General features: G+C 54.0%; 57 protein-coding genes, 1 tRNA gene, 1 other RNA gene and 1 other annotated feature (1 of these 60 running past the window's edge). Of the genes, 26 read left to right on the top strand and 33 right to left on the bottom strand.

Annotated features, from left to right (window positions below):
• The first annotated feature begins 21 nt into the window (after positions 1-21).
• The 3 genes from QLG08_RS21785 to QLG08_RS21775 are packed head-to-tail and all read left to right on the top strand — an operon-like array spanning position 22 to position 3,124.
• Positions 22-264 (top strand): DUF1656 domain-containing protein, encoded by a 243-nt coding sequence (locus QLG08_RS21785; protein WP_013025621.1) that lies wholly within the window; start codon positions 22-24, stop codon positions 262-264.
• Between the two features lie 5 nt (positions 265-269).
• The gene (locus tag QLG08_RS21780) at positions 270-1,127 is read left to right on the top strand and encodes an HlyD family secretion protein (RefSeq protein WP_196492565.1); all 858 of its coding nucleotides are present in this window, start codon (positions 270-272) and stop codon (positions 1,125-1,127) included.
• On the top strand, positions 1,124-3,124 hold the full coding sequence (locus QLG08_RS21775; RefSeq protein WP_089517376.1) for an FUSC family protein: 2,001 nt from the start codon (positions 1,124-1,126) through the stop codon (positions 3,122-3,124). Before QLG08_RS21780 ends, QLG08_RS21775 begins: the two co-directional genes overlap by 4 nt.
• On the opposite strand, the gene QLG08_RS21770 is transcribed toward QLG08_RS21775, so the two are convergent.
• The 4 genes from QLG08_RS21770 to QLG08_RS21755 all read right to left on the bottom strand — a co-directional run bounded on the left by QLG08_RS21770 (position 3,125) and on the right by QLG08_RS21755 (position 5,533).
• Complete coding sequence (locus tag QLG08_RS21770) at positions 3,125-3,592, bottom strand: hypothetical protein (protein WP_014593614.1); 468 nt, start codon at positions 3,590-3,592, stop codon at positions 3,125-3,127.
• A 136-nt stretch (positions 3,593-3,728) separates the two neighbouring features.
• Positions 3,729-4,247 (bottom strand): superoxide dismutase family protein, encoded by a 519-nt coding sequence (gene sodC, locus QLG08_RS21765; protein ID WP_014605947.1) that lies wholly within the window; start codon positions 4,245-4,247, stop codon positions 3,729-3,731.
• 81 nt (positions 4,248-4,328) lie between these two features.
• Positions 4,329-5,225 carry an aldo/keto reductase family oxidoreductase gene (locus QLG08_RS21760; protein WP_029569950.1) on the bottom strand — a complete coding sequence of 299 codons (897 nt, stop codon included), beginning with the start codon at positions 5,223-5,225 and terminating at the stop codon, positions 4,329-4,331.
• Positions 5,226-5,293: 68 nt separating this feature from the next.
• Complete coding sequence (locus QLG08_RS21755) at positions 5,294-5,533, bottom strand: DUF1289 domain-containing protein (RefSeq protein ID WP_071785158.1); 240 nt, start codon at positions 5,531-5,533, stop codon at positions 5,294-5,296.
• A gap of 175 nt (positions 5,534-5,708) precedes the next feature.
• Here QLG08_RS21755 and QLG08_RS21750 point away from each other — a divergent pair, with 175 nt between their 5' ends.
• The 4 genes from QLG08_RS21750 (at position 5,709) to rnt (ending at position 8,764) form a co-directional block, all read left to right on the top strand.
• Positions 5,709-6,311, top strand: a complete 603-nt coding sequence (locus QLG08_RS21750) for a TetR/AcrR family transcriptional regulator (RefSeq protein ID WP_022622467.1) — start codon at positions 5,709-5,711, stop codon at positions 6,309-6,311.
• 46 nt (positions 6,312-6,357) lie between these two features.
• Positions 6,358-7,455, top strand: a complete 1,098-nt coding sequence (locus tag QLG08_RS21745; protein ID WP_014605951.1) for an alkene reductase — start codon at positions 6,358-6,360, stop codon at positions 7,453-7,455.
• A 110-nt stretch (positions 7,456-7,565) separates the two neighbouring features.
• Complete coding sequence (gene gloA, locus QLG08_RS21740; protein ID WP_013025612.1) at positions 7,566-7,973, top strand: lactoylglutathione lyase; 408 nt, start codon at positions 7,566-7,568, stop codon at positions 7,971-7,973.
• A gap of 119 nt (positions 7,974-8,092) precedes the next feature.
• On the top strand, positions 8,093-8,764 hold the full coding sequence (rnt, locus tag QLG08_RS21735; protein WP_029569947.1) for a ribonuclease T: 672 nt from the start codon (positions 8,093-8,095) through the stop codon (positions 8,762-8,764).
• A 45-nt stretch (positions 8,765-8,809) separates the two neighbouring features.
• On the opposite strand, the gene QLG08_RS21730 is transcribed toward rnt, so the two are convergent.
• Positions 8,810-9,145, bottom strand: a complete 336-nt coding sequence (locus tag QLG08_RS21730) for a Grx4 family monothiol glutaredoxin (protein WP_170934913.1) — start codon at positions 9,143-9,145, stop codon at positions 8,810-8,812.
• A gap of 364 nt (positions 9,146-9,509) precedes the next feature.
• Between QLG08_RS21730 and QLG08_RS21725 the strand changes: the two genes are divergently transcribed.
• Positions 9,510-10,331 carry an NlpC/P60 family protein gene (locus tag QLG08_RS21725; RefSeq protein WP_014593610.1) on the top strand — a complete coding sequence of 274 codons (822 nt, stop codon included), beginning with the start codon at positions 9,510-9,512 and terminating at the stop codon, positions 10,329-10,331.
• A gap of 64 nt (positions 10,332-10,395) precedes the next feature.
• Here QLG08_RS21725 and QLG08_RS21720 read toward each other — a convergent pair whose 3' ends face one another.
• Positions 10,396-10,485, bottom strand: coding sequence for a YnhF family membrane protein (locus tag QLG08_RS21720; protein WP_019105306.1), 90 nt, complete (start codon positions 10,483-10,485; stop codon positions 10,396-10,398).
• Between the two features lie 280 nt (positions 10,486-10,765).
• Here QLG08_RS21720 and purR point away from each other — a divergent pair, with 280 nt between their 5' ends.
• Complete coding sequence (purR, locus tag QLG08_RS21715) at positions 10,766-11,791, top strand: HTH-type transcriptional repressor PurR (RefSeq protein ID WP_014605954.1); 1,026 nt, start codon at positions 10,766-10,768, stop codon at positions 11,789-11,791.
• Here the strand turns inward: purR and punR are convergent.
• A complete protein-coding gene (punR, locus tag QLG08_RS21710) occupies positions 11,788-12,693 on the bottom strand; it encodes a DNA-binding transcriptional activator PunR (RefSeq protein ID WP_013025606.1) in 906 nt (301 codons plus the stop codon). The two genes, purR and punR, sit on opposite strands and share 4 nt — an antisense overlap.
• Before the next feature lie 108 nt (positions 12,694-12,801).
• Between punR and punC the strand changes: the two genes are divergently transcribed.
• On the top strand, positions 12,802-14,004 hold the full coding sequence (gene punC / locus QLG08_RS21705) for a purine nucleoside transporter PunC (RefSeq protein WP_014605955.1): 1,203 nt from the start codon (positions 12,802-12,804) through the stop codon (positions 14,002-14,004).
• 286 nt (positions 14,005-14,290) lie between these two features.
• Positions 14,291-15,439 carry a cyclopropane fatty acyl phospholipid synthase gene (gene cfa, locus QLG08_RS21700; RefSeq protein WP_024471835.1) on the top strand — a complete coding sequence of 383 codons (1,149 nt, stop codon included), beginning with the start codon at positions 14,291-14,293 and terminating at the stop codon, positions 15,437-15,439.
• A gap of 281 nt (positions 15,440-15,720) precedes the next feature.
• Here the strand turns inward: cfa and QLG08_RS21695 are convergent, their stop codons facing one another.
• Complete coding sequence (locus tag QLG08_RS21695; RefSeq protein WP_072403922.1) at positions 15,721-16,392, bottom strand: riboflavin synthase subunit alpha; 672 nt, start codon at positions 16,390-16,392, stop codon at positions 15,721-15,723.
• A 204-nt stretch (positions 16,393-16,596) separates the two neighbouring features.
• Between QLG08_RS21695 and QLG08_RS21690 the strand changes: the two genes are divergently transcribed.
• From QLG08_RS21690 to QLG08_RS21675, 4 genes are all read left to right on the top strand, one after another.
• Positions 16,597-17,970: an MATE family efflux transporter gene (locus QLG08_RS21690; RefSeq protein WP_014605958.1), complete on the top strand. Its 1,374-nt coding sequence runs from the start codon at positions 16,597-16,599 to the stop codon at positions 17,968-17,970.
• A 153-nt stretch (positions 17,971-18,123) separates the two neighbouring features.
• A tRNA-Val gene (locus tag QLG08_RS21685) sits at positions 18,124-18,200 on the top strand.
• A gap of 346 nt (positions 18,201-18,546) precedes the next feature.
• On the top strand, positions 18,547-19,959 hold the full coding sequence (gene pykF / locus QLG08_RS21680) for a pyruvate kinase PykF (protein ID WP_013025600.1): 1,413 nt from the start codon (positions 18,547-18,549) through the stop codon (positions 19,957-19,959).
• A gap of 306 nt (positions 19,960-20,265) precedes the next feature.
• Positions 20,266-20,502, top strand: a complete 237-nt coding sequence (locus QLG08_RS21675) for a major outer membrane lipoprotein (protein WP_006118977.1) — start codon at positions 20,266-20,268, stop codon at positions 20,500-20,502.
• 74 nt (positions 20,503-20,576) lie between these two features.
• On the opposite strand, the gene QLG08_RS21670 is transcribed toward QLG08_RS21675, so the two are convergent.
• From QLG08_RS21670 to sufA, 7 genes are read right to left on the bottom strand one after another with little or no spacing between them, the layout of a single operon-like run.
• A complete protein-coding gene (locus tag QLG08_RS21670; protein ID WP_013025599.1) occupies positions 20,577-21,557 on the bottom strand; it encodes a L,D-transpeptidase family protein in 981 nt (326 codons plus the stop codon).
• 56 nt (positions 21,558-21,613) lie between these two features.
• Positions 21,614-22,030 carry a cysteine desulfuration protein SufE gene (sufE, locus tag QLG08_RS21665; protein ID WP_013025598.1) on the bottom strand — a complete coding sequence of 139 codons (417 nt, stop codon included), beginning with the start codon at positions 22,028-22,030 and terminating at the stop codon, positions 21,614-21,616.
• Positions 22,031-22,051: 21 nt separating this feature from the next.
• The gene (sufS, locus tag QLG08_RS21660; RefSeq protein WP_041455905.1) at positions 22,052-23,275 is read right to left on the bottom strand and encodes a cysteine desulfurase SufS; all 1,224 of its coding nucleotides are present in this window, start codon (positions 23,273-23,275) and stop codon (positions 22,052-22,054) included.
• On the bottom strand, positions 23,275-24,552 hold the full coding sequence (gene sufD / locus QLG08_RS21655; protein ID WP_014593600.1) for a Fe-S cluster assembly protein SufD: 1,278 nt from the start codon (positions 24,550-24,552) through the stop codon (positions 23,275-23,277). The genes sufS and sufD overlap by 1 nt, the downstream gene beginning before the upstream one ends.
• A complete protein-coding gene (gene sufC / locus QLG08_RS21650; RefSeq protein WP_013025595.1) occupies positions 24,527-25,273 on the bottom strand; it encodes a Fe-S cluster assembly ATPase SufC in 747 nt (248 codons plus the stop codon). Before sufC ends, sufD begins: the two co-directional genes overlap by 26 nt.
• A gap of 46 nt (positions 25,274-25,319) precedes the next feature.
• Positions 25,320-26,813: a Fe-S cluster assembly protein SufB gene (gene sufB, locus QLG08_RS21645; RefSeq protein WP_013025594.1), complete on the bottom strand. Its 1,494-nt coding sequence runs from the start codon at positions 26,811-26,813 to the stop codon at positions 25,320-25,322.
• 7 nt (positions 26,814-26,820) lie between these two features.
• Positions 26,821-27,195 carry a Fe-S cluster assembly scaffold SufA gene (gene sufA / locus QLG08_RS21640; protein ID WP_024471838.1) on the bottom strand — a complete coding sequence of 125 codons (375 nt, stop codon included), beginning with the start codon at positions 27,193-27,195 and terminating at the stop codon, positions 26,821-26,823.
• A gap of 388 nt (positions 27,196-27,583) precedes the next feature.
• On the opposite strand from sufA, the gene QLG08_RS21635 reads away from it, so the two are divergent.
• On the top strand, positions 27,584-27,988 hold the full coding sequence (locus QLG08_RS21635; RefSeq protein WP_014605959.1) for a hypothetical protein: 405 nt from the start codon (positions 27,584-27,586) through the stop codon (positions 27,986-27,988).
• A gap of 31 nt (positions 27,989-28,019) precedes the next feature.
• On the opposite strand, the gene QLG08_RS21630 is transcribed toward QLG08_RS21635, so the two are convergent.
• Positions 28,020-31,073 (bottom strand): FAD-binding and (Fe-S)-binding domain-containing protein, encoded by a 3,054-nt coding sequence (locus tag QLG08_RS21630; protein WP_116584540.1) that lies wholly within the window; start codon positions 31,071-31,073, stop codon positions 28,020-28,022.
• A gap of 208 nt (positions 31,074-31,281) precedes the next feature.
• Between QLG08_RS21630 and ydiK the strand changes: the two genes are divergently transcribed.
• Positions 31,282-32,382: an AI-2E family transporter YdiK gene (ydiK, locus tag QLG08_RS21625; RefSeq protein ID WP_014605961.1), complete on the top strand. Its 1,101-nt coding sequence runs from the start codon at positions 31,282-31,284 to the stop codon at positions 32,380-32,382.
• A 254-nt stretch (positions 32,383-32,636) separates the two neighbouring features.
• Positions 32,637-32,745, top strand: an RNA gene (rprA, locus tag QLG08_RS21620) — antisense sRNA RprA.
• Positions 32,746-32,810: 65 nt separating this feature from the next.
• On the opposite strand, the gene ppsA is transcribed toward rprA, so the two are convergent.
• Complete coding sequence (ppsA, locus tag QLG08_RS21615; RefSeq protein ID WP_013025589.1) at positions 32,811-35,195, bottom strand: phosphoenolpyruvate synthase; 2,385 nt, start codon at positions 35,193-35,195, stop codon at positions 32,811-32,813.
• A gap of 419 nt (positions 35,196-35,614) precedes the next feature.
• Here ppsA and QLG08_RS21610 point away from each other — a divergent pair, with 419 nt between their 5' ends.
• A complete protein-coding gene (locus tag QLG08_RS21610) occupies positions 35,615-36,442 on the top strand; it encodes a pyruvate, water dikinase regulatory protein (protein WP_013025588.1) in 828 nt (275 codons plus the stop codon).
• Positions 36,443-36,594: 152 nt separating this feature from the next.
• Positions 36,595-37,641: a 3-deoxy-7-phosphoheptulonate synthase gene (locus tag QLG08_RS21605; protein ID WP_013025587.1), complete on the top strand. Its 1,047-nt coding sequence runs from the start codon at positions 36,595-36,597 to the stop codon at positions 37,639-37,641.
• 1 nt (position 37,642) lies between these two features.
• Here QLG08_RS21605 and QLG08_RS21600 read toward each other — a convergent pair whose 3' ends face one another.
• From QLG08_RS21600 to QLG08_RS21530, 15 genes are all read right to left on the bottom strand, one after another.
• A complete protein-coding gene (locus QLG08_RS21600; RefSeq protein ID WP_022622477.1) occupies positions 37,643-39,079 on the bottom strand; it encodes a protein adenylyltransferase SelO in 1,437 nt (478 codons plus the stop codon).
• Between the two features lie 90 nt (positions 39,080-39,169).
• Entirely contained in the window at positions 39,170-39,904 is a 735-nt protein-coding gene (locus QLG08_RS21595) for an EAL domain-containing protein (protein WP_105091431.1), read from the bottom strand.
• A gap of 292 nt (positions 39,905-40,196) precedes the next feature.
• Positions 40,197-40,655: an NlpC/P60 family protein gene (locus QLG08_RS21590; protein ID WP_013025584.1), complete on the bottom strand. Its 459-nt coding sequence runs from the start codon at positions 40,653-40,655 to the stop codon at positions 40,197-40,199.
• Positions 40,656-40,721: 66 nt separating this feature from the next.
• On the bottom strand, positions 40,722-41,471 hold the full coding sequence (gene btuD / locus QLG08_RS21585) for a vitamin B12 ABC transporter ATP-binding protein BtuD (protein WP_019105319.1): 750 nt from the start codon (positions 41,469-41,471) through the stop codon (positions 40,722-40,724).
• Positions 41,472-42,017, bottom strand: a complete 546-nt coding sequence (locus QLG08_RS21580) for a glutathione peroxidase (RefSeq protein ID WP_013025582.1) — start codon at positions 42,015-42,017, stop codon at positions 41,472-41,474.
• A gap of 33 nt (positions 42,018-42,050) precedes the next feature.
• Positions 42,051-43,040 (bottom strand): vitamin B12 ABC transporter permease BtuC, encoded by a 990-nt coding sequence (gene btuC, locus QLG08_RS21575; RefSeq protein ID WP_013025581.1) that lies wholly within the window; start codon positions 43,038-43,040, stop codon positions 42,051-42,053.
• 99 nt (positions 43,041-43,139) lie between these two features.
• Positions 43,140-43,442 (bottom strand): integration host factor subunit alpha, encoded by a 303-nt coding sequence (gene ihfA, locus QLG08_RS21570; protein ID WP_006118960.1) that lies wholly within the window; start codon positions 43,440-43,442, stop codon positions 43,140-43,142.
• Between the two features lie 4 nt (positions 43,443-43,446).
• On the bottom strand, positions 43,447-45,834 hold the full coding sequence (gene pheT / locus QLG08_RS21565; RefSeq protein ID WP_014593594.1) for a phenylalanine--tRNA ligase subunit beta: 2,388 nt from the start codon (positions 45,832-45,834) through the stop codon (positions 43,447-43,449).
• 14 nt (positions 45,835-45,848) lie between these two features.
• A complete protein-coding gene (gene pheS / locus QLG08_RS21560) occupies positions 45,849-46,832 on the bottom strand; it encodes a phenylalanine--tRNA ligase subunit alpha (protein ID WP_013025578.1) in 984 nt (327 codons plus the stop codon).
• Positions 46,833-46,904: 72 nt separating this feature from the next.
• Positions 46,905-47,030, bottom strand: a sequence feature (Phe leader region).
• Entirely contained in the window at positions 46,981-47,025 is a 45-nt protein-coding gene (gene pheM, locus QLG08_RS21555) for a pheST operon leader peptide PheM (protein WP_106120997.1), read from the bottom strand. It overlaps the preceding feature by 45 nt.
• 116 nt (positions 47,031-47,146) lie before the next feature.
• Positions 47,147-47,503, bottom strand: a complete 357-nt coding sequence (gene rplT / locus QLG08_RS21550) for a 50S ribosomal protein L20 (RefSeq protein ID WP_006118956.1) — start codon at positions 47,501-47,503, stop codon at positions 47,147-47,149.
• 44 nt (positions 47,504-47,547) lie between these two features.
• On the bottom strand, positions 47,548-47,745 hold the full coding sequence (rpmI, locus tag QLG08_RS21545; RefSeq protein WP_004157374.1) for a 50S ribosomal protein L35: 198 nt from the start codon (positions 47,743-47,745) through the stop codon (positions 47,548-47,550).
• A gap of 100 nt (positions 47,746-47,845) precedes the next feature.
• The gene (infC, locus tag QLG08_RS21540; protein WP_026020952.1) at positions 47,846-48,397 is read right to left on the bottom strand and encodes a translation initiation factor IF-3; all 552 of its coding nucleotides are present in this window, start codon (positions 48,395-48,397) and stop codon (positions 47,846-47,848) included.
• A 3-nt stretch (positions 48,398-48,400) separates the two neighbouring features.
• Positions 48,401-50,329, bottom strand: a complete 1,929-nt coding sequence (thrS, locus tag QLG08_RS21535) for a threonine--tRNA ligase (RefSeq protein ID WP_014593593.1) — start codon at positions 50,327-50,329, stop codon at positions 48,401-48,403.
• A 246-nt stretch (positions 50,330-50,575) separates the two neighbouring features.
• A complete protein-coding gene (locus QLG08_RS21530) occupies positions 50,576-51,337 on the bottom strand; it encodes a DUF481 domain-containing protein (RefSeq protein ID WP_014605966.1) in 762 nt (253 codons plus the stop codon).
• A 351-nt stretch (positions 51,338-51,688) separates the two neighbouring features.
• Here QLG08_RS21530 and ghoS point away from each other — a divergent pair, with 351 nt between their 5' ends.
• Complete coding sequence (gene ghoS, locus QLG08_RS21525; RefSeq protein ID WP_028715073.1) at positions 51,689-51,991, top strand: type V toxin-antitoxin system endoribonuclease antitoxin GhoS; 303 nt, start codon at positions 51,689-51,691, stop codon at positions 51,989-51,991.
• Between the two features lie 78 nt (positions 51,992-52,069).
• A complete protein-coding gene (locus QLG08_RS21520) occupies positions 52,070-52,963 on the top strand; it encodes a fructosamine kinase family protein (protein ID WP_282473172.1) in 894 nt (297 codons plus the stop codon).
• A gap of 4 nt (positions 52,964-52,967) precedes the next feature.
• On the opposite strand, the gene QLG08_RS21515 is transcribed toward QLG08_RS21520, so the two are convergent.
• Positions 52,968-53,504: a YniB family protein gene (locus tag QLG08_RS21515; protein WP_014593590.1), complete on the bottom strand. Its 537-nt coding sequence runs from the start codon at positions 53,502-53,504 to the stop codon at positions 52,968-52,970.
• A gap of 157 nt (positions 53,505-53,661) precedes the next feature.
• Here QLG08_RS21515 and hxpB point away from each other — a divergent pair, with 157 nt between their 5' ends.
• The 4 genes from hxpB to QLG08_RS21495 all read left to right on the top strand — a co-directional run.
• Complete coding sequence (gene hxpB / locus QLG08_RS21510; protein ID WP_282473171.1) at positions 53,662-54,330, top strand: hexitol phosphatase HxpB; 669 nt, start codon at positions 53,662-53,664, stop codon at positions 54,328-54,330.
• Positions 54,331-54,459: 129 nt separating this feature from the next.
• A complete protein-coding gene (locus QLG08_RS21505) occupies positions 54,460-55,050 on the top strand; it encodes a metal-dependent hydrolase (RefSeq protein ID WP_015700429.1) in 591 nt (196 codons plus the stop codon).
• Between the two features lie 150 nt (positions 55,051-55,200).
• Positions 55,201-56,592: an L-cystine transporter gene (locus QLG08_RS21500; RefSeq protein WP_282473170.1), complete on the top strand. Its 1,392-nt coding sequence runs from the start codon at positions 55,201-55,203 to the stop codon at positions 56,590-56,592.
• 195 nt (positions 56,593-56,787) lie between these two features.
• On the top strand, positions 56,788-56,894 hold the 5' portion of the coding sequence (locus QLG08_RS21495) for a DUF6515 family protein (RefSeq protein WP_014605970.1). 292 nt of this gene lie beyond the right edge of the window; the window shows 107 of its 399 coding nt (coding positions 1-107); it begins with the start codon at positions 56,788-56,790; the stop codon falls past the right edge of the window.

Genomic DNA, 56,894 nt, shown 5'->3' with positions numbered 1-56,894 from the left:
GTTCCAGAGTGCATCCCCATAATGGATATCATCAGCAACGGATTTCTCAGTGTTCACCCGCTTACGGAACTGATTTTCGGTGCGTCACTTTACTTTCCTCCCCTGTTTAAAGCGGTGCTAGCCGGTTTTTTTCTCTGGCTGCTGATTCACCCACTGCTGCGCGGCTGGCTCGCCTCTGGCGACGTCTGGCATCCCACACTCTTTGATCTTTCCTTATTTGTGCTGTGCGTGACGGCCTCACTCTGGCTGATGGATCACGGATGAAAACGATGAAATTTTCCGGATTAAAGTACTTTTCAACGCTGATTGTTTTTACCCTTGCGCTGCTCAGTGCCTGGTGGGCCTGGAATTACTACATGCAGTCGCCCTGGACACGAGATGGAAAAGTGCGTGCCGAGTTAGTGGATATCACGCCGCAGATTTCAGGACGCATTGTGGCATTGAAGGTGACAGATAATCAGTTTGTTCACAAAGGCGAAACGTTGTTGACGCTGGACCCCGTCCCCTGGCAAATCGATCTGAATAAAGCCGATGCGCAGCTTAGCCAGGCAAAAGCCGATCTCGCTAAAGCGCAAAACGAGTTCAGCAGGCGAAGCCGGCTGCCGCGCAATACCATTTCAGGTGAAGATCTGGATGTTGCCCGTCTGAACGCCGATGCCGCACTGGCCAGCGTGAAGGCGGCACAGGCACAGCGTGATCAGGCGCAATGGAACCTGCAGCAAACCACCCTCACCGCCCCCACGGACGGTTGGGTGAGTAATTTAACCCTGCGCCCCGGCAACTACGCCAGCGCCGGTACGCCGCTTTTTGCCCTGGTCGACAACCACTCTTACTACGTCGTCGGCTACTTTGAAGAAACCAAGCTGCGCCACATTCATCCTGGCGCCGCAGCCAACGTGGTGCTTTACAGCAGCGGCGCGCAGTTGACCGGTCAGGTAGAAAGCATCGGGCGGGCTATCTACGATCAAAGTCTGGAGGCAGATAACGGTTTACTGCCGGATATTAAACCGAACGTGCCCTGGGTTCGTCTGGCGCAACGTGTCCCTGTCCGTATCCGCCTCACATCGCTTCCCGATCGCGCGCTGTTGATCGCCGGTACAACCTGCACGATTACGATAGCACCATGAATCTCAACGGGCTGGCCTGGGGAAACCTTCCCTGGGTAAAGGCGGATCGCAATCAATGGCGCTATGCGTTACGCAATGCAGGCGCGATGTGCCTTGCGCTGAGCATTGCCTATGGTTTGAACCTGGACGAGCCTTACTGGGCCATGACCTCAGCAGCCGTGGTAAGTTTTCCTACCCTTGGCGGCGTGATCAGTAAAAGCCTGGGCCGCATCGTGGGTAGCCTGTTGGGGGCGGCCGCTGCACTGTTGATTGCAGGCCATACGTTAAACGAGCCCTGGCTGTTCACCCTTTATATTGCCGGCTGGCTGGCGCTGTGCACCTGGGTGGCAAATCACTATCAAAATAACGTGGCCTATGGTTTTTCGCTGGCGGGTTATACCGCAGCCATTATTGCCTTCAGCTGTGTCAACCTGACGGACATCACCAGCCTGTGGGAGATTGCTCAGGCGCGGGTATGTGAAGTGATTTCCGGGCTGCTGTGCGCGGGCTTTATGATGATGCTCTTACCCAGCACCTCTGACGGCGATGCACTCATCCACGCGCTAAAACAGATGCACGCCCGCCTACTGGAACATGCCACGCGCCTGCTACAGGACACCCGTAATGACGAGATACGCAGCGCCCATGAAACGGTGATTGGTCAGATCCTGACCATGAACTTATTACGCATCCAGGCCTTCTGGAGCCATTATCGCTTTCGCCGCCAGAATAACGTGCTGAATTACATCCTGCATCAGCAGTTGAGACTAACCAGCGTCCTGTCCAGTCTTCGTCGTATGCTGCTGAACTGGCCCGATGCACCTGAGGCGCTGTTTGAGGTGCTGAAGGCTATCATGCAGGAACTGGCCAAACCGGACTGCAATAAGTATCGGCTCGCGGCGTTGTTGCGCACGATTACGCCTGCCAGCGAAGGGGATTATCGACAGCGGGCGTTCTGTCAGCGGCTGCGCTACTTCTGCTGGATGTACCTCAACGTATTGCGCTGGATACGACTGCTGGAGCACGCCGAGGCGGATACCCGCTTTCAACCACCGGCCGTATCTGCGCTGGCCAGTGAGAGCGATAGCGCAGAGGCAGGCTGGAGTGCACTGCGCACTTTTACTGTCGTGGTCGCGGGTTGCGCATTCTGGATTACGACGCAGTGGTCTTCGGGCGCATCGGCGCTCACCTTCACGGCGATCGCCTGCGTGCTTTACGCCTCGGCTCCCTCACCCACAGGCAGCATTACGTTATTACTGAAAACGCTGTTGTGGCTGTTTGCATTTAGCTTTGTGTTTAAATTCGGGCTGATGGTGCAGTTTAATCAACTATGGCAACTGCTGGCGGTGTTATTTCCCTTGTTGCTGACCCTGCAACTGTTCCGGGTGCAGCAGAAACAGCGGGCCGCCATGTGGGGACAGTTTATTGTTTTTCTGGGATCGTTTCTGGCCGTGACCAATCCACCAGACTGGGACTACCAAACGTTCTTTGACGGCAATATCGCCAAAATTTGCGGCGTACTGCTTGCCTGGCTGGCGTTTCAGCTACTGCGCCCCAGTTCGGATAGCCGCCGCAGCCGACGCCATATTCAGTCTCTGCGCATGGCTTTTCTCGATCAGCTTCGCCCCCGGCCCCATTTGAGTCAAAACCGCTTCGAGTCGCTGATCTATCACAAGATCGGCCAGCTCAGCAGCAGTCGGGATGAAAAAGCGCGCGTCTGGCTACTGCGCTGGGGCGTGGTTTTGCTCAACTGCTCACACCTCGTCTGGCAGCTGCGCGAGTGGACCACCGAATCCGCCGTACTGAATCAGTATCGCGTGCGCGCGATGCAGGATCTGCAACATGTGATGAGCCTTCGCGGTGTTCAGCACCGGCAACTTGATGCGGCACTGGATGCGCTACAGACGATGACAGATGAAACGATCAGGGAAAATACCCGGGAAGCCGGAACGCTTGCCGGATTGTTGTGGCGCTTACGTTGTTCGCTGGAACAGCTGAAACAGGCCATTCCCGACTGACTACTGACAGTACTGCTGATGCTGGCGGTTAAAATCATCCTGCAGTTGCTGTACCGTTTTTTGTCCTTCGAATCGCGTCTTATCCGCCTCAGAAACCGGCTCAATAACCAGCGCTTTTTCATCCGGGGAGAAAATAAAGCGCCGGGAAATGAAGGTGCCAGTGAAGCTTTTCCCCGTGATGCCGCCGCAAATCATCACCGTATTGTGGTGATAGATCGTGGTATCTGTGAAATTGGTTTCCGTGGCGCTACGCAGAACATTTTGGCAATGCGATGCTTCAAGTTTTTGCACCACGTCCCGACTCAGCCGCTCACGGCCTTTCGCGATATGTTCACACCGAATCCGTGCAGGATTGGTATCAATGGTACGCTGGAGCTCTCGCCCGGTTTCGGTTACCAACTGCGTATCATTGGGTTTATCACAGCCTGCCAGCAGCAGGCACAGTAACCATGCGCCCTTCCATTTCATTTACCCTGCTCCTCAGGTTGTCAGGCTTTATGACGGGAATCAGTATCATAGGGGGGAATGAAGGCATGATGCTACAACAAATCTTCAACGTACGAAAAGCCATGCTGGCGGCAACCGATGCCGCCAGACTGTCTGATCAGATTACGCCGCAGGCAAAGCGTGCCCCGCCGCCGCCGAGCGGTTTCGGGTGATCCGCGTGATTATCGCCGCCCACGTGAACCATCAGTGCCTTGCCTTTTATCTCACTCAGGTTTTTGATCCGGGGTGCCAGCACGGGATAGCTGGCCTTGCCCTGGTCATCCACGTAGAGCGCTGGCAGGTCCCCTAAGTGACCTTCACCGTAGGGTCCGAGATGTTTACCGGTATTATCCGGGTCCAGATGACCACCCGCCGCGCCCGCGGCCACCGTTTTCCCCTCTGATTCACCTGGTTCACAGCTGCCTTTCGCATGGACATGGAAGCCGTGGATGCCCGGTTTTAGCCCCGCCAGCATGGGCGTAAACTGCAAACCATATTGCGTTTCTTCGATCTTCACCGTGCCAACAGATTTGCCGATACCCTGCGGCGACACCTCATGAATCGTCACCTCTTCACTGGCGGCCTGGGCTGCGCCGCAGGTTAACAGCGTCAACAACGCGATAGTTTTCACTTTCATTGTGGCTCCTTAGTGCTCTGGGTTCAGCTTAAGCCTGGCCTCAGTGCGCAAAGATTGCCGCAAATTGACGAATGTTTACGCTCAGGGTACGTCGTAGCCCAGCGCTGCCTTACGAATACGGAACCACTGTTGGCGACTGAGCGACAGATCCACGGCCCCCGCCGCCTCGGTGACGCGCTGGGTTTTGCCGGAGCCGATGATAGGTAACGGCTTGCTCGGCAGGCGCATCACCCACGCGTAGACAACCTGTTCCAGACTGGATGCGCCTGTCTCCTCTCGGACCCGCGCCAGCTCGTCACGTAACGGCTGGAAATGGGGATCGCTGAACAGACGTCCGCCCCCGAGACAGGACCATGCCATAGGGCGCAGGCGCTGCTGCTGGCAGTGATCCAGCGAACCATCCAGCAGCACGTTTTGCTGAACGGGAGAGATTTCAAGTTGATTAGTGACCAGGCTAAAAGGCAGACGCGACTGCAACAGGGCAAACTGCGCAGGTGTAAAATTGGACACGCCGAAATGAAGCACTTTACCGGCCTGATGCAGTTGAAGAAACGCATCGGCAACGTCATCGGCGTCCATAAGGGGATCGGGCCGATGAATCAACAGGAGGTCGAGATAATCGGTGTGAAAAGCCTGCAGCGAACGCTCTGCGCTGGCAAGAATGTGTGCGGTATCGGTGATGTAATGGCCAATCTGATGTTCGGGTTTGGCGCGCGTCGCAATGCCGCATTTCGTGACAATCTGAAGCCGCTGGCGCAGCGAGGGTGCCTGTTTTAATGCTTCACCAAACGCCGCCTCGCAACGGTAATCACCATAAATATCAGCATGATCGACCGTGGAAATTCCCAGTGAAAGATGGTGTTCAATAAAGGCGACCCGTTGCTGTGGCGTCATGTCCCACTCCATCAGGCGCCAGTAGCCCATAATCAGCGGGGAAAAGTGAGGGCCCTGTGGCGCAATAGCTTGCGGTTGTAACATCGTGTTCTCCCTTTGACACAAAAGCGGCTGGTTGTCTGTCAGGGAGTATAACGGAAATCGTGCGGGGGTCAGAACAAGGTCGGTTGCTGGGGTTCCTGAGGCTCATCCTTATGCTGCTGACGCAGCATACGCAGGCGGCGCTGATGGCAAAGGCGCAGCACGTCACGTTTCTGGCTGTCGGTATAGCGCATCCAGTTAAAACGCTCGTCGCGGCTGCGCAGGCAACCGAGACAATAGCCACGTGAATCTGTCTGACAAATACTCCGGCATGGACTGGGAACCGGAAAAAACTCAAGCTGCTCTGCCACAACTGCCCCCGCTAAAACGTGCATCCCTCTATTGAAGACAGACTGGTGCGATTGTGCAAGAAATAATCACAACAAGGACGATTTATTCACTTTCAATACGTGATGATTTAACACTCTGTGCCTGTCCCGCGATTAAAATTTGCATTAGACCGATTGGTCTACCAGGATAAAGCCCATGAACAAGATGCCACAACGTCATGAAACACGTGAACACCTGCTGATAACGGGCGAGAAGCTTTGCCTGCAGCGCGGATTTACCGCCATGGGGCTGAGTCAGCTGCTGACACAGGCGGCCATTCCGAAAGGGTCGTTTTATTACTATTTCCCGTCAAAAGAAGCGTTTGGCGTTGCCCTGCTTGAGCGCTACTTTGTCCGCTACCTGCATGAGGTAGAGCAACAGTTGTCTCAGCCAGCGGGCACGGTGAGAGAACGATTGTTAGACCATTTCAGACATGCGCTTGCGGTGTTTGAACAACAGGGGCACATCGTCGGTTGTCTGAGTGTGAAACTGTCGGCTGAAGTTTGCGACCTGTCTGAACCCATGCGCGGTGCCCTGCAGCACGGTGCCAGTCATGTTATCGCGGCTTATAGCCGCGCCTTAACGACGGCACAGCAGGAAGAAGGACTGATATTGCCGCATCCGCCTGAACAGCTGGCAGAGCTACTCTATGTCTTGTGGCTCGGTGCCAGTTTGCAAAGCAAGCTTTCCCGTAAGGCACAGCCCCTGCGGCTGGCGTTTATTACCATCGAACAGTGGCTGAAAGCGCCACTGGTTTAAAAAAACCACAATTTGTAGACGACCGGTCTACTTAAAAGGAGTTGTTATGGCGAGTACTCAGCTGTTTCGTCCGCTAAAAGTTGGCGCAATTACCGTGCCTAATCGTGTCTTTATGGCCCCGCTGACGCGCTTGCGTAGCATTGAGCCAGGCGATATCCCGACGCCGTTGATGGCCGAATACTATCGTCAGCGCGCGGGGGCGGGCCTGATTATTACCGAAGCTACCCAGATTTCTTTCCAGGCCAAAGGTTATGCGGGTGCGCCGGGTTTACACACCCAGCCGCAAATCGCCGCGTGGAAAAATATTAACGAAGGTATCCACCAGGCAGGCGGACACAGTGCCGTACAGCTGTGGCACACCGGCCGTATTTCACATAACAGCGTCCAGCCGGAAGGTAAAGCGCCGGTTGCGCCTTCGGCGATTCCTGCAGGCACACGCACTTCCCTGCGTGCCGAAGACGGCAGCGTGTATCGCGAAGATACCTCAGTGCCGCGCGAACTGAGCATCAGTGAAATTCAGCAAATCGTTGCCGATTTTGGTCAGGCCGCTGCCAATGCGCGGGAAGCAGACTTCGACATGCTGGAACTGCACTCCGCTCACGGCTATCTGATGCACCAGTTCCTGTCACCGTCCTCGAATCAGCGTACCGATGAGTACGGCGGCAGCGTTGAGAAACGCGGACGTTTTGCGCTTGAAGTGGTCGATGCCGCGATTGCCAACTGGTCAGCGGATCGTGTTGGTATCCGTGTCTCTCCTGTCGGCAGCTTCCAGAACCTGGATAATGGCCCGAACGAAGAAGAAGATGCACTGTGGTACATCGCTGAACTGGCGAAACGCAAGATTGCCTATCTGCATATGTCAGAACCTGACTGGGCAGGCGGTACACCTTACAGCGACGCCTTCCGTCAGAAAGTCCGTGATACCTTCCCGGGCGTAATTATTGGCGCTGGCGCTTACACCGTTGAGAAAGCGGATGATCTTATCAGCCGCGGCTTGATCGATGCCGTTGCCTTTGGTCGGGATTACATCGCTAACCCGGATCTGGCCCAGCGTTTACAACAAGATGCACCACTGAATCCACAGCGTCCCGAATCCTTCTACGGTGGCGGCGCTGAAGGCTATACTGACTATCCTGCACTGTAAAACGCAGGCAGCCGTGAGTCTTTCACGGCTGCGGTTATTCTTTGGCGATTATCGTCGCTATACTGAGTGTTTGTGTCATCCGGGGATGACGTTTTTCAAAAGAGGAAGCTATGCGTTTACTTCATACCATGCTGCGCGTTGGCGATTTGCAACGCTCCATTGATTTTTACACTCGCGTGCTGGGCATGCGCCTGCTGCGCCAAAGCGAAAACGCTGAATATAAATATACCCTGGCGTTTGTGGGCTACACCGAAGAGAGCGAAGGTGCCGTTATTGAGCTGACCTACAACTGGGGCGTTGACAGCTACGATCTCGGTAACGCTTATGGTCACATCGCGTTGGGCGTTGATGATGTTGCCGCAACCTGCGAGCGCATCCGTAACGACGGCGGTAACGTGACGCGTGAAGCCGGCCCGGTCAAAGGTGGCACCACGATCATTGCCTTTGTTGAAGATCCAGACGGTTATAAAATCGAACTGATCGAAAATAAACATGCCGGACACGGCCTCGGCAGCTAAGCCGTCAACATCAGCCCGCGCAACGCGGGCTGATTCTCGCTTCCCTTACCTGTACCTGCTGCAGACGGGGCGCTTTTTTGGCATACTACGCGCTGCCCTTTTTCTGCAATGAGATCCTGATGTCTGAATCGTCTTCCCCCAACGCACTCAATCAACGCTTTCGTGGTTTCTATCCCGTGGTTATCGATGTGGAAACGGCGGGCTTCAATGCGCAAACCGATGCGCTGCTGGAAGTCGCGGCCATTACGCTGAAAATGGATGACGAGGGTTGGCTTCATCACGACCAGACACTGCATTTTCATGTTGAACCTTTTGTCGGCGCTCTGCTGCATCCGGAAGCCCTTGCCTTTACCGGCATCGATCCCAGCAATCCGTTACGGGGCGCGGTGAGCGAATACGAAGCCTTGCATGCCATTTTTAAACTGGTGCGCAAAGGCATTAAAGATACCGGGTGCAATCGCGCGATCATGGTGGCGCATAATGCGACCTTCGATCTTAATTTTATGAATGCCGCCGCCGAACGCGCCAGCCTGAAACGGAATCCGTTTCATCCTTTTGCCACTTTCGACACGGCCGCCCTGAGCGGGTTAGTGCTGGGTCAGACGGTACTGGCCAAAGCCTGCAAAGCGGCCGGGATGGAATTTGACAGCAGTCAGGCGCACTCTGCGCTGTATGACACGCAGCAAACGGCCACGCTGTTCTGCGAACTGGTCAATCGCTGGAAACGTCTGGGAGGCTGGCCGCTGGCTCTAGCGGAAGAGGCAACAGAAGATCAGGGCGCGGCGGAGTAAAGGCCCGTTAAACGAAGAAAAGGCCGACGATGTCGGCCTTTTTTATTATTCCGCTTCTTTAAACTTCTCAGCGGTTTCTTTGACCAGCGGTTGTAATTCACCACGCTGGAACATCTCAACAATAATGTCACAGCCGCCAACCAGTTCGCCATCGACCCACAGCTGAGGGAAGGTTGGCCAGTTAGCATACTTTGGCAGCTCTGCGCGAATATCCGGGTTCTGCAGAATATCCACGTAAGCGAAGCGCTCACCACAGGCAGACAGCGCCTGAACCGCCTGGGCAGAGAAACCGCAACTTGGCAGTTTCGGCGAACCTTTCATGTACAGCAGGATCGGGTTTTCTGCGATCTGGCGCTGAATTTTTTCTACAGTACTCATTATTGCCTTCCTTAATTCGTCACTTCGTGTTTCTTTATTGTAGCGACTTCCCTTCAGGACTGAAAATGAGATTTTCTTCCCGTTAGGGCAAACCGCCATGTTTGTTAAGTCCGCTTGCGCGCTATCCACCCGCTCATCGGGATCCAAAAGGTGAATGCATTAATAATTTGCAATAATTTTGCTGAGTTAACCTGCTGAAATTGCTTATTTATGCCTGCTTTTTACCCAAGTTATTAATTAATAAAAAAAGGACTTACTGTTTTAAAAAAAACTGGACTAGAATGTCTTCGGCGCTGATCGTTGATCAGATTTTTCTTAACCTTGTCAGATATCTGTTGAACCTGACAGCTTAACCAGTAAACGGACTATGCGTTCAATTATTACGCTTCTTATTCTGGCTTTTGCGCAACTGTTCTTTAACGTCGCCTCTGCATCACCGCAGGCGCCGGTTAAGGCCAGCTTGCATAAGGTAGAGAAAAAAAGTGCGCGCGAAGATGAGCGGCGCAAGCGACGCACGGTTAAAGCGTCGGCGAAAAAAAGCCGTTCCTCCGCAGAGCAGAAATCCAGCAAAACGCTTAAAACCAGTAAAAATCCCTCTCACGCGGTTGCCTCTCACAAAACCCTGACCAAAGCGACTGATTCACACAAGAAGCTCACCAAAAAAGTGGCCGCCAACGCCACCAGCAAGAAACGCTATGGTCATCAACGCGCGGTGAAGGTGGCGAAAGCGGACAGCAAGGATACCGGCACCATCAAAATGAGCAACGCACACCGTCAGCGCTATCAAAAAGCACGTGAAACGGCGATGGCGAAACTGATGGGACAGCTGGGCAAGCGCTACCAGTGGGGCGGAAAATCGCCGCATACCGGTTTCGACTGCAGCGGCCTGGTGTGGTACGCCTACAAAGATGTGGTGAAATTTAAAATTCCGCGTACTGCAAATGAAATGTATCACCTGCGGGATGCCGCGCCGGTGAATCGGGAAGCGCTGGAGAAAGGCGATCTGGTGTTTTTCCGCATCAACGGACGTGGCACGGCCGACCACGTGGGTGTTTACCTGGGTAACGGTAAATTTATTCAGTCACCGCGTACCGGAAAGGACATTCAAATCAGTGCGTTAAGCGAAGATTACTGGCAGCGCCACTATATTGGTGCGCGTCGCGTCATGACGCCAAAAACCGTTCGCTAAACGTCACTCCTCCGTCATACCGACGGAACGCAGCCGGGACAGGGAAACCTTCCCGGCTTTTTTATTAGTTCAGAATGGCGGTAAAGCTGAACGCAATAATCATCAACAGTGCAGCCGCCGTGGTCATCAATGACAGTTTCAGATCGGTACTCATCACAACTCCTTAGGCACAATTTTAGTAGGGGTTAAGCATTTTCCCACACGCGTGGGTAAAAATCTCGTTTTATCCGTGCAGCCTTGTTAGAATCCCCTCTTTGTTGCGCAACAGCGCGCAACATCGGTTGCGTCAGCACCCTTTTCAACCGTTATTTCCTGCCCCGATGCCCCATAACCGGTCAGAAAAACGATTTTTTTGCAGAAATAACCGTCCGCTGACGCAAACGTTTAACAACATGCTTATCAACAGGTTAGATAAGCCCGGGAGTTCGATTTTCATGGCAACAATTAAAGATGTGGCGAAACGTGCAGGCGTCTCTACCACAACCGTTTCTCACGTCATCAATAAGACGCGCTTTGTCGCAGAAGATACCCGCGAAGCGGTCTGGGAAGCGATTCGGGAATTACATTATTCACCCAGCGCCGTAGCACGCAGCCTGAAGGTGAATCACACCAAAACGCTGGGCCTTTTGGCCACCTCCAGCGAGGCGCCCTATTTCGCTGAAATTATTGAAGCCGTGGAGAATCACTGCTTTGATAAAGGCTACACCCTGATTTTAGGCAACGCGCATAACGACCTGCAAAAACAGCGTGCCTACCTCTCGATGATGGCGCAGAAGCGCGTCGATGGGCTGCTGGTCATGTGTTCTGAGTACCCGGATGATTTGCTGCAAATGCTGGAAGCCAACCGCAATATTCCCATGGTGGTCATGGACTGGGGCGAATCCCGTGCCGATTTTACTGACACGGTGCTGGATAATGCGTTTCAGGGCGGTTATCTGGCCGGCCGCTACCTCATCGAACGCGGGCATCGCGATATTGGCGCCATTCCAGGGCAAATGGAACGTAACACCGGTGGTGGCCGTCATGCCGGTTTCCTCAAGGCGCTGGAAGAAGCCGGTATTCAGCCGCGTTCAGAGTGGATTGTGCAGGGCGATTTCGAGCCTGAATCCGGGTATCAGGCTATGCAGCAAATTCTGTCGCAGAAGCAGCGCCCAAGCGCGGTGTTCTGCGGTGGCGATATTATGGCCATGGGCGCTATCTGTGCCGCCGATGAAATGGGCCTGCGCGTCCCGCAGGATATTTCGGTGATTGGCTACGATAATGTGCGCAACGCACGCTATTTCACGCCTGCACTCACTACCGTGCACCAGCCAAAAGCGCAACTCGGGGAGAAGGCTCTGGAAATGTTGCTGGACCGCATTACCAGCAAGCGTGAAGAGTCGCAAACCATCGAAGTGCATCCGACACTGATTGAGCGACGCTCTGTAGGCTACGGTCCCTATCGCGACTACCGTCGTTAATCCTCGCTCAACCACTCCTGATTGAGCGTTTGCGCATCACCCAGGTAATTGAGCAACCAGCCCAATGCCGGTGATGCGCGATCTTCCGCCCAACTGACGCAGCAGGGACTTTCTGGAAAAGGCTGGGGCAAGTTAAGTTCGGTCACTTCGCCGCTGTCCAGTAGCGGGCGGGCTAAGTGCCCCGGCACCATTGCGACGCACAGCCCGGCCCGGACGCAGTCCAGCCCGGTCTGCCATTCAGGCACCACCAGTCGGCGTTGATTATCCAGAGCCCAGGTCATACGGCGCGGTAACGCACGCGAGGTGTCTTCCAGCACCAGCGAAGGCCAGTTGCGCAACGCCTCATCATCCAGCCGGGCGACCTGGGTTAACGGATGTTCCCGCGCGACGATGCAGCGCCAGTTCAGAGTTCCCATATCGCGGAAAGCAAACCGCCCGCCCACCGGAATCGCCTGAGTCGCGCCTATTGCGACCTCGACTCTTCCGTCAGCCAGCGCATCCCATACGCCGTTAAACACTTCATAACTGATGTGGAGCTCCATATCCGGAAAGTGGCGATAGAAATCCCTGACGAACTGACGGGTTCGGTGCGGTTTCACAATGCAGTCCACCGCAATCGCGATTTGCCCTCGCCAGCCGTTGGCCAGTTGCTGGCACTGACGGCGCGTGGCATCCATTTTTTTGATGACGCTGCGGCCTTCTCGCACAAAATGTTCGCCCGCAGGTGTCAAAACGACCTCCCGGTGCTGCCGTTCAAACAGCGGTACCGCCAGCCAGGTTTCAAGCTGGCGAACGGTATAGCTGATAGCAGAAGGCACACGGTGCAACTCCTGGGCCGCGGCACTGAAACTGCCGCCACGCGCGACCGCATCAACCACTTCAAGCGCATATTCAGACCACATATCCTGCCTTTAAATTTTTTAACAGCAACAGGCAAATTTTACCGTTTCACAGTATGAAGTACAGCTTTTACACTGCCCCGCGTTTATCCTGCAAAAAATGAGAATCAGATGTCAGCTTCTAAAGGATTCATTCCCTATCTTGCCGTGCTCAGTATGCTGGGCTTTCTGGCCACCGATATGTACCTGCCCGCCTTCGGGGCCATGCAGCAAAGTTTTAACACCTCCGCCGGGATGATCAGCGCCAGTATGAGCCTGTTCCTGGCGGGTTTTGCCTGTGGTCAGCTGGTATGGGGACCGCTGTCAGATCGTATTGGCCGCAAACCGGTATTGCTGGCAGGACTGAGCCTGTTTGCGCTGGGTTGTGCGGGGATGCTGTGGGTGGACGACGTCGTACTGATGCTGGTGCTGCGCTTCATTCAGGCCATCGGCGTGTGCGCGGCTGCCGTGAGCTGGCAGGCCCTGGTGGTCGATCGCTATCCTCAGTCGCGCGCGAATAAAGTCTTTGCCACTATTATGCCGCTGGTCGCGCTGTCTCCTGCGCTGGCCCCGCTGCTGGGAGCCTGGCTGATTAGCCATTTTCACTGGCGCTCAATTTTTGTCGTTCTGACCGCGATTGCCGCAGCCCTGATCCTGATTACGCTGCGCCTGCCATCGGTACAAACAGCCCGCCGCCCGGCCCCGTCACAGCCCGGTTTTATGACGCTGCTGCGTTCACGCGTCTACAGCGGTAACGTCCTGATGTATTCTGCCTGCTCGGCCAGCTTTTTTGCCTGGCTGACCGGATCACCGTTTATTCTGGCAGCGATTGGCCTGTCGCCTGCTGATATCGGCTTAAGCTATATTCCGCAGACCATTGCTTTCTTAGTCGGCGGTTTTGGCTGCCGTGCGCTCCTTAACCGTTTCAAAGGGGCGCAGTTGCTGCCATGGCTGCTCATCGTCTATAGCCTTAGCGTACTGGCCCTGTTTGCCGTCGCCCTGTCAGGCTCGGTTTCACTCACCGCTTTGCTGGTGCCGTTTTGCGGCATGGCGCTGGCGAACGGGGCGATTTATCCCATCGTCGTATCCAGTGCACTTCTGCCCTTCCCCCATGCGACCGGCAGAGCCGCCGCCCTGCAGAACACGCTGCAGCTGGGCCTGTGCTTTGTCGCCAGCCTGGCCGTCTCGGCGGGCCTGACCCAGGCGCTGTTCACCACAACGCTCATCATGGCGGTGACGATTGTACTGGCGCTGGCAGGCTATCAGATGCAGCGCCGCACCGGCGCACAAACTGATATTGCCTCAACGGCACATCCCTGCCAGGATAATCACTGAGGCAACGACTTTTGTCGTCTGAGTGATCAACACGTGACGGGCCCGCCAGCGCCTCCTGTGCCGGGCCCTGATTCGCCGTACCATCATAATAACAATGTTTCACGCAGCCTCATCGCTGTGAAGGTGTCTTTGTGGGCAAATGCACTCTGCTGGCCCCTGCATTGCACCCTTTCTCTGTACGCTTAAGGTTGTCTGGCGCAAGGCGTCATCTGTGACTTTTCTCATAATCCTGAGAAACGGCTCCTGCTCTTTCTCAGGTTCTGACAGTTCTGGTGATGGAGTGGCTATGAGTTCAACATGTGTAGCAGAAGTGAATATCGAACGAAACCATTGGTACCGTATCGTTCATGAGTTATTGCAAAAAGCAGACATCGAAATCAACGGTTCCCGCCCATGGGACATTCAGGTTAAACATCCCGATTTTTTTAAACGCGTCCTGCAAAAGGGCTCTCTGGGGCTGGGCGAAAGTTATATGGACGGCTGGTGGGAGTGCGAGCGGCTGGATATGTTTTTTCATCGGGCGTTGAAACATAAGCTTGATGAGCAGCTTCCTCATCACGTGCAGGATATCGTGCGCATTGCGCTGGCCCGGCTGGTTAACCTGCAGTCGAAAAAACGGGCCTGGCAAGTCGGCAAAGCGCACTATGATCTGGGTAATGACCTTTTTACCCTGATGCTCGATCCTTACATGCAATACTCCTGCGGCTACTGGAAAGACGCCACGACGCTTGAGGCGGCACAGGAAGCCAAACTGGACATGATCTGTCGCAAGCTGCAACTGAAACCCGGTATGACCTTGCTGGATATTGGCTGTGGCTGGGGCGGTCTGGCGGCTTATGCAGCAAGAAACTATGGCGTCAGCGTACAGGGCGTGACGATCTCTGCAGAACAACAAAAGCTGGCGCAGCAACGCTGCGAAGGGCTGGATGTCACTATCCTGCTTCAGGATTATCGCGATCTGAATCAGCAGTTTGACCGCATCGTCTCGGTGGGGATGTTCGAACACGTGGGGCCGAAAAACTACCCAACCTACTTTGCCACGGTCAATCGCAACCTCAAGCCAGACGGGATTTTTCTGCTGCATACCATTGGCGCGCTCAAAACGGATATGCACGTCGATCCGTGGATCGGCAAGTATATTTTCCCGAATGGCTGCCTGCCTTCTTTACGCCATATTGCCGACGTCAGCGAACCGCATTTCATTATGGAAGACTGGCACAACTTCGGCGCTGACTACGACACCACGCTGATGGCCTGGCATGAGCGTTTCCAGCGTGCCTGGCCTGACCTGGCCGGACGTTATGAAGAACGTTTCCGACGCATGTTCTCCTACTACCTGAACGCCTGCGCCGGCGCGTTTCGCGCCCGTGAGATTCAGCTCTGGCAGGTTGTCTTCAGCCGTGGCGTTGAGGGGGGATTGCGGGTGGCGCGATGATTGCGCCTGTTGACGCGCCGTGGCAAGGTCAATACTGTCCGGACCGAACGCGGACGGCAGCCGGTAACCCCGGTTGCCGCGTTATCTGCCTGCCCCCACCTTCGCAGACGGGAAAATGGCGATCTTAAACCGCAGTCCAGGGCTGCAGCACATTCGCGCCGGGCGTCTTCGCCCGGGCGGTTGACACTGCACAGCCGTCAGTCGTCCCGGAAAACGGCGGGCGACACGGCAACCTGCTGGCCTGTGGGCAACGCTTTGGTCACGGCTGGCGTTATTTACCGCTATTCATCCCGATCCGTTTCGGGCTGATCGGCCTGCTCTGCCAGTGCCCTGAGCGCGGCATCTTCACGCTGGGCCAGGACGCGCTCCACCGTGTCCACAATAGCCTGAGTATGGGGATCGATTTCGATGTTGACTCTGTCGCCAAAGGTTTTGCCGCCGAGAGTGGTTCGCTCCAGCGTCTCGGGGATAAGATAAACGCAGAATTTTGTTTTGGTCACGTCGCCTACGGTCAGACTGATACCGTCGATGCCCACAAATCCTTTGTGCAGGATATATTTCATCTGCAAAGGATCCTGAATTTTAAACCAGACTTCGCGGTTGTTTTCAGAGCGGACAATTTTGCAGATTTCAGCCGTGGTCATGATGTGGCCGGACATCAGGTGGCCGCCAATTTCATCGCTGAATTTTGCCGCCCGCTCGATATTCACCACATCGCCCTGCTTGAGATCACCAAGATTGGTCACACGCAGAGTTTCTTTGATCAGGTCAAAACTCACCAGATCGCCGTTGATTTCGGTGACGGTCAGGCAGCAACCGTTATGGGCAACCGATGCGCCCAGCGCTAAACCCGGCAACAGGTCAGCAGGAAGCCTGGCCACATGGGTGCGAAACAGACCTTTATCTTCAATGGACACGATTTCTGCGGTGCCCTGCACAATACCGGTAAACATAGTCTTTGCCTCTACGAAATTTGTGCCAGTTTAACACAGCCATGCTTAAGTGTTAGGTTTCAACAGCCTGAGAGACAGGCGGCACAAGTCCAAAACGCATTGCGTGACAAAGATTGGAGAAATCGGTCGCGCCAGTTACACTAAGCCCTGCTTCGTCTGAAGCAGTCCTCATTTCTTTATTAATCAGATAAGTCAGGTGTTTACGTGCAGAAGTATTTAACAGAAGCGCGTCAATTGCTGGCCCTCGCGATCCCCGTTATCCTGGCTCAGGTGGCGCAAACCGCGATGGGATTTGTAGATACCATTATGGCCGGCGCCGTCAGCGCCACGGATATGGCCGCCGTTGCTGTTGGCACGTCCATTTGGCTTCCCGCCATCCTGTTTGGTCATGGTGTTTTACTGGCATTGACGCCCACCATTGCGCAACTTAATGGTTCAGGTCGCCGTGAGCGAATCGCTGAACAACTTCGTCAGGGCTTTTGGCTGGCGTTTTTCCTTTCTCTGCTCATCATGCTGGTGTTGTGGAATGCCGGGTATGTTATCCGCTCGATGCATGATATCGATCCGCTGCTGGCAGAAAAGGCCGAGGGCTATCTGCATGCCCTGCTGTTTGGCGCGCCAGGCTACCTGTTTTTTCAGGTTATGCGTAACCAGTGCGAGGGGCTATCCAAAACCAAGCCCGCGATGGTGCTGGGTTTTCTTGGGCTGATGCTGAATATCCCGCTGAACTACATTTTTATCTACGGCCATTTCGGCATGCCGGCGCTGGGCGGCGTAGGCTGTGGCGTGGCGACGGCCTCGGTGTACTGGGCCATGTTCTTCTGCATGCGTTTTTGGGTACGACGGATGCGCAGTATGCGAGACATTCGCGTAGAGAGCCGCTGGTCAGCGCCGTCACGCGTTATCCTGCAACGTCTCACAGGGTTGGGTTTGCCGGTCGCGCTGGCGCTGTTTTTTGAAGTGACCCTGTTTGCCGTGGTGGCCCTGTTAGTCTCGCCGTTGGGGATTGTTAACGTCGCCGGGCACCAGATTGCCCTGAACTTCAGTTCGCTGATGTTTGTCCTGCCGCTGTCGTTGGGCGTTGCCGCCACCATTCGCGTTGGCTATCGGCTGGGTCAGGGTTCGACAGAGCAGGCGCGGGTCGCCGCGTGGACCGCGCAGGGCGTTGGCGTCAGCATGGCGGTGATTACGGCCATTTTTACCGTGACCTTTCGCCATCAAATTGCCCAGCTTTATAACGACAATCCCGCGGTGGTCACGCTGGCTGCGCAACTGATGATGCTGGCTGCGATTTACCAGATTTCAGATTCTATTCAGGTGATCGGCAGCGGAATTTTGCGCGGTTATAAAGATACGCGATCGATTTTCTTCATTACCTTTATCGCTTACTGGTTGCTGGGTTTACCTTCTGGTTACATCCTGGCACTGACCGACTGGGTGGTGCCGCGCATGGGGCCAGCCGGCTTCTGGTGTGGATTTATCGTTGGCCTGACGTCGGCCGCCGTTATGATGCTGTGGCGCGTGCGACGTTTGCAGCAGCTTCCTGCGGAATTAATTCTTACGCGCGCGTCTCGCTAACTCGCTGAACGGGCCCGAAAAGGCCCGTTACGTTCAAAAAAACGGCGCATCGCGCAGATGATGTTCATTCATTGGCAAATTTGCGTTTTTCCCCTTGCCAGCCTCTTACGCTGCCGTTAATATTCGTCCCCGCTGTCGCCCTGACAGCGTGTTGCGCTCTTAGCTCAGTTGGTTAGAGCACCACCTTGACATGGTGGGGGTCGATGGTTCGAGTCCATTAGAGCGCACCACTCTTTTTACGTCCTTTCTTCTTTTGCGCAACAACCCTTTTCTTGATTTACATTACCTTTACGTACTGTTTTTCGATTGGTTTTCGCATACTTAGTGATTATACTGGCCGCGTTGTCCTACTTGAAAGGTTTCAGCGACTACGTGCTTATGACGATAATAAAGATTGTTTGCGCAACAACGTCCCGGTGGTTAACCAAGCTAACCACGCAACTTCCCTGCACGCCTGGCCTTCGTCACCTATTCTTATCCTGTACTGCCCTTTTCGATTTCAACCAGAGTTCTCATTTCGGTGCACTGTCATCGAAATCCTGTTTTTCATCCATCACAACTTACAGATAACCCGTCATGAAAAAGACTAAGATCGTTTGTACAATCGGCCCAAAAACCGAATCCGAAGAGATGCTGACTCAGCTGCTTGAAGCAGGCATGAACGTCATGCGTCTTAACTTCTCTCACGGTGACTATGCAGAACACGGTCAGCGTATTACCAACATGCGTGCCGTGACGAAAAAAACCGGCATTCCTGCGGCTATCCTGCTGGATACCAAAGGGCCGGAAATCCGCACCATGAAGCTGGAAGGTGGCAACGATGTGTCACTGAAAGCCGGTCAAACCTTTACCTTTACCACCGACCAGAGCGTGATTGGTAACAACGAGCGTGTTGCCGTGACCTACTCAGGCTTCGCGAACGATCTCAAAATTGGTAACACTGTACTGGTCGACGATGGTCTGATCGGCATGCAGGTCACCGAAGTCACTGAGAACAGCGTTGTGTGTGAAGTACTGAACAACGGCGATCTGGGCGAAAACAAAGGCGTTAACCTGCCTGGCGTTTCCATCCAGCTGCCTGCCCTGGCAGAGAAAGACAAACGCGACCTGATTTTTGGTTGTGAGCAAGGCGTGGATTTTGTTGCAGCCTCGTTTATTCGTAAACGCTCAGACGTGCTGGAAATTCGTGAACACCTGAAGCAGCACGGTGGCGAAAACATTCAAATCATCTCCAAGATTGAAAACCAGGAAGGCCTGAATAACTTCGACGAAATCCTCGAAGCCTCGGACGGCATCATGGTTGCGCGTGGCGATCTGGGTGTTGAAATCCCGGTTGAAGAAGTGATCTTCGCGCAGAAGATGATGATTAAAAAATGTAATAAAGCCCGCAAAGTTGTCATCACCGCGACGCAGATGCTGGATTCCATGATCAAGAACCCGCGTCCAACCCGCGCTGAAGCTGGCGACGTGGCTAACGCCATTCTGGATGGAACAGATGCGGTGATGCTGTCTGGCGAGAGCGCGAAAGGCCGCTATCCGCTGGAGTCGGTCACCATCATGGCGACCATCTGTGAGCGTACCGACCGCGTGATGAAGCCACGCATCGACGGACAGAATGACAGCCGTAAGCTGCGCATTACCGAAGCCGTTTGCCGCGGTGCCGTTGAGACAGCCGAAAAACTGGAAGCGCCGCTGATTGTAGTCGCCACAGAAGGCGGTAAATCAGCTAAGGCCGTGCGTAAGTACTTCCCTAATGCAACCATCCTGGCACTGACCACCAACGCCACCACGGCGCGCCAGTTGATTCTGAGCAAAGGAATCGAGACACGTATGGTCAGCGAAATCGCCTCTACCGATGATTTCTATCACCTGGGTAAAGAAGCGGCGCTGGAAAGCGGTTTTGCTCAGAAAGGTGATGTTGTTGTGCTGGTTTCAGGTGCGCTGGTACCCAGCGGAACGACCAATACGGCATCGGTACACGTTCTGTAATATCGCGTTTAACGCCTCTTTTTTAAAAAGCGCCTTCAAAGGCGCTTTTTTATTGTCTTCATAATACAGATTCAGGAAAAAGCCAGCGCGTAATGACAATAAAAATGCGCTGCAAATTAAGGTTAATCCGATTAAATCTCTCTGTTTTAGCTAAATTTTTTTATGTTGTTCTTCAATTCGCTGCTTCTTTGAGCGAACGATCATGTTTAAGCATGTTCTTATCAAAAAATTATTCTCAAGTTAAAAAGCTTTGTGTAATACTTGTAACGCTACATGGAGATTAACTCAATCTAGAGGGTATAAATAATGAATCGTACTAAACTGGTACTGGGCGCGGTAATCCTGGGTTCAACTCTGCTGGCTGGTTGCTCAAGCAACGCTAAAATCGACCAGCTGTCTTCAGACGTTCAGACTCTGAACGCTAAAGTTGACCAGCTGAGCAACGACGTGAACGCAGTGCGTTCTGACGTTCAGGCTGCTAAAGATGACGCAGCTCGCGCTAACCAGCGTCTGGACAACCAGGCTCACTCTTACCGTAAGTAAGAGTTCTGGTTTTAAAAATGGTGCCCTTGTGGCACCATTTTTTTTGTCTGCAGTTCGGGATAACGACGTCCACCCTACTCGCCCACAGCGCGCTGGGATGACGCAGAGGCCGCAGCCTCATCCTGTATCGGCTCACCCGCACTGACCAGCACAGGCATGCCTGAGCGACGCGTCAGCGTGGCTTTAATCAACGCTCTGTCACTCTTCTCGCTCTTCATAAAGGATCTGAAGTCCGCACTGAGCGCTAACGGAGCCGTTTGCGGATCCTCCTTCTCATTACGTGACAGCGGCTGATGCACCTCAACGTAGCGCTTACCATCCGGTTCAACGCTGAACTTTACCGGTTGGTTAATAATCTGTACCCGCGTCCCTACCGGCACGCTATTGAACAGCGCTTCGATATCCTCGGTACGTAAACGAATACAGCCTGAACTGACGCGCATACCGATACCAAAATTGGCATTGGTGCCGTGGATAAGATACTGGCCTGTTCCACGCGCCATACGCAGCGCATGCAGCCCCATGGGGTTATCCGGGCCTGCTGGCACGACGGCGGGCAGCGTGATGCCCTCTTTGGCATAGCGCTTGCGGATATTCGCCGTGGGCGTCCACGTAGGATTGGGTATTTTCTGGCTGATGCTGGTCACCATAATGGGCGTGACGATCCCCATCTGACCAATGCCAATGGGGTACACGATAACCTTGTCTTCGCCCTTTGGATAATAGTACAACCGCAGTTCGGCCAGGTTCACCACAATGCCTTCACGCGGCGTGTCCGGAAGAATCATCTGCAGAGGAATGGTCAACTGGGTGCCCGGTTTCGGTAACCAGGGATCGGTACCGGGATTCGCTTCCAACATGCCCAGCAGCCCGACCTGATAACGCGCAGCAATCTCTTCAAGAGGACGTTTGTTATCCGGTACCTGGGTCACCACATTCTCACCAATCAGGCGGCTGTCGGCGGGCGGTAACGGGTATTCCGTGGCAAAAACGGGTGCAGAGAGCCCAAAACAGGTCAGCAGCAATGCACCAGCTAAACGCAAAGCAGGTTTCATGCGGTTTTTCTCGTCAGATAGTAAAAAGACGCCGGATGGCGTCTTTGAAGTGTATCTTAGCTGAGGTTCTGAGCGGTATGGCGAATTGACTTAATCATCGCTTCCAGCCCCTGCGAACGCGTTGGCGTGAGGTGCTGAACCAGGGCCAGTTCGCTGAACCAGTGGCGCACATCCAGCGCCACAATGTCAGCGGGCTGCAGGTTTTGATAGAGACTAAATACGATAGCTATCAATCCCTTAACAATGGCTGCATCACTGTCACCTTCAAAGCCGATGGTGCCATCTGCCTGCGGTGTCATCTTGATCCACACCTGGCTCTGGCAGCCCGTAATGGCATGTTCGGGCTGATGCAGTGTTTCAGATGATTCCGGAAGTTTGGCACCCAATTCAATGATGTAGAGGTACTTCTCTTCCCAGTTGGCGCAACGGTTGAAGTTGCGCACCAGTTTCTCTTTTTCTGGCAACGTCGCCATTAATCACTCCGTTTACTCTGCTCAACCGCCCAGCAGACGATGAATACGCGTCAGGCCGGCCGCCAAGCGATCGACCTCTTCTTCACTGTTGTAGAAGGTGAAGGAAGCACGGCACATCGCCGGCACCTGATAGTGGCGCAGTAACGGCATTGCGCAATGATGTCCGGTGCGAATCGCAATACCGTACTGATCAAGGAAGCTGCCAACGTCAAACGCGTGGTGTTTGCCAAGGTTAAAAGCAATCACGCCTGCGCGCTGCTGCGGACCGTAAATCTGAATATCAGGTACGGATGAGAGTTTATCAAGGGCATAGTTCATCAATGCGGTTTCACGCTGATGAATCGTATCCAGACCCAGCGCCTGCACATAGTCCAGCGCCGCACCCAGCCCAATAATGCCGCCGGTGTTTGGCGTACCGGCCTCAAAACGCCATGGCGCCGTATTCCAGGTGGTGCCGGTTGGCAGCAGGACTTCACCAATCATCGAGCCACCGCCTTCCCATGGCGGCATGGCATCCAGAAGTGCCTTGCGGCCATAAAGTACGCCAATGCCATTCGGGCCATAGAGCTTATGGGCGGAGAAGACATAGAAGTCGCAGTCGATGTCCTGCACGTCAACGGTGTTATGCATCACAGCCTGAGCCCCGTCAATCAGCGTGACGACGCCAGCCGCTCTGGCCTGCGCGACGATCGCTTTCACCGGGTTAACCGTGCCCAGCACGTTTGAAACGTGCGTCACCGCCAGTAAGCGGGTCCGGCTGTCGATCAAACCAGCCAGTTGGTCCAGCGCCAGCTCACCGTTGTCGGTCAGCGGCAGCACCCGGATCTCGGCACCGCAGCGCTCTGCCACCATCTGCCAGGGCACGATATTCGCATGGTGCTCCATCTGCGTGATAATCAGATTATCACCGGGCTGAAGCTGACTGCCGCCCCAGCTGTTGGCGACCAGATTGATCCCTTCCGTCGTTCCCTTTACAAAAACAATCTCTTCCGATGATGCCGCATTGAGAAAACGTGCCACCTGTTCGCGAACGTTTTCCATATCGCTGGTCGCCTGCTGGCTGAGCGTGTGAATACCGCGGTGCACGGCCGCGTAGCCGTGCTGGTAGAAATGACTTTCGGCATTGATGACCGACAGAGGACGCTGTGCGCTGGCGGCGCTGTCAAGGTAGGCCAGCGGATGACCGTTGACCTCACGCTTCAGGATGGGAAAATCCGCCCTGATACGCTCGAGATCGAAGTTCATCATGAGTCGCCTCCCGGGAAGCGCTGCGCGATGCGCTGCAGCACAGCCTGGCGCAGAATTGGATTATCCAGCGTTTCGGTTAACTCGGCAGCAAAGGCATGGATGATCATGGTCTGCGCCGCGTCCTGTTCAATGCCGCGAGAACGCAGGTAGAACATCTGCTCGTCATCAATACGGCCTACGGTCGCCCCGTGGCTGCACTTCACGTCATCCGCGTAAATTTCCAGCTGCGGCTTGGTATCCACTTCCGCCAGACGGCCTAACAACAGGTTGTTATTGGTCATCTGTCCGTCAGTTTTGAGTGCGTGCTGCGCGACTTTGATGTGACCGTTAAACACCGCACGGCCTTTGTCACGCACGATGGTTTTATGCATCTGGCGACTCAGGCAGTGGCCTTTGTTGTGTTCAAGATAGGTGCGGGTATCCGCCACTTCCTGATTCACCGGCAGCACCAGGCTGTTCAGGGACAGCTGAGTATTTTCACCATTGAGCTGCGTACTGGTATTGTGACGGCTCAGGCCAGCACCCAGTAAGAAGCTGGTGCTGGTCACCTGCGCATCGCGGTTGATCACTATGTCGTTATGGGCAAAGTGATAGCTTTTGCTGCTCTCAAAAGCCAGCTTGGTGTGACGAAGCCTGGCATTGTCCGCAACGGCAAAGGTGAAACGGGCGCCGGTAAAATGCGCGCTGTCGTTTAGCGTGACAAAGTGCTCAATCACTTCCGCTTCTGCGCTTTCTTCCAGTTGCAGATGATGACGATGATGAACCGTGTTCATGCCGTCGTCTTTGCCGCTGGTGATATGCAGCAGATAAAGCGGACGTGCCGCCGCCTTGCCACGCGCCAGCCGAATATGCGTGACTTCTTCAGCCAGGCTTTCGGTCAGGTGCAGAAAAATCTCCGGCTGCACGGCGGCAGGCAGGTCGCGGCGCTCGGCCGCAACGCTGTGCTGAATCTCGAACAGTTCGGTATCGCCGCTACTCAGCCCAGGCTGGAATCTTCCGTCGACAAAAACCAGACGTACGGCATCCAGCGGGAGCGACAGCGCATCAACCTGCGTAGCGCTGAGCTCGTGCGCCTCAGGCAACACGAAGTGATGTGCCAGCAGGCCATCCAGCGGCGTGTATTTCCAGTTTTCATGTTTGCGGGTGGGCAAGCCCAAACGCATTAACTGCTGCCAGTGCTGCTGAGCCTGCATTGAACGCATTTCACCGCGTGATTCAAACAGGTGGTGCCACTGTTGCAGCGCGGTATCACTCTTCGTCGGTAAGCCAGCCATAGCCCTGCTCCTCCAACTGTTTCACCAGCGAGAAATCGCCTGATTTTACGATTTTACCCTGATACAGCACGTGTACGAAGTCTGGCTTGATGTAGTCCAGAATACGCTGATAGTGGGTTACGATGATAAATGCACGCTTTTCGTCACGCAGGCTGTTTACGCCATTGGCGACGATTTTCAGGGCATCGATGTCCAGACCGGAGTCGGTTTCATCCAGAATGCAGAGATCCGGCTCCAGCGCCGCCATCTGCAGAATATCGTTACGCTTCTTCTCACCACCGGAGAAGCCTACGTTAACGGAACGCGTCAGCAGATCTTCTGGCATTTTCAGCAGATCGATTTTTTCTTCAATGAAGTCCTGGAAATCAAAGCGATCCAGCTCGTCCTGCTGACGGTATTTGCGCACCGCATTCACGGAGGTCTGCAGGAAAAACTGGTTGCTGACGCCGGGGATTTCAACCGGGTACTGGAAAGCCATAAAGATGCCTTCGCCTGCACGTTCCTCAGGTTCCAGCTCCAGCAGATCCTTGCCCTTAAAGGTTACGGAACCGCCGGTGACTTCATAGTCTTCACGTCCGGCCAGGGTCGCAGACAGCGTACTCTTACCCGAACCGTTAGGTCCCATGATGGCATGAACTTCGCCGGGCTTAATCTCAAGGTTCAGACCACGTAAAATCGCTTTGTCTTCAACGCTAACCTGTAAATCTTTAATACTTAACATGCTTATTCCTTCACATTGCTTCCGGCAACGCGTGTGACGGCGTCAATCAGCCCACACTGTGCTCAAGGCTGATGGCTAACAGTTTTTGCGCTTCCACTGCAAATTCCAGCGGCAGCTCAGAGAATACGTCTTTACAGAAACCGTTCACGATCATCGAAATCGCATCTTCTTCACTGATGCCGCGTTGCAGACAGTAGAACATCTGATCTTCGCCGATACGTGAGGTGGTGGCTTCGTGCTCCAGCTGAGCGGTATTGTTACGGGTTTCAACATACGGGAACGTATGCGCGCCACAATCCGGACCAATCAGCATGGAATCGCACTGCGTAAAGTTACGTGCGTTGGTGGCCGTGGGCATGATTTTTACCAGGCCACGGTAGGTATTCTGACTTTTCCCGGCCGAAATACCTTTAGAGATAATCGTCGACTTCGTATTTTTGCCGATGTGGATCATCTTGGTACCGGTGTCCGCCTGCTGGCGTCCGCTGGTCAGTGCCACCGAGTAGAACTCGCCCACGGAGTGATCGCCACGCAGGATACAGCTTGGATATTTCCAGGTAATGGCCGAGCCGGTTTCCGACTGCGTCCACGACATTTTGCTGTAATCCCCTTCGCACAAGGCGCGCTTGGTGACGAAGTTGAGGATACCGCCCTCGCCTTCACCGCCCGGGAACCAGTTCTGAACGGTGGAATATTTCACTTCCGCGTTCTTATGAATGATGACCTCTACCACCGCAGCGTGCAGCTGGTAGGTGTCACGCACGGGCGCGGAACAGCCTTCGATGTAGCTCACGTAGCTGTCTTCATCTGCAATCAGAATCGTACGTTCGAACTGACCGGTTTTCGCAGCGTTAATGCGGAAATAGGTAGACAGCTCCATCGGGCAACGCACCCCTTTCGGGATGTAGACGAAAGTACCGTCGGAGGCTACCGCAGAGTTCAACGCGGCAAAAAAGTTATCATTGGGTGGCACCACGGTACCCAGGTACTTTTTCACCAGCTCTGGATGATCGTGGATCGCTTCGCCAAAGGAGCAAAAGATAATTCCCTGCTCGGCCAGCTTGCTGCGATAGGTCGTGGATACGGATACGGAGTCGAAGATGGCGTCAACGGCCACTTCTTTACCTTCACGTACCGGAACGCCCAACTGATTAAACGCGTTCTCAACTTCCTGCGTCAGATAATCACTGGCCGGGGCGCTGCCCGATGCCTGGGTCGCGCCCGGTTCAGACGCACAGGTGTCATCGCAGTTTCCGCACGATGGCGCGGAGTAGTAACTGTAGTCCTGATAATCCAGCTTTTCGTAATGCGCTTTCAGCCAGTGCGGCTCTTCCATTTCCAGCCAGGCACGAAAGGCTTTAAGACGAAACTCCAGCATCCACTCTGGCTCGTTACGCTTAGCCGAAATTGCCCGTACCACATCTTCATTGATGCCGTTGGCAAATTCTTCGGTTTGCAATTGGGTAAAGAAGCCCTCTTTATAATTGAGCTTACCTTCCCACATTTGTACATCGTCAGATGTTTCGCTGTGTCGTGACATATTTCACTTACTCGACGCCAAAGCTTTCACCGCACCCGCAGGCGTGCTGAGCTTTAGGGTTATTGAATTTAAAAATCTGATTCAGGCCTTCGCGAACATAATCCACTTCGGTGCCATCGATAAACGGCATTGCCTGAAGCGGCACAAACAAGGTTGCGCCGTAGTAGCTAAACTGCAGATCATCGTCTTCTGGCTGCTTCACCAGATCCATTACATAACCAAAACCGGCACAGCCGGATTGTTTAATTGCTAAACGCAGGCCCTTGACTTCTGGGTTTTCTGCGGCCAGATTTAGAATTTGTTTCGCTGCGGTTTCAGTCAGCGTTAACCCTTTCCACACATACTCGTCGGGTGAGAAAGAGTCTGCATTCACGGATGACATGTTGATACCTCTTGAGTCCGGACCTTTTCAGGCTATCCCCCTATGGTAGTGATCTGACAAATCACTTCAACCTCTTGTTTTGCAGGGATAATCATAAGATGCTATTTTTACAGCTCGTTTCTTAAGCATAGTCGCTGCAGCCAGGCTTGCATCGGCGAGCGCCCGCTGAATTCGGGTTCTGTAACCTGTTAATAAATCGTAAATTTTTAAATGGCACCTTTACGATAATGCCTGTATTGATAGGTTACGCCTTTCTGGCATGTAAACAGATTGTTATTTCCGATTATACCGACAGGTGAGATAAATCGAAAAAAATTTCTTGCCGGGGAATTGCATTCCCGCTCCAGTTGAATATGATAATTATTATCATTCAACATTGAGGCGCGTTATGTCGTTATCGGTTTCAGCCTGGCTTCAACATAAACTCGATGAATACCGTTTTTCGGTTCGCGATCTCACCGTTGATTTTTACCTGGCACAGGCCAAACTCAACCGGGCTGAATGTACGATTCAGCAACTGCGTCAGTTTAACGATACCTGTTTAGACATGGCAGAGATCTGCCAGTTGAATGGCGATGACCTGAGTTATCTGCATGCCATGGGCAAACTTCACCACCGGCTGGTCCAGGAGATGCAAAACCCGGATCGTGACCGGCTGTTTCGCATCCAGGCTTACCAGTTGGCGCGACTCTCCCTGACTCAGCTGTGTCATCAACTCGCGATAACCGGTGAATGGGAACAAGCCACCGTATTGCAGAGTGAATTCGTCAGGCACGCAGGCTGGATATTCTAATCCAACCTGCGTCCGGCGTCGCCTCACCTTTTCAGATTAACTCAAGCAGTGCCTGAAGAGGATGACGCATGCCGTTGCCCTCCACGCGTTTGACCTGACTGCGGCAGGAAAAACCGGTTGCCAGGCAGCGCTGGCGCGGCAGCTTCTGCAATTGCGGATGCCATGACAGCGCATAAATTCCCAGGGAGTTCTCCAGGTTCTGGCTCTCATGACCGTAGGTGCCGGCCATGCCGCAACAGCCCACATTGATGTTTTCGAGCTTTGCGCCGAAGCGTGAGAAGATCGCCTGCCACTGACCGGGCGTGCCCGGCAGAGCGGTCACCTCGGTACAGTGAGCAAACAGATACCATGCTTCTCCGCTGGTGACCTGCACCTCACGTTCCTGCAGCGCCTGATGGAGCCACTCATGTACCAGAAGCACGTTGAAATCGCCACGGGCCTCGCCCAACATCTGGTGATACTCATCGCGGTAACAGAGCACCGTTGCCGGATCGATCCCCACCATCGGCATGCCCAGCTTTGCCACGCGATTCAGGAAATCGGCTGTTTTACTGGCCGTACGCGCAAAGCGTTGCAAAAAGCCTTTCACATGCTGCGCTTTGCCGTTGGGTGAGAACGGCAGCAGAACGGGCTGGTATCCCAGTTTCTCAATCAGCCGGATAAAATCATGTACCAGTTTGGCTTCATAGAAACTGGTAAAGGGATCCTGCACCACCAGCACTTTTTGGGCTCGCTGTGTTTCACTGAGCGCTTCGAGCTGCTCCAGCGTCATATTCATCGCCGGATGACCACTCAACTGCTGCTTGAGCGTGGGCGAGGACAATAAAGGCAGGTCGACCATGCCAATGTGTGTCTTACTGAATGAGGTCGCCCAGGGCTGTTTCAGGAAAAAGTTAAACACCCCCGGTGCTTTCGCCATCAGGGGCGCGTAGCTTTCTACGCCCGCCACCAGATAGTCGCTGAGCGGGCGCAAATAGCGTGTATGGTAAAGCTGTAAAAAACGCGAGCGGAAGGCCGGAACGTCAATTTTTATGGGGCACTGGGTCGAGCAGGCTTTACAGGCCAGGCAGCCGGACATCGCCTCTTTCACCTCATGCGAAAAATCATATTCCCCTTTATTGGCATACCAGGTATTGCGCATTCTGCTTATCAGCGCGCGCAGCGACAGGGAACTTTCCGGCAGCTTTTTCTCCAGCATCACCGGATCGGCGCCCTGCTCTGCCAGCAACCGAAGCCATTCCCGCGTTAAGGTCGCGCGCCCCTTCGGCGAGTGAATGCGGTTACGGGTGATTTTCATTGACGGGCACATCGGACTGCGGGCATCGAAGTTAAAGCACAATCCGTTACCGTTGCACTCAAGCGCACCGCGCCAGGTTTCTCGTACCTGAAGGGGGATCTGACGATCGTAGCTGCCCCGTTTCGTCGCATCTACCTGCATCATCGCCGCCTCGCTGTCGAAAGGCGTACAAATCTTACCGGGATTGAGACGATTGTGGGGATCGAAGGCCGCTTTAATGCGGCGCAGCTCGTTAAACAGCGTTTCGCCAAAAAAGGCCGGACTGTACTGCGCGCGGAATCCCTTGCCATGTTCTCCCCACAGCAGGCCACCATAACGTGCCGTTAAGGCAACCACCTCATCGGAAATTTGCTTCATCATCATTTCCTGATGGGGATCGCACATATCCAGGGCCGGACGGACATGCAGCACGCCAGCGTCCACGTGACCGAACATGCCATAACTCAGACCATGGCTGTCCAGAAGCGCGCGAAACTCAACAATATAGTCGGCAAGGTGTTCAGGTGGAACGGCGGTATCTTCAACAAAGGGGATCGGTTTGGCACGGCCTTTGGCATTACCGAGTAAGCCCACCGCCTTTTTACGCATGTTATAGATGCGTTCAATACCGTCCAGATCGTCACAGAGTTGATAGCCGATCACCCCGCCCTGCTGCTGCGTCATCAACGTATCCAGACGGGCGCAAAGCTGTGTAATCTGCCGATCGATTTGCCCGGCATCATCCCCGGCAAACTCAACGATATTCAGCCCTAACATTTCTTTATCCGGGATAGCCGTAATCAGCTCGCGCACGGAATGCCAGACAATATCTTCCCGCGCCAGATTGAGCACTTTCGAGTCAACCGTTTCCACCGACAGCGCCTGCGCCTCGACCATCAGGGGGGCATTGCGAAGCGCAGAATCGAAGGCGTCATATTTAATATTAACCACGCGCCGGACTTTGGGCAGCGGCGTGATATCCAGACGGGCTTCGCTGATAAACGCCAGCGTTCCCTCTGCACCACACAGCAGCCGCGTCAGGTCAAAGGTCTGCATGTCATCGCTAAACACGTGGCGCAAGTCGTAACCGGTCAGGAAGCGGTTGAGCTTAGGAAACTTCTCCAGAATCAGTTCGCGATGCTCACGGCAGCGGGTGAGCACCTGCTGATAAATTCGGCCTTCAGGCGTGGGCGTTTGCGCCAGATTTTCAGCCAGCGCGGTAGGCACCGGTCGGGTATCCAGAATATCGCCGCCGAGCAGCACGGCCCTGAGCCCTAAAACATGGTCAGAGGTTTTACCGTAGACCAGCGAGCCCTGACCGGATGCATCCGTGTTAATCATGCCGCCCAGGGTGGCGCGGTTACTGGTGGAGAGCTCCGGTGAAAAGAAGAAACCAAAAGGTTTCAGGTACGCATTAAGTTGATCTTTGACTACCCCAGCCTCGACGCGCACCCAGCGTTGTTCGGTATTGATTTCCAGGATGCGGTTCATGTGGCGCGACATATCCACAATGATGCCTTGATTGAGCGACTGACCGTTGGTCCCGGTGCCGCCACCGCGCGGGGTGAAGACCAGACTGGAGAACGCCGCTTCACCCGCCAGTCGGGCTATCAGTGCCACGTCTGCCGTCGAGCGCGGGAAAAGCACCGCATCGGGCAGGAGTTGATAGATGCTGTTATCGGTTGAAAGCGAAAGTCTGTCGGCGTAGCTGGTGGCGGTATCGCCGGTGAAACCCTGCGCTTTGAGGGTTTCAAGAAACGTCAGCACCCGCTGGATAAGACCCGGTGCCTGAGAAATCTGTGGGATCATGGAGTATGTGACCAAAGATGTTGTGTAGGTTTGCGTCTGTATCTTGCTTTAATCCTCAGTTTTATCACATTTCCCACCGCGCTGTCGTTTTTTCAGGAAGGGCTGAAACCTTTTCTTTACAAGCCTGTTTAAACGCCCTGAAATAGCCCATGATTACGGGGCAGCGTCATCCCCTGAGTTGACGAATTCCAATGAGGTAACGCACAAGATGAAAAGCCTGGAACGGCAGATTGATCTTCCCCAGATGTTATTTACCCTGATTTTTATTTTACTCCTGATCGCCGCGTGCTTGTGGGTTGTCCAGCCATTCATATTGGGCTTCGCCTGGGCAAGCATGGTGGTTATTGCCACCTGGCCCCTGATGCTGAAGATACAGCGCCTGCTGTGGGGGCGGCGTTCGCTGGCGGTCATTGTGATGACTATCCTGCTGCTCCTGCTGTTTATCATCCCGGTTGCCCTGCTGGTTAACAGCCTGATAGATAACAGCGCACCGGTCATCGCCTGGGCGACTCAGGGACATATGTTACCCACTCTGAGCTGGCTCAACGATATTCCCATGGTGGGTGAGAAACTGTATGCCAGTTACCAGAAACTGGTGGCGGGCGGCGGCGCAGCGATCATGGCGAAGTTACAACCTTATGTTGGCCGTACCACCGGTTTTTTTGTGGCGCAGGCCGGGCACTTTGGCCGTTTTATGATTCACCTGGCCGTGATGCTGTTGTTCAGCGTCCTTCTCTACTGGCGCGGTGAGCAGGCGGCACAGGGCATCCGGCATTTTGCCTGGCGCATGGCTGGCCGACGCGGTGATGCTGCCGTATTGCTGGCCGGACAGGCAGTACGCGCGGTGGCGCTGGGCGTTGTCGTCACTGCGTTGGTGCAGGGCGTACTGGGCGGTATCGGGTTAGCCGTTTCCGGTATCCCCTACGCCACCTTGCTGACCGTGTTGATGATCCTCTGCTGCCTGGTGCAGATCGGCCCGCTGCTGGTGCTGGTGCCCGCGATTGTTTATCTCTACTGGAGTGGAGACACCACCTGGGGCACGGTACTGCTGATCTGGAGCTGTGTGGTGGGCACGCTGGACAATATTTTGCGGCCGGTGCTGATTCGTATGGGCGCCGATCTGCCGCTGATTCTGATTCTGTCCGGCGTTATCGGGGGATTAATCGCGTTTGGTATGATCGGCCTGTTTATCGGGCCGGTTGTGCTGGCTGTCTCTTACCGACTGGTCTCTGTCTGGATGCATGAAGTGCCTGCGCCGCAGGCCGATCCGCTAAGCGTGGTAAGTGAATCACCGGAGCAAAAGCCCTGATCCCTCCTTTTATATGATTAGTACTCGTTAAGTGGGCTGGCTGATTAAGATATCGCCAGCCTTTTTTTCATTAGCGTACTTTAAGATAAAACGCATGTTTTACGCCTTTAGCCCCTCTCCCGCCTTAAAATGATTACTTTCTAAACATAATAACGGTCCGAAACGCTCTCCCTAGCCGTCAAAATATTATTTCCTTTAAACTAATAAGAGGATTCTTAAAGACGCCAGCGAGCCGTGTGAATACCATGTTTCCTATGTTGGAAATCAAGTTACTGATTTCTAAACGCCCTAATTTCCCCTGAGTAGCGTAAAGAATTGCTGTGTGTAGTCTTTGCCCATCCCCTGTGATGGGCTTTTTTTTGCCTGTCAAAAAGCAAAAAAAAAGCCAGCTTGCGCTGGCCTTCTGGCATCGGAGGTTATCCATCACCTCAGGCGGGTTTGTTTAGCGCCGCCAGGCTTAACCAGGTTTCCACCACGGTGTCCGGATTCAGAGACAGACTGTCGATGCCCTGCTCCATCAACCAGGCCGCGAAATCCTGATGATCTGACGGCCCCTGACCGCATATTCCTACGTATTTGCCCTGTTTTTTCGCCGCCTGAATCGCCATGGACAGCAGCGCTTTGACCGCCTCATTACGCTCATCAAACAAGGCCGATACCACGCCGGAGTCGCGATCCAGCCCCAGCGCCAGCTGAGTCATATCATTAGAGCCGATGGAGAAACCGTCAAAGTGTTGTAAAAACTGCTCGGCCAGCAGGGCATTCGAGGGGATTTCACACATCATAATGACCTTGAGCCCGTTCTCGCCGCGCTTCAGTCCCTGGCGACCCAATTCCTCTACCACCGCCTGAGCCTGATCGACCGTACGCACAAAGGGCACCATGATTTCCACGTTGGTCAGCCCCATCTCGTTGCGTACGCGCTTCACCGCTTCGCACTCCAGCGCGAAACAGTCGCGGAAACTCTCGGAGACATAGCGGCCTGCGCCACGGAACCCCAGCATCGGGTTTTCCTCTTCGGGTTCGTAACGTTCTCCACCCACCAGATTGGCATATTCGTTCGTTTTAAAATCCGACAGGCGGACAATAACGCGCTTCGGCGCGAACGCCGCGCCCAGCGTCGCGATCCCTTCGGTCAGACGGGCGATGTAAAACTCAACCGGATCGTCAAAACCTTTCATCATCTGACGAATCTGCTTCTGCAGTTCAGGGGTTTGCTGATCGAACTCCAGCAACGCTTTTGGATGCACGCCGATCATGCGGTTGATAATAAATTCCAGCCGCGCCAGACCAACCCCTTCGTTTGGCAAACAGGCGAAATCGAACGCGCGATCCGGGTTGCCCACGTTCATCATGATTTTAAGCGGCAGGTCCGGCATGGTATCAACCTGCGAACTGGTGACGTCGAAGTCGAGCAGTTCATCGTAGACATAGCCGGTATCGCCCTCAGCACAGGATACGGTAACGGTATGTCCCTCTTTCAGCCGCTCGGTGGCATCGCCACAGCCAACCACCGCCGGGATGCCCAGCTCACGCGCGATAATCGCGGCATGGCAGGTACGGCCGCCGCGGTTCGTCACAATGGCGGAGGCTTTTTTCATGATCGGTTCCCAGTCGGGATCGGTCATATCGGTCACCAGCACGTCACCTTTTTCGATGCGGTTCATTTCGCTGATATCGTGAATGACCTTGACGGTACCGGCGCCGATGCGGTGACCAATCGCACGGCCTTCAATCACCACCTTGCCCTGTCCCTGCAGGCTGTAACGCTCCATGACCTGACCGTTGGAACGCACGGTTTCAGGGCGCGCCTGGACAATAAATAACTTCCCGGTGTGGCCGTCTTTGGCCCACTCAATATCCATCGGGCGCTTGTAGTGTTGCTCAATCAGTACCGCCTGATGGGCCAACGCCTCCACTTCGGCATCGCTCAGACAGAAACGATCGCGCTCGGCTTCCGCCACATCTTCGATGCGCACCTGCTCGCCATGTTCACGCGAGTCGGCGTAAACCATCCGCACCTTTTTCGAGCCCATGTTGCGGCGAACGATAGCAGGACGTTTCGCAGCCAGCGTCGGCTTGTGCACATAAAACTCGTCCGGGTTCACCGCGCCCTGTACCACCATTTCGCCCAGGCCCAACGCGGCGGTAATGAACACCACCTGATCAAAGCCCGATTCGGTATCAATGGTGAACATGACCCCTGAGGACGCCAGATCGGATCGCACCATGCGCTGAATCCCCGCCGACAGCGCCACGCCGCGATGGTCGTAACCCTGATGGACGCGATAGGAGATAGCGCGATCGTTAAACAGTGAGGCATAAACGTGTTTCACTGCCACCATGACTGACTCGATGCCCTGCACGTTCAGGAAAGTTTCCTGCTGGCCGGCAAAGGACGCGTCAGGCATATCTTCGGCGGTGGCGGATGAGCGCACGGCGAAGGATGCCTCAGCATCGTCGGCAGAGAGCTGCTCATAGGCCGAAAGAATCGCGGCTTCCAGTTCAGGCTGGAACGGGGTTTCGACTACCCACTGGCGTATCTGCTTACCCGCCTTCGCCAGTTGATCCACATCATCAATATTGGTGTCATCCAGCAAAGCATAAATACGCTGGTTCAGACCGCTCTGCTCAAGAAACTGATTAAAGGCCCAGGAGGTGGTCGCAAAACCGTTGGGAACGGACACGCCCAGAGATGACAAATTGGTAATCATCTCACCCAGAGAAGCATTTTTGCCTCCCACCCGATCAACATCATGCATGCCAAGCTGGTTGTACCAAAGTACTAACGGCTGTTCGCCTTTATTGGACATTGAACTGATCCTTTATTAATGAATGGGCACATGGAAAATCCTGCTATTAACAAATCCAGCCTGGCATAACGTCTGATTAAACACGATCTGTTGAATCGTTAAAGCAGATTCTCAGACACAGTTTCAGAATTGCGCCTGGTTTTTTTCAGCGTTGCGCAAGGCCCTTATTTTTTGCTAATACGCTGATAATTCGCTCATTATTTTTTTTACTGCCTGTTATGCGGCGTTTTTGTTGCGCAACAAACACAGGCGTTGTCTGTCACCTGAGGCGGTGTTAATGGCGCAAAAAAAAAGAGGGAACAGGTGACGTCATGATGCAAAAGCGAGAGGGAAACGATGCCCCAGACTACACTTGCCCCTGAAGGCATGCTTATATTATCTCACTTGTTTTTACGACTTCCCTGCCCGAGGCACGACTTATGACCACCGACAGAAGCGTTTTCTACATTTCCGACGGGACAGCAATTACAGCCGAAGTATTAGGCCATGCCGTGTTATCTCAGTTTCCGGTTAACACCACGAGCGTGACCCTGCCGTTTGTTGAAAACGTACAGCGTGCGCAGGCCGTTAAGGCGCAAATCAATGCGCTTTATCAGCAAAGCGGCGTGCGCCCACTGGTGTTTTTTTCCATCGTTACGCCTGAAGTCCGTGACATCATTGTGCAGAGCGAAGGCTTCTGCCAGGACATTGTGCAGGCACTGGTCGCGCCGCTTCAGCAGGAGTTGGGGTTGTCACCGGCACCGGTTGCGCACCGCACCCACGGGCTTGATGCCAGCAATCTCGGCAAATACGACGCCCGTATTGCGGCAATCGATTACACGCTGGCGCATGATGACGGCATCTCGTTGCGCGGCCTGGAGGATGCGCAGGTGATCCTGTTAGGCGTTTCGCGCTGCGGCAAAACACCCACCAGCCTGTATCTTGCCATGCAGTTCGGTATCCGTGCTGCTAACTATCCGTTTATCGCCGACGACATGGATAATCTGAAATTGCCTCCCGCCCTGCGTCAGCATCAGCACAAGCTGTTTGGCCTGACGATCGATCCGGAACGCCTGGCGGCCATTCGTCAGGAGCGCGCAGAAAATACCCGCTATGCCTCTATGCGCCAGTGTCGGCTGGAAGTGGGTGAAGTTGAAGCGCTGTTTCGCACTCACCAGATTCGCTACCTCAACAGTACCAACTACTCTGTGGAAGAGATTGCGACGAAAATCCTCGATATCATGGGCCTGACGCGCCGCATGTATTAGTCAATTGCCGACGGCGGCGCTGTAACGTCCCGCTGCCGTCATTTTGACTTTCATTATCATGTTGTCGCTTGAATTCGCAGGTTAATGGTTTATTGTGACCATCATCACTTCCCGGTATTTCACCGCTGCGAAGAAAAAGCTTAGAGAACACCATGAACAAAACTGATGAACTGCGCACCGCGCGCATTGGCAGCCTGATTTCCCCTGCCAGTCTGGCAGCTGAACACCCGCTTTCGACTACCATGGCCGATAACATCACCGCCGCACGCAAGCGCATTGCCCGCATTCTGACCGGAGAAGATCCCCGTCTGCTGGTGGTGATTGGCCCCTGTTCGCTGCATGACCCGGTCGCCGCGCTGGACTACGCTCAGCGTTTGGTCGCCCTGCGTGAGCGTTATCAGGATCGGCTGGAAATCGTGATGCGCACCTATTTCGAAAAACCACGCACGGTTGTGGGCTGGAAAGGCCTGATTTCCGATCCCGATCTGGACGGTAGCTTTGACGTTAATCGCGGCATCAGCATCGCCCGCAAGCTACTGATTGATATCAATGCGTTGGGTTTACCGACCGCCACCGAATTCCTGGATATGGTGATCGGCCAGTTTATTGCCGATCTGATTAGCTGGGGGGCAATTGGCGCCCGGACCACCGAAAGCCAGATCCATCGTGAAATGGCCTCGGCGCTCTCCTGCCCGGTCGGTTTTAAAAACGGAACAGATGGAAACGTCCGCATTGCCGTGGATGCCATTCGTGCATCCCGTGCCAGCCATATGTTTCTGTCGCCCGACAAACAAGGTCAGATGACGATTTACCAGACCAGCGGGAATCCGCACGGCCATGTGATTCTGCGTGGCGGCAAACAGCCTAATTATCATGCAGGCGACGTTGCCGAAGCCGCTGCCTGTTTAGCTGAGTTTGGTCTGCCGCAGCAGTTGGTGATTGATTTCAGCCACGGCAACTGCCTCAAGCAGCATCGCCGTCAGCGCGATGTTGCACTGGACGTCTCCGGGCAGATTAAAAGCGGCTCTCGCGCCGTTGCCGGGGTAATGATTGAAAGTTTTATTGAGGAAGGCAATCAAAAAGTGGTGAGCGGTGAACCCCTGACTTACGGTCAGTCGATCACCGATCCCTGCCTCAGCTGGCAGGACAGCGAAGAGGTCCTTGCGCTGTTAGCTGAGGCGGTTTCTCACCGTCTGTAAATCAGCTTGAGCAGCTGACCTCCAGTGTCTTGCCCCAGTCCGGTGGCCGTTGACGATATTCAGCGGCCGCCGCGTCACTAAAAGGCTGCTGAAGCGCCTGATGTAAACGCGCCAACGCGCCGCTCTCTCCCTTTTCCGCCTCGTCTATCACCTGTTGAGCAAGGTAGTTACGCAGCACCACGGCTGGATTGGCGGCTTTCATCACCTGCTGCCGTTCGGCATCGCCAACCTGCTCCTGCAGCAGGCGTTGACGGTAGCGCTGATACCAGCGATCAAAAGCAGAACGATCGATAAATTCATCCCGCAGTGGCGAACGGCTCTCCGCCTGCTGCGTATCACTTAACAGACGGAACGTGAGCGTATAGTCGCTGCGTTCCTGACTCATTAAGCTGAGTAATTCGGTAAGAATCTCATTATCCCCGGCATCGGCCGTCAGCAGGCCCAGCTTCGCCCGCATCCGCTCTCCCCAGACGCGCATCAGCGCATTCTCATAGCCGCTTAAGGCCTGTTTGAGCTGTTCGGTACTCATTAACCCCGATAACGCATGGGCCAGACGGTTGAGGTTCCATAAGCCAATCATGGGCTGATTCTCGAAGCTGTAGCGGCCCTGATAATCGCTGTGATTGCAGATATAATCCGGCTGATAGTCATCCAGAAAACCATAGGGACCGTAATCGAGGGTCAGGCCGAGGATCGACATGTTGTCGGTATTCATTACGCCATGAGCGAAGCCCACGCTTTGCCACTGGGCGATCAGTCGCGCAGTGCGCAGCACGATATCGGCAAACCACAACTGATAACGATCGGCCTCATCCACCAGCTGCGGCCAGTGGTGGCGAATGGCATAGTCTGCCAGCTGTTTGACCTGTTCCGGCTGTTGGCTGTAAAAAAAGTGTTCGAAATGCCCAAAGCGCAGGTGACTCGGTGCAATACGCATCAGCATCGCGCCACGTTCGGCGGTCTCGCGGTAAACGGGCTCGTCGCTAACGGCAAGGGTGAGTGCGCGCGTGGTGGGAATGCCTAAATGATGCAGCGCTTCAGAGGCGAGAAATTCACGCACCGTGGAGCGTACCACGGCACGACCGTCGCCCATGCGCGAATAAGGCGTTAGCCCGGCGCCTTTCAGGTGCCAGTCGAGCCTGCGACCGTCTTCCAGCCGCTGTTCGCCCAGCAGAATACCGCGGCCATCCCCCAACTGACCGGCCCAGACGCCAAACTGATGCCCACTGTAGACCTGGGCCAGCGGTGCCATGCCGGGTAATAACGCGGCACCATACCACACGCCATGGCCCTGCCCGGAAAACAATGCGCTGTCCAGTGCCATTGCCTTCGCCAGCGGCGCGTTGTGATACAGCAGTCGGCCGCCCGCAAGTGGCGTAGGGTTTAACGCGGTATAGCTGCCAGGAAGCTCACGAAACCAGCTGTTATCAAAGATCATCAATTCTCCCAACGACACCGGGTATCGTGTGATAAAACCCACAGTGTAGCGTTGATGACCAGGATTGGACAGGCGGCAGGCGTGCGAGTATCAGGGAGTGTGCAGGAATTGCTCAGAGTAGATTAACGTCTCAAAGGCGTCTGATTTAACCACTGGAAACAGCGCACCCTGGAGGTGGACGTTACTGAGCTGGCTAACTTTATCCAGTAAAATTTCATCATCCACACCACAAATAATCATCCGATCGCAATGGCTGCGGAAATTATCGATGATGCTTTGCATAAATGGTAAAAAAGAAGCACGTTTAGACAGTGAGTGAATAAAGTGTTTATCCAGTCTGATACAGCTAAACAGATTATCGTAAACGGCTGTCGTGGAGGATTTCCCTGCGCCAAAATGGGACAGAGACAATTTAAACTCACGATTTAACGCGGCGAGTAATGGGTTATTTTTTCCCAAATTCAGCGAGAGAAACGTTTCGCTGATATCCAGCATTATAAAAGGAAGCTGTTTTATTTTGCGCGTCAGAAACTCACTCTCGAGAATGGTGTTCGCCATGCCCTCATCGACGGGCATAAAAGCCAGCAGGTGATGGGTTTCAAAAAACGTCTGGTGTTTTTCCAGCAGCGAGATCTGGCGCTGCAGCAGGCGCAGGCGCTGTGTCTCATCAAGCTGAGGCAACAGAACATCCTGCGGCAACGTGATCGGCGCACTCTCGTGCACGAACTGCGTAGCCAGCTCAATGGCGGTTAAGTGCCCTTCCTGAGAACAGGCGGCATAAAACCAAATTTCCGACTGGTAGTCGGCAGACAGGTGAATTTTCATTTTACAGCCAGAATATGTGGCGATAGTGCATCGTATATGATTAAAAACATACTGGCAATAGTAGCAAAGGACTGATGAGATGGATATTTTTATCGCTTCATTACCGTTAGGCTAAAAAAATAAACTTTAAGCCAAATAATTCCAGGAACAATTCTGTTAACCGTGAAAAACATTCTTAGGTCCGGTGTTATAAATAAAACGAACCGGTTAAATCCGAATTAAGAATATTTTTCCAGGTCCGTTTTTTTTCTGATTTAATCCGCACAAACCCACTGGTTTTCCAGCGGAGAAATTAGATGCGGCGCGCCTGCCAAAAGACCTTCCGCCAGTAGACATTATCCAGCGAAGAGCGAATTACGCCCTGACTGGTGGACGCATGGATGAAAGCGTTATCCGTGTCATAAATGCCCACATGCAGGCCATTTTCACCACTCCCCGTTTTGAAGAACACCAGATCACCGGGCAAGAGATCGTCTTTGCTGATGCGGGTGCCAATATCGCTTTGTGCGGAAGTGGTGCGGGGAAGTTGCAGATCAAACCTGTCGCGAAACGTCAGGTAGACAAAGCCTGAACAGTCCACCCCGCCGCGGCTCATGCCACCATAACGGTAAGGCGTGCCCCGCCAGCTTCCCAGTTGATCTCTGAGTTGCGCTATCACGGTGATGGAGTCAGAGAGGCGACTGTTAATGGGCGGTGCATGATGGCTACAGCCCACCAGCAATAAAGCGAATAACAGCAACCCCATGCGCATAACAGCTCATCCTTAATAAAGAGTAACCAGATTAATGTAGCGGCAAAGCGCGCCAGGTGGCAAGTCTCAGGGCAAAACGGTCAGCAGAGGCCGTCCTTCTAAGATGAGCTGACGAAACGGAATGCCGTACAGGGGCGAAAGCTGTTCTGGCCGAAGGACATCCGCAGGCTCGCCCTGCAACACCACCTGGCCCTGATGTAACAGCCAGACCTGATTGGCATACCATAAGCTATGGTTAAGATCGTGACTGCTGGCGACAACGCAAACTCCTGCGGCACAGAGTTCACTAATCAGATCGTCCACCGCTTTTTGTTGAGCAACATCCAGCGCCGTCATAGGCTCATCCAGGATCAGTAATTGCCCTCTGGCGTTGATCTGCGGATCGATTTGCATCATTACCGCGCCAAGCCGCACCCGCTGCCACTCACCACCGGAGAGCTGGGTCAATGGCCAGGCTAATTTATCATCCAACTGCAACCGCGACAGTATCGTGGCGAGCCGGGCTTCATCTGGCGAGGTGGAAGACGAAAGATGCAGCCGCAGATAGTGGTAAACCGGCATCTGCCCCGGAGGAAGCTGTTGCTGAGGCAGCCAGCTGCGCACGCTGGCCAGCGCCGGGCCTGTCCAACTGGCGAGGGCGGTATTCAGTAGCGTGGCGCGGCCGGTAAAGGGTTCCAATCCCGCCAGGGCTGACAGCAGTGTGCTCTTCCCTGCGCCATTCGGCCCCACCAGATGCACCCGTTGCCCGGCCTGCATCGTGCCGCTCACCGGTTGCAGCCGTCCGGGGACGGCTGCATTTTCCAGGCTAAGCAACACTTACTTTGCCAGCGCCTGTTTGATCGTTTCCAGAATAATGGGATCTTCTGGCGACATGTCCGGTGAGAAACGCTGAATAACGCTGCCATCACGCCCTATCAGGAATTTTTCGAAGTTCCACAGAATATCGCCCGGCGCTTTGGGAGCCCGTCCTTTGCTGACCATGCGCTCATAAAAACCACTCTCTTCAGGACGCACGGCCTCGGGTTTCGCCGCGACCAGCTGTGCATAAAGCGGATGACGATGCTCACCATTGACCTCACACTTTTCGAACATCGGAAACGTCACACCGTAGGTCGTGCTGCAAAACGTTTTGATTTCTTCGCTACTGCCTGGCTCCTGCTCCAGAAACTGGTTGCAGGGGAAACCCAGCACGCTGAAGCCCTGCTCATGCCAGGCTTTATGAATATTTTCCAGCGCTTCATATTGTGGGGTTAAGCCGCATTTAGAGGCCACGTTGACCACCAGCAGCACCTGTCCCTGCCAGGAGGACAGCGCCGTTTTCTCACCATCCAGTGTAACCAGTTCAGTTTGATAAATGCTCATACGGAGTTCCTGTGGTTAATGCATGTATGTCAGCTAAAGCTGACGCGACGATTTGACTAACAAGATGATAAACAGCGGTGCGCCGAGCGTTGCCGTGACCACGCCGATGGGTAACTCAGCGGAGGCCAGCGCCAGGCGGGCAATAATATCCGCGCCAAGCAATACGCTGGCTCCCGCCAGCGCCGAAGCCGGCAGCAGCGCACGGTGGTCATTCAGACCCACCAGCCGCAGCAGGTGCGGAATCACCAGGCCCACAAAGCCAATTGCGCCGGCAAGCGCCACGCTGACGCCAACCAGCCATCCCGTGGCCAACACCAGCAGATTACGCCAGTAAAACAGTGACAACCCAAGCTGGCGGGCTGACGTTTCCCCCAGCGCCAGTAAGTTAAGCACCCTGCTCGCTGTGGTGAGCGCCAGGATAACCGGCAGCAGCGCCAGCATCATCCAGCCATAGCGCCAGTCGATACCGCTGAAGCCGCCCATCATCCAGTACATGAGTTGGCGCAGATCGAGGCTGCTGCTGAAATAGACGGCCCACGTCATGATCGCGCTGCAAATAATCCCCAGCGCAACGCCAGTGAGCAGCAAACGCGTGACGGATAAATGACGCCGGGCAAAATGCAACAGAATCAGGGTAACGACCAGCGCACCGGCCATTGCCGAAAAGCTGAGGCTCCATAGCGAACCGCTGCTCAACAGAACGCCCGCGACCAGGCCAATGCCGGCCCCGTTGGAAACGCCAAGCAGCCCGGGTTCGGCCAGTGGGTTGGTAAACAACGCCTGCATGACAACGCCGCTCAGAGCCAGCGCGCTCCCCACCAGGATAACCGCAAGGCTGCGCGGCAGGCGAAGCTGGCCGACAAAAAGCCTGCCGCTGTCGCTGAACCATTGTGTGGGGCTTATCCAGCGCTCACCCGCGCACAGGCTGAGGATAAATAACACCAGAAGCAGGCTGCCGAGACCCAAAAGCCAGGCTTTACTGCGGCGATCGCTGTGCAGAGCAAGTTGTTCAAGCTGGGACATAAGCAGAATTAGCCAGAATGACAGAGGATTGATTGTAAAAGGATTGCGAAAAAAAGAAATGAAAAAGGCCGCTTGCGCGGCCTTTTTGAAACACTGGGATCAGTCACTGTCTTTTGGTGTGGCGTTTTCAACGCGACTTTTAAGCTTCTGCCCTGGACGGAAGGTCACTACGCGACGCGCAGTAATGGGAATATCTTCTCCCGTTTTTGGGTTTCTGCCCGGACGTTGGTTTTTGTCACGCAGGTCAAAATTACCAAACCCCGACAGTTTAACCTGTTCTCCATTTTCCAACGCGCGGCGAACCTCTTCGAAAAACAACTCCACCAACTCTTTTGCGTCACGTTTGCTCAGCCCGAGTTTCTCAAACAGGTATTCTGACATCTCAGCTTTTGTAAGCGCCATAGGTTCAATCCCTCAAGGTTGCCTGGAATCGCTCTTTTAATGCCGCAACGCATTTGGCAACCGTCGCGGCAATCTCCTCTTCTTCGAGTGTCCGGCTGGTATCCTGCAAAATCAGGCTGATTGCGAGGCTCTTATAGCCCTCGGAAACACCCTTACCTCGGTACACGTCAAACAAGTTTACGCCAACTACCTGATTTACGCCAACTTTCTTACACTCTGCGATGATATCTGCTGCCGGCACATTTTCGGCCACAACAACGGCGATATCACGGCGGTTTGCCGGGAAGCGTGAAACCTCTTGCGCATCAGGCAGGACGCGGTCTGCGACCTTATTCCAAAGCAGTTCAAAGACTAAGGTACGACCGTTGAGATCCAGCTTACGTTCAAGCTCGGGATGAACCACTCCGATAAATCCGATTCGTTCATCCTGTAAATAAATTGCCGCACTTTGTCCAGGATGGAGCGCTGGATTCGCCTCTGCACGAAAGCTAATCGCATTCAACTTGCCGGTTAAATCCAGCAATGACTCTAAATCACCTTTCAAATCATAGAAGTCAACGGTCTGACGCGCCAGATCCCAGTGTTCTTCATAGCGGTTGCCACTCAGCACGCCTGCCAGCATTAGATCCTGACGAATACCGAGATCCGCCTGAGTATCAGGAACAAATCGCAGACCGCTCTCAAACAGACGCACGCGGCTCTGCTGACGGTTCTGGTTATAGACCACCGCGCTGAGTAAGCCAGTCCACAGTGACAAACGCATGGTGGACATGTCGCTGGAGATCGGGCTGGGCAGCAGCAGCGCCTCTTCACCCGGATGCAGCAACTGCTGTACTTTCGGGTCCACGAAGCTGTAGGTGATGGCTTCCTGGTAGCCTTTATCCACTAACAGCATTTTTGCACGCTTCAGCGACAGGTTAGCTTCACGGTGCTTTGTCATGACCAGACCGGCCTGAACTGGCACATCCGGGATATTGTTGTAACCATAAATGCGGGCAATCTCTTCTACCAGATCCTCTTCGATAGCCATATCGAAGCGCCAGGCGGGGGCGACTGCCTGCCATTCCCCAGGGGTTACGCTGACCTGACAACCCAGGCGCGTCAGAATATCCGTGACCTGCTCATCGCTGACAACATGACCAATCAGCCGATCCAGCTTTTCACGACGCAGCGTGATCGTGGCCGGTTGCGGCAAGGCGTCCGCCGACGTCTGATCGATAACCGGGCCCGCTTCACCGCCGCAGATGCTCAGCAGCAGCTGAGTCGCGCGTTCCATCGCCTTGTGTTGCAGTGCAGAATCCACACCGCGCTCGTAGCGATGTGATGCATCGGTGTGCAAACCATGACGGCGTGCGCGGCCCGCAATCGCCAGCGGTTCGAACCAGGCACACTCCAGCAAAATATTTTGCGTTTCGCCGTTTACACCGGAATGTTCACCACCAAAAATGCCGCCCATCGCCAGGGCTTTCTGATGATCGGCAATCACCAGCGTATCGCTGCTGAGCTTCACCTCTGTGCCATCCAGTAGCGTGAGCGCCTCACCATCTTTCGCCATCCGCACGACGATACCGCCGTCAATGCGGTCCAGATCGAACGCGTGCATTGGCTGGCCCAGTTCGAGCAACACGTAGTTGGTGATATCAACGACCGGATCGATAGAGCGAATACCACAGCGACGCAGCTTCTCTTTCATCCACAGCGGCGTTGCTGCGCTGACGTTGATGCCTTTCACGACACGGCCCAGATAGCGTGGGCAGGCAGCGGTGGCTTCGACATTAATCGGTAACGTATCAGCAATCGTCGCCGCAACCGGCTCAATGACCGGCGCGTTAAGCGGCAGGCTGTTCAGCACCGCCACATCGCGGGCAATCCCGATAATGCCCAGGCAGTCTGCGCGGTTAGGCGTGACGCTGATTTCAATGGTGTTGTCGTCCAGCTGCAGGTAGTCACGGATATCCGTGCCAATCGGCGCATCGGCGGGCAGTTCGATAATGCCGCTGTGGTCGTCGGAAATCCCCAGCTCAGAGAACGAGCACAGCATGCCTTCGGACGGTTCGCCGCGCAGCTTAGCCGCTTTAATTTTAAAATCGCCCGGCAGCACGGCACCCACGGTGGCGACTGCGACTTTCAGGCCCTGACGGCAGTTTGGTGCGCCGCAGACGATGTCCAGCAGCCGATCGCCGCCGGTATTGATTTTGGTCACACGCAGTTTGTCGGCATTAGGGTGCTGACCGCATTCCACTACCTCACCGACCACGACGCCGTGAAACGCGCCCGCAACGGGCTCAACGCCGTCCACTTCCAGGCCGGCCATGGTGATTTGCTCAGATAAGGCCGCACTGTCAAGGGCTGGATTTACCCATTCGCGTAACCAGAGTTCACTGAATTTCATTGGATAACCTGCCCTTACTTAAATTGTTTGAGGAAACGTAAATCATTTTCGAAGAATGCGCGTAAATCGGTCACGCCGTAGCGCAGCATGGTCAGGCGCTCCATGCCCATGCCAAAGGCGAAGCCTGAATAGACTTCCGGATCGATACCGACATTGCGCAGAACATTGGGGTGCACCATGCCGCAGCCCAGCACTTCCAGCCACTTGCCGTTTTTACCCATTACATCCACTTCAGCGGACGGCTCGGTAAACGGGAAATAGGAAGGACGGAAGCGGATCTGCAAATCTTCCTCAAAGAAGTTGTTCAGGAAATCGTGCAGCGTGCCTTTCAGGTTGGTGAAGTTGATATTCTTATCAACGATCAGCCCTTCCATCTGGTGGAACATCGGCGTGTGCGTCTGATCGTAATCGTTACGGTACACGCGGCCCGGCGCAATAATGCGCAGAGGCGGCTGCTGGTTCTTCATGGTGCGAATTTGCACGCCTGAGGTTTGCGTACGCAGCAGGCGCGTGGCATCAAACCAGAAAGTATCATGATCGGCACGCGCCGGGTGATGGCCCGGAATATTGAGCGCATCGAAGTTATGATAATCGTCTTCAATTTCCGGACCGGTCACTACCGCAAAGCCCAGCTCGCCAAAGAACGTTTCAATACGATCGATGGTGCGGGTCACCGGATGCAGGCCGCCGTTTTCGATACGGCGTCCCGGCAGGGAAACGTCGATGGTTTCTGCCGCCAGACGGGCGTTAAGGACCGCAGACTCCATCTCCTCTTTACGCGCGTTCAGACGATCCGTTACCTGCTGTTTAGCCTCGTTAATCACCGCACCGGCCGCAGGACGCGCTTCCGCTGGCAATTCACGCAATGTGGTCATCTGTAATGTCAGATGCCCTTTCTTCCCCAGATATTCGACGCGCACCGCGTCAAGGGCGGCGATATCGGTCGCCCCGTCGATGGCCGCCGTGGCGTTCGCCACCAGTTCTGCTAGTTGGGACATGTTTTCCTCTTTTTCCAGTCAGGCTGGTTAGTACTTGTTGGGACCTGCCGGTCCAATATGCCAGCGCCAAAAACAAAAAAAGCCTCCACGTGGGAGGCTTTCAGCGCGATTTTTCGTTTCTTTTCTTATGCGCAAAAGCCCCTGATTGTCAGGCGCTAAAGTAAAAAAAGAAACGGAAAATAGCAGCATTCATGCTTGCGTTACCTTGTCATGATTTCCAACGGCACTATTGAAATGCGCATCGGCGAAAAAGTCAATCTTTTGCTCAGGTTACAGGTAATAAAAAAGGGAGCAAGCTCCCTTTTTCAACTGACTTACGCCAGCGCTGATTTCGCTTTTTCTACCAGTGCAGTGAATGCCACTTTGTCGAATACGGCGATGTCGGCCAGGATTTTACGGTCAATTTCAATGGCTGCTTTTTTCAGACCATTGATGAAACGGCTGTAAGACATACCGTTCTGACGCGCTGCTGCGTTGATACGCGCGATCCACAGCTGACGGAACTGACGCTTACGTTGACGACGGTCGCGGTAAGCATACTGACCAGCTTTGATAACAGCCTGGAAGGCAACGCGGTAAACACGTGAACGTGCACCGTAGTAACCTTTAGCTTGTTTTAAGATTTTTTTGTGACGTGCGCGAGCAACTACACCACGTTTTACACGAGCCATTTAGCTCTCCTGTTTAATATTCTGAATTAATTAAAAAAATTTACTTATGCGTACGGCAGGCAGGCAATAACCAGACCCAGATCGCCTTTAGACACCATGCCTTTCGGACGCAGGTGACGTTTACGCTTAGTAGATTTCTTAGTCAGAATATGACGCAGGTTTGCGTGTTTACGCTTGAAGCCGCCAGAAGCGGTCTTCTTGAAGCGCTTAGCCGCGCCACGTACAGTTTTAATCTTTGGCATTTTAAAAAATATCCACTTCGCATTGTTGATAACATGACCCAGACAGGCGAACAACAAACCGCACAACGCAAGCGCTGCGCGGTCATTGCTACTTGAATGCCTACTGTTTCTTCTTAGGAGCGAGCACCATGATCATCTGGCGGCCTTCGATCTTCGAAGGGAAGGATTCGACAATGGCCAAATCCAGATCTTCACACAGGTCTTTACGGACGCGGTTAAGCACTTCCATACCGATCTGCTGGTGCGCCATCTCACGACCGCGGAAACGCAGCGTGATTTTGGCTTTATCGCCTTCTTCCAGAAAGCGAATCAGGTTGCGTAGTTTGACCTGATAGTCGCCATCATCGGTTCCAGGACGGAATTTGATTTCCTTAACCTGAATAACTTTTTGTTTCTTCTTCTGTTCCTTAGAAGATTTACTTTTTTCATAGAGGAACTTGCCGTAGTCCATGATGCGGCAAACCGGCGGTTCGGCGTTCGGGCTGATTTCAACTAAATCTACACCCGCTTCCTCAGCTTTTTCCAGAGCTTCGCGTAGACTTACAATACCAAGTTGCTCGCCTTCAACGCCTGTTAAGCGCACTTCTGTTGCGCGAATTTCACTGTTGATGCGATTCGGACGCGTAGGTTGTACTCGTTTTCCGCCTTTAATACTTTATTCCTCCAATTGGTGAAGATTGCGGCTGCGAATCTCTTGCTGCAGCTTCTCAACAAACACATCGACGTCCATCGACCCAAGGTCTTTACCACGGCGGGTGCGAACGGCCACTTTGCCAGCTTCCACCTCTTTATCACCACAGACCAACATATAAGGGACGCGACGTAATGTGTGCTCGCGGATTTTAAAGCCTATCTTCTCGTTTCTCAAGTCCGCTTTCACACGAATGCCAGCATTCTGCAATTTACGTGTCAAAGTCTCAACATATTCTGCCTGACCGTCGGTAATATTCATTACCACAGCCTGCATCGGCGCCAGCCAGCTTGGGAAGAAACCGGCGAACTCCTCGGTCAAAATACCGATGAAGCGCTCCATCGAACCCAGAATCGCACGGTGAATCATTACCGGCGTCTGACGATCGTTGTTTTCACCCACGTAGGTGGCATCCAGACGCTTAGGCAGGGAAAAGTCTAGCTGAACCGTTCCACACTGCCAGGCGCGGTCAAGGCAATCGTATAGTGTAAATTCAATTTTAGGGCCGTAGAACGCGCCCTCACCCGGCTGGTACTCAAACTCAATGTTGTTTTCATTGAGCGCCGCAGCCAGATCTTCTTCTGCACGATCCCAGGTTTCGTCAGAACCAATACGCTTTTCAGGACGGGTGGACAGTTTCACCACAATCTTTTCAAAGCCAAAGGTGCTGTACATGTCATAAACCATGCGGATACAGCTGTTCACTTCGGTACGCAGCTGATCTTCCGTACAGAAAATATGCGCATCATCCTGGGTAAAGCCCCGCACACGCATCAGGCCATGCAAAGCACCTGAAGGTTCATTACGGTGGCAGCTACCGAACTCAGCCATACGCAGCGGCAAATCGCGATACGATTTCAGCCCCTGGTTAAAAATTTGGACGTGCCCTGGGCAGTTCATCGGTTTGATGCAGTACTCACGGTTCTCAGAAGAGGTCGTGAACATCGCATCCTTGTAGTTTTCCCAGTGGCCGGTCTTTTCCCACAGCACCCGATCCATCATGAACGGGCCTTTAACTTCCTGATACTGGTACTCTTTTAGCTTACTGCGGACGAACACTTCCAGCTCACGGAAAATTGTCCAGCCGTCATTATGCCAGAAAACCATGCCCGGCGCTTCTTCCTGCATATGATAGAGGTCGAGTTGCTTACCAATTTTACGGTGGTCGCGCTTCGCCGCCTCTTCCAGACGCTGTAAATAAGCCGCCAGCTGTTTCTTATCTGCCCATGCTGTACCGTAGATGCGCTGCAGCATTTTGTTGTCGCTGTCGCCGCGCCAGTATGCGCCGGAGATTTTCTGCAGTTTAAAATGGTGACAGAAACGCATGTTCGGTACGTGCGGACCGCGGCACATATCGACATATTCTTCATGATGATACAGCCCGGGGCGATCGTCATGACTGATGTTTTCATCCAGGATGGTGGTCTTGTAGACTTCACCTCGCGCCGCGAAGACATCGCGCGCTTCCTGCCAGCTGACTTTTTTCTTCACGACATCGTAGTTGGTCTCGGCCAACTGATGCATGCGTTTTTCCAGCAGCTCAATGTCTTCCTGGGTCAGGGTACGATCGATATCGACATCATAATAGAAGCCGTTGTCGATCACCGGACCGATCGCCATTTTGGTATCTGGCCACAGCTGCTTAATCGCATGGCCTAACAGATGCGCGCAGGAGTGGCGGATGATCTCCAGACCCGCTTCGTCTTTGGCAGTGATAATGGCAACAGACGCGTCGTCGGTGATGGGATCGACCGCATCAACCAGTTCACCGTTAACTCGTCCGGCGATGCAGGCTTTTGCCAGACCGGGACCAATATCAAGCGCGATATCCATGACGCTGACAGGGCGGTCGTATGAGCGCTGACTGCCATCAGGAAGCGTAATTACAGGCATAGAATGTCCTTAGTTGCAGTGGTAAGCCACACGAAAGCTTACATACAAAATTGAGTAGTGTTATTGACCTGGCGTTATGTCAGACCCACATTGTCGGAATGTCGCCAGGAGTGTAATGCGGGACGGATAATAGCAGTTTTCAGGCGCGAGCAAAACCCATGTATTTCTCGCTAAGCCTCAGAGAGATCAAAAAAAAGCGGCCAGGCACTGTGCCAGACCGCGCTTTTTCAGACATCCTGACGCCTGTTACATCGCGTAGGTCAGCATGACGGAAGTTCGGGTATCGGTACGGTCTGGTGCAGAAGCCGGTGGGTTGTTGTTCCAGGTCACGTTGTAGGCCAGCTTGAGGGCAAAGTGATCGTTAATAGCAACCTGTAAACCCGTTTCTGAGTTCACCGTGGTGTCTTCTCCCAGCGAGCTCAGCACGGAAACACCCTGAATGAACTTAGTGGTGTCGGTAAGTTGCCACTGATAGCTCACAGCGCCGTAAGCCAGTCCCTGCGTTTTATGATCGCCGTCGCGGTAATCGTCGTAACGCACACCCGGACCGAATTCAGCACGCAGTGAATGCACCGGGCCGTTCAGAATCTGGCGACCATAACCGGCGGTCAGCACATCACGAGAATCATAGCCGTTATAACGATCGCTCAACCAACTTGCCTGACCAAACAGGTAGTCGTAGGCGCTCATGTTGTAACGCGAACGGGCACCCAGGTTGTAGGTTTCCGAAGAACGCTCATCGTTGGCAGAGGTGTTTGCGGCGTTACCCCACAAGCTGTAGGCCATTGATTCTGTGTACCAGGTCATATTGGTTTGCGCGGTCAATGATGAACTGGTGGTGTTACCGGTTTGTGCCAGGTAACCCGCAGAAGCAGAACCTTCAAAAGGCTTTTTCGCCGTTGAAGGGTCATCCATTGCGGTAAAGACAGCATTATCGGCCAGCGCCTGGTGACAAAACGCTCCGGCAGAGAGCAAAAGAACAGCAGACAGCTTGTTAAAGGCTTTCATTAAATGTGATCCGTGCAGCAGTTTTAAAAACGAAGATTCTGAAGGGTTTCCCAATGCGATCAATGCAATTTACGGTAACTTTTGTAAAAAAACATGAATTCGCTCAGAACGGCATACTTTAGCGTAACGCCGCGTATTCACTAGGCGTTAACCTGATTTCGGCGCGCATTATAGAGCCATTTTTGGCAAATGGCATCTTTTCATTTACAAGATTTACACAGGATTTTGCCTGGAATATCAGCGAAATTTGCACACAGATTGATCTGATTTTACGCCTCATCTCCTTCATTATTCGCCTGTTTTTTCACCCTGTACTACGCTGTGTATTATTTGAGCATACCGAGGTGCAGAATGAGCAACGGGGATTTACACCGCTATGTCGTCACGTTTCATTACCGGGAAACCGGTCTCAGTGACGTGCTGACGTTAACCGGAGCGATGACCTCCGGCGGCTTTTCTACCACGCTGATGGATGACAAGGGAAACCCGCATGAGCTTGGCACCAACAGTTTCGGCATTGTGACTACGCTTACGCAGGAGGATTTGAAACAGCAGGTCATTGCCGCGGGCGAAAGCGCGCTGGGACAAACGCCCGACGTGACGCTCACCACGCTTGACGATTTTCTGCGCGACGCAGCACGTTCAACAGAGTAGTCTGTGCGCAGGCGCAGACTTTGCGCAGTGCTAACGCGTTACAATCGAATTCAGGCAGCGAATAAAGAGGATAACCCGATGTGGTCAGCCATTAATCGTCTGTTAAGCGAGCAATTTGGTGACGCCGATATTACCCAACGCCACGAGCTCCCCGGTGGCGATGTGCATCCCGCCTGGCTGATTCGCTATGGTGAGCAGGATGTCTTTGTCAAATGCAACAGCCGCGATAAGGTTTCGCTGTTCAGTTGGGAAGCCGATCAACTCGCCCTGCTGCGCCGAACGCAGACCGTCCGCGTCCCTGAGGTTTACGGGGTGGGCAGCGATCGCGACTACAGCTTTCTGCTGCTGGAATACATCAAGCCTCAGCCTCTCGATGCGCACAGCGCACTGCAGCTGGGCCAGCAGCTGGCACATCTGCATCAGTGGAGCGAACAACCGCAGTTTGGTCTTGATTTCGATAACAACCTGACCACCACACCTCAGCCAAACAGTTGGCTACGGCGCTGGTCAGTCTTTTTTGCAGAGCAGCGTATCGGCTGGCAGCTGCAAATTGCCGCCGAGAAAGGCATTCTCTACGGCAATGCCGAGCTGATTGTCGACTGTGTGCAGCGCACCCTGGCCTCCCATCACCCGCAACCTTCCCTGCTCCATGGCGATCTGTGGCCCGCCAACTGCGCAGCCAGCCAGAACGGGCCATGGATTTTTGATCCGGCCTGTTACTGGGGCGACAGAGAATGTGATCTGGCGATGCTGAGCTGGTTTAACGATCTGCCCAGAGAAATCTTCGACGGCTATAATCAGGTCTGGCCGCTGCCGGATGGCTTCTCACAGCGCCAGCCGGTTTATCAGCTTTATTATCTGCTAAACCGGGCCAACGTGTTCGGCGGCAACTGGCTGGGCGCCGCGCAGTTTGCCGTAGGTCAGTTACTGGACGACGACGCGCTGGCGGCCGGCCAGGCTAAACCGGCCTGACCGGTTAGAGAAAACCGAGTAACGAAAGCAGAAAATATCCGGCGATAACAATCACGATGGGCAAAATATAGAGCGGGAAAATCTGCAGAAAAATGGTGTGACGAGGAATGCGCACCTTCTCTTCCACCTGCTGACGCGTGCGCCCTTCGCTGCCTTTCGCCTGTTCGAGGATCATCTGGTCTTCAATGCCTTCGCGGACATGGCGAACCTGCCTCCCCATACGCGCACCTGACGCTTCCAGGGCCAGCCCGATGAAGATCAGAATATAGATTAGCCAGAACCCCAGGTTCATCTGGCCGTTAAACTCCGGCACGGGCGAGTTGTGCCAGAAAACGTTCAGAAACGGCGTGTTAAAACGAATCATATCGACCATGACATGAATAAAATCGAGCATCACGGCATCAATGCCGGGTTTCTTTTCACTGTGTTTAAAGAGAAAACTCAGCAGTGAGATGATCGTGGAGAGCAACGCCAGTAAAAAAACTATCCAGCCGACAACGCGTTTAAGGATGGCAATACGGCCAGCCTGTTGATAGGTCATGATATCTCCTGAACCCAAAATCCTGTTAGCCTTCAGTCTAACCTGCCCTTAGGGAATTTTCCCAAAAAAAAGAGCAGGCTGCGCCCGGCAAGGCTCTCGTTAACCCCCCGCCTGCGTTCGTGGTAAGGTAGCGGGATTATTTACAGGGGAGCGCCTTATGTCTTACCACCACCCGGTTTACGCTGCTTTATTTGATATGGATGGATTACTGATTGATTCGGAACCGCTCTGGGATCGGGCCGAAATGGATATCTTTTCCACCCTGGACGTTGATTTAACGCGCCGTCATACGCTGCCCGATACGCTCGGGCTACGCATCGATCAAACCGTGCGCATGTGGTATGAAACGCTGCCCTGGACCGGTCCGTCGCAGCAGGAGATTACCCAGCGCATTATTACCCGCGTGGTGGAACTGATTGCGACAGAACGTCCTCTGCTGCCCGGTGTTGAATCGGCCCTGAGGTTATGTAAGCAGCAGGGGCTAAAAACCGGCCTGGTCTCGGCCTCGCCGCTGTTTATGCTGGAAGCCGTGCTGGAGATGTTCAACCTACGGCCCTGGTTTGACGTGCTGTCTTCGGCGGAGAACCTGCCTTACAGCAAGCCGCACCCTCAGGTGTACCTTAATGCGGCGGAGGCGCTGGGCATCGATCCGTTAAACTGCGTCGCGCTGGAAGACTCCGTTAACGGAATGGTGGCGAGCAAAGCGGCACGGATGCGCGCCATCGTCGTGCCGGCTGCCGTCCATCAGGAAGATGCTCGTTGGGCACTGGCCGATGTTAAACTCGGCAACCTGACACAGCTGATGCCCGCCCACTTACTGGGGTAATCGTGCCTGTGTTGTAACCTGTTGCACAGGCTTAAAAAATTAACGCTTCGTTACAGCGTCACAGGTTCTCATTTACTGGATAAATCCCTATACTGGATGCATCGACAGTTTTTGCAGCCAGGTTTTATCATGACGGCCGAGGGCCATATCTTTTTTGCGGTTGCCAGCGCTATTTTTGCCAAACGGGCCGAACTCACGCCGGTGATGGCGCACGCAGACTGGTGGCATTTGATCCCGGCCACGTTACTGACCTGCCTGCTTCCCGATATCGATCATCCCAAATCTCTGTTAGGACAGCGGCTTCGCTGGCTGTCCCACCCTATTGCGCGGGCCTTTGGTCACCGGGGATTTACCCACAGCCTGCTTGCGGTGGCGGCCAGCCTGTGGCTATTTCAGATTAACGTCCCGAAAAGCTGGCCCCTCCCGGCCGATGTATTGCAGGGCATGACGCTCGGTTATCTGAGCCATATTGTGGCGGATATGCTCACTCCCGCTGGCGTTCCACTACTCTGGCCCTGCCGCTGGCGTTTTCGCCTGCCGGTACTGAATAGCCAGAAAGGCAATCAACTGGAGCGAGCGCTCTGTTTATGCCTGATCGGTTACGCTCTGTGGTTCCCGGTAGGGATGCCTTCATTTGGCGAAAATGGCTGGCCCGCCCAGGTATTCGACACCTTACAAAATGGCGTTAGCCGTCTCATTTCTGCGCAATCTGAGCGTTAATTGCCCGGGAAAAGGGTAAGGTTATAAGCTATTCCATTTGGATATAAGATTGCGCGATTTCTAACTGTTACCATTTCTGGATACGTATCTTTACGATCAAACCTCTGCTGCTCTCCTGACCAGGGAATGCTGCATTACATCGGAGTTGCTATGGATATTCCTCTTACGCTTAACGTCGTGGCATTTGTGCTGCTACTGCTTTTGCTGTCGCGCCTTGGCCGGGCAAACTGGAGCCTGTCGAAAAAGGTTCTGACTGGCCTGGTGCTGGGTGTAGTGTTTGGCCTCGCGCTTCAGCTGATTTATGGCGGCAACAGCGATATCGTTAAAGCCTCTATCGGCTGGTTTAACATCGTGGGTAACGGTTATGTTCAGCTGTTACAGATGATTGTGATGCCGCTGGTGTTCGTGTCGATTCTCAGCGCCGTGGCCCGCCTGCACAATGCCTCCTCACTGGGAAAAATCAGTTTTCTGACCATCGGCGTACTGCTGTTTACAACGGCAATTTCTGCCCTGATCGGCGTTTTTGTCACCGGCCTGTTTCACCTTAACGCGACCGGTCTGGTACAGGGCGCCCAGGAAACGGCTCGCCTGAGCGCGATTCAGAGCAACTACGTTGGTAAAGTCGCTGATTTGACAGTGCCTCAGTTAATCCTGTCATTCATTCCTAAAAACCCGTTTGCCGACTTAACCGGTGCCAGCCCGACGTCCATCATCAGCGTGGTCATCTTCGCCGCGTTCCTGGGTGTGGCTGCCCTGCAGTTGCACAAGGATGATGAGGTAAAAGGCCAGGGGGTACTGACCGCCATTGATACGCTGCAGTCGTGGGTGATGAAGCTGGTTCGCCTGATTATGAAGCTGACACCTTATGGTGTGCTGGCGCTGATGACCAAAGTCGTTGCCGGCTCCAACGTGCAGGACATCATCAAGCTGGGCAGCTTTGTTGTGGCATCCTATTTGGGCCTGACCCTTATGTTTGTGGTTCATGCGCTGCTCCTGTCGGTCAACGGCATCAATCCTATGCGCTTCTTCCGCAAAGTGTGGCCGGTATTGACCTTTGCCTTTACCAGCCGCTCCAGCGCCGCCAGCATTCCACTGAACGTGGAGGCGCAAACCCGCCGCCTTGGCGTACCTGAATCGATTGCCAGCTTCTCGGCCTCATTTGGTGCCACCATTGGACAGAACGGCTGTGCCGGTCTTTATCCGACGATGCTGGCAGTGATGGTCGCCCCGACGGTCGGCATCAATCCTTTTGATCCGCTGTGGATTGCCACGCTGGTCGGCATTGTGACATTGAGTTCAGCAGGCGTAGCCGGTGTCGGCGGCGGAGCGACCTTTGCCGCGCTGATCGTCCTGCCTGCGATGGGGCTGCCGGTCACGCTGGTCGCGCTGCTGATTTCCATTGAGCCTCTGATTGACATGGGACGAACCGCGTTAAACGTCAATGGCTCAATGACCGCAGGATCGCTTACCAGTCGCTGGCTGGGCCTGACCGATAAACGCGTTTTAGAGCGCAGCGAACACAGTGAATTAGAGCACAGCTAATCACGCCAGACCTGGCGTCCACCGCCAGGTCTTTCTCTCTGTTTTTGTCTTATCTTCTCCTTATTTCTTCATCATCATCCTGTTCCCGTTAAGAAAACGTTAAGCGTGGTAAACGGGCAATAATGCACAGCATTTCCCCTTGTCTTTACGCAGCAAAAAGAGAATTCTGCAGGTAATAACTGCAGGAGAATGCTCATGAAAACGGTTATCGCCTCATTACTGGCGCTAGCAATTGTCGCGCCCACTCACGCGTTTGCTCGTCCCGGCGACTGGGGCCCGGGTCCACACTGGCGACCCGGCCC

This window comes from Pantoea sp. V106_11 (assembly GCF_029967885.1).
Lineage (GTDB): Bacteria > Pseudomonadota > Gammaproteobacteria > Enterobacterales > Enterobacteriaceae > Pantoea > Pantoea ananatis.
This window is presented reverse-complemented; position numbering and strand designations above follow the sequence as displayed.

Bases quoted from the DNA above. Each gene is read 5' to 3' on its own strand.
- QLG08_RS21605 (WP_013025587.1), top strand. From the start codon at position 36,595: ATGAACAAAACTGATGAACTGCGCACCGCGCGCATTGGCAGCCTGATT.
- QLG08_RS21745 (WP_014605951.1), top strand. From the start codon at position 6,358: ATGGCGAGTACTCAGCTGTTTCGTCCGCTAAAAGTTGGCGCAATTACC.
- ydiK (WP_014605961.1), top strand. From the start codon at position 31,282: ATGAAAAGCCTGGAACGGCAGATTGATCTTCCCCAGATGTTATTTACC.
- purR (WP_014605954.1), top strand. From the start codon at position 10,766: ATGGCAACAATTAAAGATGTGGCGAAACGTGCAGGCGTCTCTACCACA.
- sufC (WP_013025595.1), bottom strand. From the start codon at position 25,273: ATGTTAAGTATTAAAGATTTACAGGTTAGCGTTGAAGACAAAGCGATT.
- cfa (WP_024471835.1), top strand. From the start codon at position 14,291: ATGAGTTCAACATGTGTAGCAGAAGTGAATATCGAACGAAACCATTGG.
- sufE (WP_013025598.1), bottom strand. From the start codon at position 22,030: ATGGCGACGTTGCCAGAAAAAGAGAAACTGGTGCGCAACTTCAACCGT.
- pykF (WP_013025600.1), top strand. From the start codon at position 18,547: ATGAAAAAGACTAAGATCGTTTGTACAATCGGCCCAAAAACCGAATCC.
- QLG08_RS21760 (WP_029569950.1), bottom strand. From the start codon at position 5,225: ATGTTACAACCGCAAGCTATTGCGCCACAGGGCCCTCACTTTTCCCCG.
- QLG08_RS21670 (WP_013025599.1), bottom strand. From the start codon at position 21,557: ATGAAACCTGCTTTGCGTTTAGCTGGTGCATTGCTGCTGACCTGTTTT.
- QLG08_RS21590 (WP_013025584.1), bottom strand. From the start codon at position 40,655: ATGCGCATGGGGTTGCTGTTATTCGCTTTATTGCTGGTGGGCTGTAGC.
- hxpB (WP_282473171.1), top strand. From the start codon at position 53,662: ATGTCTTACCACCACCCGGTTTACGCTGCTTTATTTGATATGGATGGA.
- QLG08_RS21770 (WP_014593614.1), bottom strand. From the start codon at position 3,592: ATGAAATGGAAGGGCGCATGGTTACTGTGCCTGCTGCTGGCAGGCTGT.
- QLG08_RS21610 (WP_013025588.1), top strand. From the start codon at position 35,615: ATGACCACCGACAGAAGCGTTTTCTACATTTCCGACGGGACAGCAATT.
- rnt (WP_029569947.1), top strand. From the start codon at position 8,093: ATGTCTGAATCGTCTTCCCCCAACGCACTCAATCAACGCTTTCGTGGT.
- QLG08_RS21750 (WP_022622467.1), top strand. From the start codon at position 5,709: ATGAACAAGATGCCACAACGTCATGAAACACGTGAACACCTGCTGATA.
- QLG08_RS21530 (WP_014605966.1), bottom strand. From the start codon at position 51,337: ATGAAAGCCTTTAACAAGCTGTCTGCTGTTCTTTTGCTCTCTGCCGGA.
- QLG08_RS21775 (WP_089517376.1), top strand. From the start codon at position 1,124: ATGAATCTCAACGGGCTGGCCTGGGGAAACCTTCCCTGGGTAAAGGCG.
- sufA (WP_024471838.1), bottom strand. From the start codon at position 27,195: ATGTCATCCGTGAATGCAGACTCTTTCTCACCCGACGAGTATGTGTGG.
- sufB (WP_013025594.1), bottom strand. From the start codon at position 26,813: ATGTCACGACACAGCGAAACATCTGACGATGTACAAATGTGGGAAGGT.
- rpmI (WP_004157374.1), bottom strand. From the start codon at position 47,745: ATGCCAAAGATTAAAACTGTACGTGGCGCGGCTAAGCGCTTCAAGAAG.
- QLG08_RS21725 (WP_014593610.1), top strand. From the start codon at position 9,510: ATGCGTTCAATTATTACGCTTCTTATTCTGGCTTTTGCGCAACTGTTC.
- QLG08_RS21785 (WP_013025621.1), top strand. From the start codon at position 22: ATGGATATCATCAGCAACGGATTTCTCAGTGTTCACCCGCTTACGGAA.
- QLG08_RS21635 (WP_014605959.1), top strand. From the start codon at position 27,584: ATGTCGTTATCGGTTTCAGCCTGGCTTCAACATAAACTCGATGAATAC.
- ppsA (WP_013025589.1), bottom strand. From the start codon at position 35,195: ATGTCCAATAAAGGCGAACAGCCGTTAGTACTTTGGTACAACCAGCTT.
- QLG08_RS21630 (WP_116584540.1), bottom strand. From the start codon at position 31,073: ATGATCCCACAGATTTCTCAGGCACCGGGTCTTATCCAGCGGGTGCTG.
- QLG08_RS21580 (WP_013025582.1), bottom strand. From the start codon at position 42,017: ATGAGCATTTATCAAACTGAACTGGTTACACTGGATGGTGAGAAAACG.
- QLG08_RS21515 (WP_014593590.1), bottom strand. From the start codon at position 53,504: ATGACCTATCAACAGGCTGGCCGTATTGCCATCCTTAAACGCGTTGTC.
- ghoS (WP_028715073.1), top strand. From the start codon at position 51,689: ATGAGCAACGGGGATTTACACCGCTATGTCGTCACGTTTCATTACCGG.
- QLG08_RS21600 (WP_022622477.1), bottom strand. From the start codon at position 39,079: ATGATCTTTGATAACAGCTGGTTTCGTGAGCTTCCTGGCAGCTATACC.
- QLG08_RS21520 (WP_282473172.1), top strand. From the start codon at position 52,070: ATGTGGTCAGCCATTAATCGTCTGTTAAGCGAGCAATTTGGTGACGCC.
- QLG08_RS21595 (WP_105091431.1), bottom strand. From the start codon at position 39,904: ATGAAAATTCACCTGTCTGCCGACTACCAGTCGGAAATTTGGTTTTAT.
- thrS (WP_014593593.1), bottom strand. From the start codon at position 50,329: ATGCCTGTAATTACGCTTCCTGATGGCAGTCAGCGCTCATACGACCGC.
- QLG08_RS21500 (WP_282473170.1), top strand. From the start codon at position 55,201: ATGGATATTCCTCTTACGCTTAACGTCGTGGCATTTGTGCTGCTACTG.
- btuC (WP_013025581.1), bottom strand. From the start codon at position 43,040: ATGTCCCAGCTTGAACAACTTGCTCTGCACAGCGATCGCCGCAGTAAA.
- gloA (WP_013025612.1), top strand. From the start codon at position 7,566: ATGCGTTTACTTCATACCATGCTGCGCGTTGGCGATTTGCAACGCTCC.
- pheT (WP_014593594.1), bottom strand. From the start codon at position 45,834: ATGAAATTCAGTGAACTCTGGTTACGCGAATGGGTAAATCCAGCCCTT.
- QLG08_RS21780 (WP_196492565.1), top strand. From the start codon at position 270: ATGAAATTTTCCGGATTAAAGTACTTTTCAACGCTGATTGTTTTTACC.
- punR (WP_013025606.1), bottom strand. From the start codon at position 12,693: ATGTGGTCTGAATATGCGCTTGAAGTGGTTGATGCGGTCGCGCGTGGC.
- sufS (WP_041455905.1), bottom strand. From the start codon at position 23,275: ATGAACTTCGATCTCGAGCGTATCAGGGCGGATTTTCCCATCCTGAAG.
- QLG08_RS21695 (WP_072403922.1), bottom strand. From the start codon at position 16,392: ATGTTTACCGGTATTGTGCAGGGCACCGCAGAAATCGTGTCCATTGAA.
- pheS (WP_013025578.1), bottom strand. From the start codon at position 46,832: ATGTCCCAACTAGCAGAACTGGTGGCGAACGCCACGGCGGCCATCGAC.
- sodC (WP_014605947.1), bottom strand. From the start codon at position 4,247: ATGAAAGTGAAAACTATCGCGTTGTTGACGCTGTTAACCTGCGGCGCA.
- ihfA (WP_006118960.1), bottom strand. From the start codon at position 43,442: ATGGCGCTTACAAAAGCTGAGATGTCAGAATACCTGTTTGAGAAACTC.
- sufD (WP_014593600.1), bottom strand. From the start codon at position 24,552: ATGGCTGGCTTACCGACGAAGAGTGATACCGCGCTGCAACAGTGGCAC.
- rplT (WP_006118956.1), bottom strand. From the start codon at position 47,503: ATGGCTCGTGTAAAACGTGGTGTAGTTGCTCGCGCACGTCACAAAAAA.
- punC (WP_014605955.1), top strand. From the start codon at position 12,802: ATGTCAGCTTCTAAAGGATTCATTCCCTATCTTGCCGTGCTCAGTATG.
- QLG08_RS21720 (WP_019105306.1), bottom strand. From the start codon at position 10,485: ATGAGTACCGATCTGAAACTGTCATTGATGACCACGGCGGCTGCACTG.
- QLG08_RS21505 (WP_015700429.1), top strand. From the start codon at position 54,460: ATGACGGCCGAGGGCCATATCTTTTTTGCGGTTGCCAGCGCTATTTTT.
- QLG08_RS21675 (WP_006118977.1), top strand. From the start codon at position 20,266: ATGAATCGTACTAAACTGGTACTGGGCGCGGTAATCCTGGGTTCAACT.